Raw genomic sequence first — 57,671 nt, 5'->3', positions numbered from 1 at the left:
TCGGTACAATATTATAGGTAAGAATCGGATCCACTCCTCCAAAAATCTTAGATTGATTCTCTGTTGGTGTTACTTTTATTTGTTTCGTTGAAATAATAAAATCAATATTAGAAGTAAAAACCAAATTATAATTAGCAGTCGTGTTTAAACTTCCTTGATTTATTTCATAAACTCCTACATTTTCTCCAACTCCTCTCGAAAGTTCTCCTGTCAATACATCTCCTAATTCTAAAGCAGGTGCAATATCATATTTCAAGATTGGATCGCCTTCACCGTATACTTTCGACTGTCCGATCAATGGAGTTACGAAAACATCTTTTGCTGTTATGTTAAAATTAACCCCTGGAGTAAATAATAACGAATAATTAGCACTAGCTGCAATATTACCTTTGGTAATCGAGTACGTACCTATATTTTCTCCTGAAACTCTATTTAGTTTTCCGGTTAACACGTCTCCCATAACTAATGCTGGAGTTATATCATAAAACAACTCTGGATCAATTTCTCCATAAAATTTTGTTTGGCTTGCAACTGGCGTTATCGTAATTGTTTTTGGGGTAATGCTAAAATCTACCCCTAAATTATACACCAATATATAATTAGAACCAGCAGTTAATGAACCTTTGGTAATGGCATAGTCTCCAATATTTTCACCTACAACCCTAGATAAATTACCATAAAACAAATCGCCACTTTCCAATCCTGATGAGACATTGTATGCTAGTATTGGATCTGCATCTCCATAAACTTTAGATTGCCCTGCTGTAGGAGTAATGGTAATTGTTTTTGCGGTTATTGAAAAATCAATACCAGAATCAAACAATAAAGTGTAGTTAGGTCCCGCACTTAATGTTCCTTGACTTATTTCGAAATTCCCAATATTTTCACCTAATACTCTCACAGCATTCCCGGTAAAACTATCTCCCAATTCTAAATCTGGTGCGTATGTATAGGTCAAAACAGGATCTACCTGTCCGTAAACTTTACTTTGACCCATTGTTGGTGTTATTCTAATTTCTTTAGGGGTAATACTAAAATCAACACCTGAATTAAATACTATAGTATAGTTTGACCCTGCGTTTATAGTACCCCTTGAAATCGCATAATCTCCAATGTTCTCTCCTGGAATCCTTTGTAAGGCTCCGGTAAAGGCATCTCCACTTTCTAATTGGGGAGCAATCGTATACTTAAATATAGGATCAACCGAACCAAACACTTTAGATTGTCCGGCTGTTGGTGTAACTGAAATAATTTTAGGTGTAATAAGGAATTCTATTCCAGAAGTAAAAATCAAAGCATAATTAACCCCAGCAGTCAAAGTTCCTTCTACTATCTCATAAGCACCAATATTTTCTCCTGGAACTCTATTCAAACTTCCAGAAAAAGCATCCCCAATTTCTAAATTTGGAGTTACTGAATAGGTTAAAATAGCATCCGATGCTCCGTAAACTTTTGTCTGACTAACTGTAGGAGTTATCGTTATCGTTTTTGCACTGATACTAAAATCTATTCCTGAATTAAATAGTAAGTTATAATTTGAACCTGCATCCAAGCTACCTTTAGTTATTGAATAAACACCTACATTTTCACCAGGAGTTCTTGACAGTTCTCCAGAAAACACATCACCAACTTCAAGAGCCGGAGAAACACCATAGGTATAAACTGGATTAGTTTCTCCATAAACTTTAAATTGTCCAGCATTTGGCGTTACTGTTATCGATTTTGGTGAAATAGAAAAATCGATACTTGAATTAAATTTCAAAGTATAATTAGGTCCCGCATCCAAGCTTCCTTGATTAATAGCGTAAGACCCAACATTTTCACCCGTCACTCTCACAAGACTACCTGTAAATACATCTCCACTTTCCAACAGTGGTACATTATCAAAGGTGAGTATAGGATTCAATGCTCCATATATTTTACTTTGAGACAGTCTAGGTGTTATATTAATTTCTTTTGAAGTAATGCTAAAATCTACGCCTGCATTAAATACAATAGTATAATTAGTTCCTGCAGTTAAAGTACCTAAACCAATTGCATAATTTCCGGTATTCTCACCTGAAGTACGATCTAATTGGCCTATAAAATTATCTCCTGACTCCAATAAAGGTGCTGTGGTATATGTAAAAACCGGATCTACAGATCCAAACACTTTTGATTGGCCCGGATTCGGTGTGATGCTAATTTCTTTAGGCGAAATAGTATAGTTGACACCTGAACTAAATAGGATTGAATAATTAAGACCTGCATCCAATGACCCCTGTACAATGGAATAATCACCGATATTCTCACCAGGATTTCTTGCAAGACTTCCTGTAAAAGAATCTCCTGTTTCTAGGTTTGGAGAAACATCATAGTTAAGTACTGAACCAATCGATCCATACACCTTAGATTGCGCCGTTAGAGGTGTTACTGTAATTTGCTTTGAGGTGATGCTGAAATCTATTCCCGCAATAAATTTCACGGTATAATTAGCCCCTGCATCTAAACTACCTTCTATGATATCATAATCACCAACATTCTCACCAGGATTCCTTAATAACTGACCAGAAAAAACATCTCCTAGTTCCAAAGATGGTGAAACAGTGTATGTAAAAATAGGATCCGTTTCTCCATAAACTTTGGACTGACCAACTTGAGGTGTTACAGTAACCTCCTGCGGAACAATCATAAAATCAATCCCTGAAATAAATTTAATTGTATAATTTGCTCCAGCACTTACATCTCCTTGGGTAATTGTGTAAAACCCAACTGACTCTCCAGGTACCCTTGTAAGGCTTCCCATAAAGAAATCTCCAGATTCTAATACTGGTGCATTATTAAAACTTAACAATGGATCCGTTTCTCCATATATTTTAGATTGCCCCGCAACTGGCGTAATACTAATTTCTTTAGGGGTTATACTAAAATCTATACCCGTATTGAAACTTATTAAATAATTAGATCCTGCAGATAAACTTCCAATATTGATAGGATAGCTACCTACATCTTGTCCGAATGTCCTGGATAAGTTTCCTGTAAATGTATCACCCGCTATCATACTAGGAGAAACATCATAGGTTAATACCGAATCTGTAGTTCCATAAATCTTTGTTTGACCTGCTATTGGAGTTATTTGAATTTCCTTTTCTGTAATTGATAAAACCCCACCTGTACTATAAGATAATGTATAGTTAACATTAGCCCCCAAGGTTCCTTGATTGATGGCATACGAACCTACATTCTCACCAGCAGTTCTTTGTAAGACGCCTGTCAAAACATCACCTGCTTTTAACGAAGGGACAATCGAATAGCTCAACACTGGATCCGCTTCTCCATAAACTTTGGTCGCATTATCAGCAGACACAACTATTGCTTTCTTTCCAATTGAAAGTGTCATATCTATATAACCACCATCAATGGTGCCATGTTGTGCAACTGTAGCTCGAACTGTCACTGTACCAACACTTCCTAAAGAAACGGTCTCATTATTTAAACCACCCAAAGTAGTACCCACAGAGGTAGCACTTACAATGCTATACGTAATAACACCACCAGAATTTGATGTAGCCAACAAATCAAAATTAGGATCCCCATAGGTTTTATTGACATCTGTAAATGTCGTCACCAATTCCATCACATTAGTCACCGAAATATCCACATCCTGATTTTCAGAATCTCCGAAAATATTGGTTACAGTGATATTCACTTTATAAACATTATCGCCATTTGCATCTGTAGGATTTTCAAAATCGGGGGAGTTTTTAAAAGTTACCTCACCTGTTATAGGATCAATGTTAAAAAGAGCCTCATCATTTCCTGAACCAAAACTATAAACCAAGGCAGATATTTTAACCGCGGACGCTGTGTAGGCCGTTGTAACAATATTCTCCATCACTGCTACTGCGGTTGCAGAAGTAAAAACCGGTTTAAGGGCAGTAATAGGATTACTCATATTTCTAGTCAGTAAATCTTGTGCAGCAACATCCGACGCAACCTGGTTTTCAATATTATTCGCATTATCATTGACACCGTCACCCATCAACCAAACTTTGGTACCAAATGCTCCCAAACTGGCGTCATTCGGATTTATTTGAAAGTTTGAAGTGGTTCCGTTTACATCAGGCTGTCTCCAATCCCTACCTACTTTGTAATCATTCAACCATTTTAACGGGTCCAAGGTAATTTCCCTTATCTCAGTATCCGAAGGTAAGTCCTCACCCTGTTTTAACGTTGTAGCCACTACCGAGGCAATCATACCATGACTTAAACCAGCATTGACAAAACGAGCACCTACATAAAAATCTCCTGTAATTGTACCTGTATAACCTTGATCATCTATATACCAATCTCCTGAAGGAGTAGAAACGGCTCCCGTACTTATATCAACCAACCTAATTCTAAAAGGTGTTGTAGCTAAATCGTCTGTTCGAATCCCATTATAATCAACATAAACCGCATACCATTTTCCAGAAACCAAATTCGTATCAGCTCTCCATGAAATATGATTTTTATCGTTCCACCACCACCAGCTACTTCCTGGTTTATGACGTCCTAAATAAAAAGTCAATTTATTATTTACAACAGCAAGCAGCAGTCTTCCATTATGATCATGTTCACTAGTACCAGCTGTCTGGGACCATAAGCCACTTTGTCCTCCATCATCAGTATGTCTAAAAACAACACTTGTAGCCCAAGGCTGACCCCCATTTGCTGTTTTTCCAGAACCAGCCGCAACGCCACTCATAAAGCTACGTCTTAGCGGGTTATTCCAATCCGCATTTGTATTTGCAACCAAATAATCGTTATTCCCATCGAAGTCAACCGCATATTCGAACGGAGTTGTAGATGTAAAGGCAGCAGCTCCGAATGCCATCCATTTAGGTAATTTAGTGTCAGAACTAGTTTTGGAACTTGTATTGAAGTAAGTATTCTTTTTATCAGTCCTATTTAAAGAAACAATGTCAAATCCTGAGTCGATATTCAACGCATCAAAAAAAGAATAAACATAATTAGAGCTATCCTTAGCGTCAAAAGGAATAGTCTTGTATTCGGTAGAAAACACCAATAAGGGTACTAAAAAGCACATGACAAAAAACTGCCATTTACTTCTAAGGCAGGGGTAGGCCATAGTAGAAAAGTTAGGGGTAGATAACTATTTAATAAAAAACCGAAGACACTTAAGTAGTAGTAGCATCATTGGTTTACAACAAATTATGAAAATAAATTTTCAATGAAATCAAGGAGATTTATAATTTGAAATATTTAAACAAATAAGTACTAGTATTTTTTCTAAAATCAAATTTTGGGGTAGGTTGATCATAATTATTAGTTTTATTCGACCAATATACAAAAAAATCCATTTATAGCTATTTTTGAACTGATTATTAGCTAAATACACCCATTTATAGACAAAAACAATGATTTATAGCGATAATTGAATATCCCTATTTTCCACAGCACACCATTCAATCTGTTGCTACTCCAAAATATAGCCAAGAAACGTTTTCATCATAACAGTTAATTTGTTCATGCCATTCACCCTGTTCTATAGTCATGCAATCACCTGATTCAAGCGTATGTTTAACTCCATCCACTACAAAATCTACCTTACCGAATTGTATGAAAAACACTTCATACATAGAATCATGCTTGTGTCGTTCCACAAACTGACCCGGTTTAAAAATAGCAGAACCAAACATCATCAATTGAGGTACTATATTATTGCCTAAGAAAACTTTTTTTTTAATATCTTCATTATGGCTAACTCCTAACTCTGGTAATAATTTTGTTTTTACTAGTTTCATAATTGCTTCGATTAAAATATGTACAAATACTAAAATAAAAAAGCCTTTCTAAATTAGAAAGGCTTATAATATAAATTTTCAAATCAATTAAGATTCTTCTTCTCCATCTTTTAATGGCACATCTTGCATAACGAAATCTTCATCGTGTCCTGGCTTACTATAATCATAAGCCCAACGCTCAACTGAAGGGATTTTACCTGGCCAGTTACCATGAATCCCCTCCACAGGAGTAGTCCATTCTAATGTTGTAGATCTCCAAGGGTTCTGCACTGCAGTTTTTCCTTTGTAGATACTCATAAAGAAGTTTACCAAGAAAATAATTTGTCCAATACCACCGATCAATGCGAAAATAGTTATCACAACATTTACATCTGATAAATCATCAAATAATGGAAATGCAGTATTCGTATAATATCTACGAGGTAGCCCCGCTAATCCAATAAAATGCATTGGGAAAAACACTCCATATGCCGCTATTGCAGTAATCCAGAAATGCCAATATCCTAATGTTTTGTCCATCATCTTACCGTACATCTTTGGGAACCAGTGATACACACCAGCATACATTCCATAAATAGCGGATACACCCATTACTAAGTGGAAATGCGCCACAACAAAATATGTATCGTGTACATTAATATCCAACGCACTATCTCCTAAAACAATACCTGTTAAACCTCCTGTAATAAATGTAGAAACTAGTCCAATTGAAAACAACATAGCTGGATTCATTTGAAGGTTACCCTTCCATAGCGTTGTTATATAATTAAACGCTTTTACAGCAGATGGGATTGCAATCAACAACGTTGTAAATGTAAATACAGAACCTAGGAATGGATTCATTCCAGAGATAAACATATGGTGACCCCATACGATTGTCGACAAGAATGCGATTGCCATAATAGAACCAATCATTGCACGATAACCAAAAATAGGCTTACGTGAGTTGGTTGCTATAACTTCAGAGGTTATTCCTAATGCAGGCAATAATACAATATACACCTCAGGGTGTCCTAAGAACCAGAACAAATGCTCAAACAATACTGGAGATCCACCTTGATAGTGTAATACTTCACCACTGATAAAAATATCAGATAAGTAAAACGAAGTACCAAAACTTCTATCAAAAATCAACAATAGAGCTGCCGATAATAATACAGGGAAAGAAACCACACCAATAATTGCCGTGATAAAGAAAGCCCACATTGTAAGTGGCAATCTTGTCATTTTCATTCCTTTTGTTCTTAAATTTAAAATCGTAACGATATAATTCAAAGAACCAATTAATGATGATGCTACGAATATCGCCATAGAAACTAACCATAAAGTCATCCCCATTCCTGAACCAGGAATTGCTTGTGGCAAGGCAGATAACGGAGGATAAATAGTCCAACCAGCAGATGCAGGTCCAGCCTCAACAAACAACGAAATCACCATGATTACACTAGAAATAAAGAACATCCAGTATGAGATCATGTTCATGAATCCAGAAGCCATATCACGTGCTCCAATTTGCAAAGGAATCAAAAGATTACTAAAAGTTCCACTCAATCCAGCCGTTAACACAAAGAAAACCATGATTGTACCATGAATTGTTACCAATGCTAAATACATATCAGGATCCATTACTCCATCCGTTTGATGGTGTCCTAAAAAAGCTTCTACAATTGAAAACGAATGCTCCGGCCATGCAATTTGCAAACGGAATAACATAGACATAAGAACTCCGATTACACCCATAATAATACCGGTAATCAAGAACTGCTTAGAAATCATTTTGTGATCTTGACTAAAGATGTATTTAGTTACAAAAGTTTCTTTATGATGATGTTCTGACATAATATAATTTATTTTTTTTATCCCCTAAGGGAAAGAAAATGTTTATTCTTTAATTATCCTTATTTAACTACTTCTGCGATTGTTTTTTGTTGTTTCAACCAGCTGTAAAAATCAGCCTCTTCTTCAACAACAATTTTCATTTGCATGTTATAGTGAGATGCTCCACAAATTTTATTACATAACAATAAGTAATCAAACTCATAAGGATCTTCACCTTTCTCTTTTCTTACTTTATTTACTCTCGCTACTTTACGAACTGTCTCTTCTTGAACTCTCATTTCCTCAGTAGTAAATTTAGGAGTAAATCCAAATTCAGTTACCATCCCAGGAACACAGTTCATTTGAGCTCTAAAGTGAGGCATGTAAGCAGAGTGCAATACATCTTGAGAACGGAATTTAAACACAACCTTTCTTCCTTTAGGTAAGTGTAATTCTCTTACAGGAATATCATCAGCAGAATTTGCATCCGTCATGTCAACACCCATAGTGTTAATTCCCTTAATGTTTCTTACGTTACCACGACCTAATGTATTATCAGCTCCTGCATATCTAGCTTGCCAGTTAAACTGCTGTGCATACACTTCAATCACAATCGGATCTTCAGCATCAGATAAATCCATTACATCGTTCCAAGTATACAATCCGTATCCAATTAACAATGTCAATGCGATTGCTGGAACTGTTGTCCAAATCAATTCTAATTTATGGCTATCAGCATAGAACAACGCTTTTCTATTATTGATACCTCTGTATTTATACGCGAAGTAAAACAACAATCCCTGAGTCGCAAATTGAACTATTCCAATCATTACGAAAGAAATCAAGAATAAGTTATCATCATTCTCACCTTCAATAGAAGCTGATTCAGGCAACATCAAATCATTCAAAAAGAATAAGCAGTATGCCATTAAAATGTAGAAACCTATAAGGAAAACTAAAAATAGCTTCCCGTGTAAATCATTATCCTTTTCAGTCGCTAACGGGTTTTCTTCTAATTTTGAAATCGCCGTAACTTCCTCGTTTTTATCATTTCTTAAAATTACCTTCCCGTAACTTGTCAATCTATTCACTTGCCAAATCCCTAGGGCTACTGCAACAGCTAAAAAGATGTAAAATAAAGCTAGCATATGTTCTATTTATTTATAATTATTATTTAATATATATTAGTAATGGAAAGTTTCACTTTCATGTAAGAAAGGATTTCCTTTAGCTAATAAAGGTGCTTTAGCAATTGTTGAGAATACTGCGTATATAAACAATCCTAAAAAGAATAATATTGCACTGATTTCAGGAATTCCGAAGAACCACTCTCCTCCAACAGTCGCTGGCATTACCATGATAAAAACATCTGTATAATGACCTAATAATACTACAACCCCAGCTCCAATCACAAAGTTTGGAATTCTTTTGTAATCACTGTTGATTAACAATAAGATTGGGAAAATGAAGTTCATAGGAATCATCATTAAGAAAGGCAACTTGTATTCTTCAAATCTTTGAACAAAATAAGTTGTTTCCTCAGGCATATCAGCATACCAAATTAACATAAATTGAGAGAACCATAAGTATGTCCAGAAAATACTGAAACCAAACATAAATTTAGCTAAATCATGAATATGACTATTGTTAACATATTCTAAATGTCCTTTTGATTTTAAGTACACAGTAACCATAGCAATTACAGTTATTGCAGATACTAAGAAAGTAGCCAACACGTACCATCCAAATAATGTACTAAACCAGTGAGGGTCTAAAGACATAATCCAATCCCAAGACATCATAGATTCAGTGAATAAGAAGAATCCTAAAAATGCCACAGACATTTTAAAATTTTTCTTATAACTAACTAAATTCGTTTCATTGTCTTCAGCTAAAGAAGCTTTTCTAGACAAATGACGGTATAAGTTCCATCCTACGATATATACAATAGATCTGATTGTCCAACCTGGTACGTTCAACCACCAGCTTTTTCCATCAATAATGGCATCATAATTCGCTGCCGTTGGATCTACCGTTCCTGGAGCCATCCAAACAAACAAGTGATGTACATGAGCAGATCCTAATAATAAGATTACTAATAAAATCATTGTTACAGGTAACAAATTTCCTGTGATTCCTTCCATAACTCTAAAAAGAACAATTGACCAACCTGCTTGAGCTACTCTTTGAATTGCATTGAAAGCCAATACTAAAAGTGTTACTCCAAAGAAAAACAAACAAGCTACGTAAAATGCCGCCCAAGGTCTGTTCTTTAATTGATGATATACATGTTCTGCATGGCTATCTCCATGATCTTCCTCACCATGTGCTGTCACTTCTTCATGAGCTTCACCGTGAGTATCATGATGCGCTTCTGCATGACCATGAGCGTCATGAGCTGCTTCTGCATGATGTTCTACATGAGCATCTGCTTCAGCATGATGCGCTTTACCGTGAGAACCATGAGCATTTTCTGCATGATGCAAGTGCTCTTTTACTTCTTCAATTGAACTAGGCGTTGACAAGAAACCTGAGATCACTCCCACAGCTCCTATAACCATTAATGCCAATGCAATTGTTTTTAATTTTCCTGAAAACTGATACATATAATTCGAATTCAATCTTTATTAAAGATTATTTTAATAAATCGTTTCTTAATTTTTGAACATGGTTCACAACTTGCCAACGCTCTTCTCCCGTCAATTGAGAAGCATGTGATCCCATTAAGTTTCTTCCGTACATAATTACGTGATAAATACTACCTTCTGTAATATCTCTGTCTTTGTAATTAGGTATTCCTAAAAACTTTTCTCTCTTTACTAAATCCCCTTGACCGTCACCTTTTTTACCATGACATACTGCACAATAGATTCCGTATAACGCTTTCCCTTTTTCACTGTTCTTAGTGTACTCAGTTAATGGAGATTTTAATTCGTTCTTTGCTGCATCATATCCTTCATTAGAATTAGGATAATCATAAGGTACTTGACCTCTCGCAATAGTTCCTTCAACCGGTGATTGAGAATCCATTCCATTTGCAAACGCAGTATTCACACCATAAGGTTCATAAGCTACAGAAGTATACATATCTGGCATGAACTGAACTTGTGGCTTCGTTTTATCATTACATGAAGTAAACGCGATTGCGACAAATAAAATTGCTGCTATTTTAGTGATCGTATTTCTCATCTCCTTATTGCTTTTCAATTACGTTAATTTCAACTGCACCTGTTTCATTCAACAAAGACTTTAATTCATCTTCGTTATCATGAATAGCGATTTCCATTAAAAAATGGTCATCTGTCGTTCTTACATCAGGATTCTCTGCTGCTTTAAATGGCCAAATTCTACTTCTCATGTAAAATGTAATCACCATTAAATGGGCTGCGAAAAACACTGTCAATTCAAACATGATTGGCACGAAAGCAGGCATGTTTAAAAACCAACTAAAGTTAGGTTTACCACCAATATCTTGTGGCCAATCCTGAATCATCATATAGTTCGTCATCCAAATTGCAAAACCCAAACCAGTCAATCCATATAAGAAAGCCGTTATAGCTAGTTTTGTATGAGGCAATCCCATAGCCTTATCCAATCCGTGAACTGGGAAAGGTGTAAAGACATCCTCAATATGAATGTGTTTTTCTTTTACTGTCTTAACGGCATCCATCAGGATGTCATCATCATTATATAAGGCGTGTATTACTTTATTACTCATGATTTCCGTCTCTTAATTTTTTATAATTTTCTCCTGATACCTTCAAAATAGATTTTACCTCTGCTTGAGCAATTACTGGGAATGTTCTAGCATATAATAAAAATAATACTCCAAAGAATCCTATTGTTCCAATGAAAATACCTATATCTACAAATGTAGGCTCAAAACGAGTCCATGCAGATGGTAAATGTCCTTTACTTAATACAATCGCAATAATGTCAAAACGCTCAAACCACATTCCAATATTAATAGCAATAGAGATTAAGAATGAAGCGATAAAACTTCTTCTAAACTTTCTTACCCACAATAACTGAGGGATCAAAATGTTGAATAAAATCAATGACCAGAATGCCCAACCGTATGCACCAGTTGCTGCACCGACAGACATGTATGTAAAGTTTTCATAAGGAGAACCTGTATACCAAGCAATAAAAAACTCAGAAGCATACGCCACAGCAACAATACCACCCGTTAACATAATAACGAAGTTCATGTATTCAACGTGTAAACGTGTAATGTAGTTTTCTAAGTTTGTAACTTTTCTCATAATTCCTAACAACGTTTGTACCATTGCGAATCCAGAGAAGATTGCCCCAGCAACGAAGTATGGAGGAAAAATTGTTGAGTGCCAACCCGGGTTGATAGAAGTGGCGAAATCCATAGATACAATTGTATGTACTGAAAGTACTAAAGGAGTTGCTAAACCAGCTAACACCAAAGAAACTTCTTCAAAACGTTGCCAATCTTTTGCTCTACCAGACCATCCGAAACTTAACAAAGCATAAATTTTCTTTTGGAAAGGCTTTACTGCTCTATCTCTTAACATTGCAAAATCTGGAAGTAAACCTGTCCACCAGAACACTAATGAAACCGATAAATACGTAGAAATTGCAAATACATCCCAAAGCAACGGTGAGTTAAAGTTTACCCATAAAGATCCAAATTGATTTGGAATTGGTAATACCCAGTATCCATTCCATGGACGACCCATGTGAATTAATGGAAACAAACCTGCTTGGAATACCGCAAAGATTGTCATAGCCTCCGCAGAACGGTTAATAGCCATTCTCCATCTTTGACGGAATAATAATAATACTGCTGAGATCAATGTACCGGCGTGACCAATACCTACCCACCAAACGAAGTTAGTAATATCCCAAGCCCATCCAATGTTCTTGTTCAATCCCCATACTCCAATACCTGTTCCGATAGTATAGGTAATACACCCTATACCCCACAAAAAGGCAATTAATGAAATTGTAAATGCTATGTACCAATTTTTATTTGCTTTCCCTTCAATAGGCTTAGCAATATCAACCGTAATATCGTGGTAACTTTTATCCCCTAATACTAATGGTTCTCTAATAGGTGCTTCGTAATGAGACGACATAATTTATATATTGTTTCTTAATTAATTTAGTTTATGCTTCTTCCGTGTTTCTTACCTTCACTTGGTAAAGTACATTATTATCAGTTCCAATAGCCTCTAACAAACGGTAAGCTCTTTTATCTTCTTTCTTAGCAAGGATTGCGTCTTCCGACTCATTTACATCACCAAATACTAAAGAACCAGTTGTACAAGCTGAAGAACATGCTACTGCATCGTTAAATTCACCCGGAGCAACTTTTCTACCTTCTTTCTTAGCATTTAAAATAACCGCTTGCGTAGACTGGATACAGAAAGAACATTTTTCCATAACCCCTCTAGAACGAACAACAACATCAGGATTCAATACCATTTTTCCATATTCGTCATTCATATTGAAATCGAACTCAGAATTCTCATTGTATTTGAACCAGTTAAAACGACGCACTCTATAAGGACAGTTGTTTGCACAATATCTTGTACCAACACATCTGTTGTATGCCATTTGATTTTGACCTTGACGACCATGAGATGTCGCAGCTACTGGACAAACCGTCTCACATGGAGCATGGTTACAGTGCTGACACATTACTGGTTGGAAAGATACTTGTGGATTTTCAGCAGGAGCTTCTAAAGCATAATAAGTATCAACTTCATCAGAAGTAGAATTTATGTTTTCTTCTCTCTCTGCAGAATCAGCATCCAATTCAGAAGAATAATATCTATCGATACGCAACCAGTGCATATCTCTACCTACACGTACTTCATGCTTACCAACTACTGGTACATTATTTTCAGCGTGACATGCAACAACACAGGCTCCACATCCAGTACATGAACCTAAATCAATAGAAAGGTTAAAGTGATGTCCTATACTACGATCTTGATCGTCCCATAAATCTACACTATTTACTTCTACCTCTTCGTGCTTTAAAGATACTTTCGTAACCTGATTCCAAGATTCCTTTGGATCTAAATCTGTATTGCTATAATCTTTAAATGATACTTCTTTTAATATTTCATATCTACCAGCAATTGTATGTTGTAACTGCTCACAAGCAAATTTGTGAGTACCACCAACATTTTCAATTGTTGCTATCTGAACATTTTTATTATCAGCAGAAAAAGCATAAGCATTTACACCTACCTGCATTTCAGATTTCATTGCTTTTGTTTTACCATATCCAACAGACAAACCTAAAGAACCTTTAGCTTGACCAGGTTGAATTAATACTGGTACATTTTCAACAACAACACCATTTACAGTAACATTTGCATATTGACCGTCAATAGCACCATTATCTCTAATTGGGTTTGTGAACCCTTGAGCATCAGCATCTGCTTGAGAAATCAATAAGTAGTTATCCCAAGATGCTCTTGTTAATGGATCTGGTAACTCTTGCAACCAAGGGTTGTTTGCTAGTTGACCATCACCTATTGCAGTAGAAGCAAATAAAGTCAATTCAAATGCTCCTGTTTGAACAGAAGATTTTAATGCTTTTGCAGCTTTCGCCACATCAATACTATTTCCTTTTAATGCACTTACTTCCTTAGAATAAATTCCATCATGCAATGCTTGATTCCATGAAGTACCTCCTAAGATATCTGCATTCCAAACATTTGTTAAATAATCATAGTAAGATTGCTCACTACCAGACCATGCTAACAAACAGTCTTGAAATTGTTTTGTATCAAATAATGGATTTACAGTAGGTTGTGTCAAACTGTAAGATCCTTCTTGAATTTGAACATCACCCCAAGCCTCTAAATAATGAGGAGTTGGCAATGCATATTGTGCAACACTTGCAGTTTCGTCTTCGCTAGAAGCAAAAGCAACTGAGAGTTTTACTTTTTTCAATCCTTTTACAAAAGCAGCACTATTTGCTAATGTGTAAACTGGATTTGTATTATAAGTTATAACTGCACCAATTTTACCAGCATTCATTTCTGCGATTAATAAGTCTACAGCAACGTCAGAACCTTGTCTTGTATACTTTACCGCAGCAGTATCAATAACCTCACTTTGTAAGTATTGATTTAATGCCAATGCAATTAATTGAGCATTTTTATTTTGAATTCCTGTAACTACAACTCCATGCTTTCCAGCAGCTTTTAATTGCTTCGCAGCTTTCAAAACAGCACCATCTTTAGAGGTTGTTTTAGAAGTTAAGCTTTCACCAGTTACAGCATTATATAAATTGATCAAAGCATAAATCTGCTCTGATGGTTTTACTACAATTCTTTTATCAGCATTAGAACCTGTCAAAGACATATTTGATTCTACCTGAATATGACGAGACATTTTTCCTGCCTCAACATTTCTACCCTCTGTATAGCTTTTCTCAAAACCACCACCTTGCCAATCTCCTAAGAAATCTGCACCGATAGCAACAATAGTTTTTGCTTCAGAAAAATCATAATTAGGTAATGCTCTTTTTCCGTATACTTCTTCAAACGCATCCAAAGCAGTAGACTCAGACATTGCATCATACTGAACATGCTCCACGTTTCCGTTTACAGCAGTAAAATCAGCTATCAATTTCTCTGTAGATGGACTTGCTAAAGTACCCGTCAATAAAACAACTTTTTCTCCAGAGGCTTTTAATTCAGCCAATGTAGATTTAACTTGTGCATTAACATCAGACCATGAAGAATCGTTTCCATTTACTTTAGGTCCTTTTAAACGTAAACTATCATACAAAGAAAGTACAGAAGCCTGTACTCTTGCATTCGTAGTTCCATTTGCCAATTTGTTTGGCTTGATAAGAATTGGTCTTCCTTCTCTAGTTTTCACTAAAACATTTGCAAAATCGTAACCATCAGCAATAGTACTCGCATAATAATTTGCGATTCCAGGTGTGATCTCTTCCGGTTTTACAACATAAGGAATTGATTTTCTAACGGGACCTTCACAAGCAGCAAGCGAAGCAGCAGCAGTTGAAAATCCAACATATTTTAAAAAGTCACGACGAGAAGTAGAAGATTCTTCTAAACTCTCTTTATCTCCTAAAAATTCATCTGCACTCATTTCTGAAACAAACTCCTTTTCTTCAAGCTTAGCAACAATCGAACTATTTTCGTTTAGTTCTTCAACACTTTTCCAGTATTTTTTGTTAGATGCCATGTTATATATAGGTATTTTATAAACTTAATAATTGATTAGTAGTGACATTTTCCACATTCTTTCCCTCCCATTTGAGCGACAGTCACTTTTTCTACACCATACTTTTTAGATAAATCTTCATGTATGTTTTTGTAGTATCCATTTCCTTCCATTTTAACTTTGGTCTCTTTATGACAGTCGATACACCATCCCATAGTTAAAGGAGAATATTGATATACTTCTTCCATTTCTTCAACAGGACCATGACATTTCTGACATTTGATTCCTCCAACAGTTACGTGTTGTGAATGGTTATAGTATGCAAAGTCTGGTAAGTTATGGATTCTTGTCCATACGATAGGCTCAGTTTCACCTGTATACTCTAAGTTCTCTGAATCCCATCCAGCAGCTTTGTAAAGCTTCTGAATCTCACCATCGTAAAATGCTTTTGAATGCTCTGCTGTAGCAGTTTCCTCAGCAACTTCTCCGATGTTCTTATGACAGTTCATACAAACATTTACAGAAGGAATTCCCGAAGTCTTACTGTTCTTCGCTGCAGAGTGACAATACTGACAGTCAATTTTATTATCTCCAGCATGTATTCTGTGAGAGAAGGCAATAGGCTGTACTGGCTGATATCCTTGATCCACACCTATACTCATAAGTGCTGTAAACCCGAAATAAGCAATATTAAACAACAAGATGATCGTAGCCACAATTTTCAAGAAACCATTATCACTCTTAAAGTAAACATACACTACTAACCCAGCTAAAACCAAGAAAACAACATATGATATCAAGTTCGAAGAACCTGATTCTTTTACTTCAACGGGAGCCGCAGCCACTGCAGCAGCACCAGCTTTCTTAACAGGATCAGCATCCAAATAAGCAACTATATTTTCAATATCTGCATCTGCAAACTGAGGAAAAGCAGTCATTGGAGACCCTTTATACTCTTCATAAATTGCAATTGCATCTGCATCACCAGAAGCTCTTAAGGCATTGTTATCCTTAATCCATGCTTTTAACCAATCCATTTCTCTCCTTTCAGAGATTTTCCCTAACGCCGGTCCTACTAGTTTTTTATCTAATTTATGACAAGCGGCACAATTAGCATTAAACAAACTTTTACCAACTTTTGCATCTCCTTGCGCAGACAAACTGAAGGTAAAAAGAAATAAGAAAGTAAGACTAGCAACTACTAATCTTCCGATTTGACTGTGTTTTTTCACACTTTTCATACTTAAAAATATAAATTTTCTATCTTAATTTGAGATGAAACCATCCGATATAGACACGCATTAATTTCCCCAAAATTTTGAGCAAAAGTACTACTTATTACCAAAATTGTAAATTAAAAAAGGAAGCTAAGAACTAATTTATAGTTGTTCTAAATAACATTCTTCTCTAAACTGATAGCTTCCAATATTTTAAATATTTCGAAATCGATTAAGAAGCTTCATTTTCAATACTTTCCGTTCTTTTATTATCAACCATTTAAACTCTAATTACACTACTGTTTAACCCACTCTAAAACAAGCATTTTATACACCTCTTTAATTGGATATCGCAACACATGACAATAATCAATTTTTATCTAAAATATTACAAAATCATCTATGCTCAAATATTTTATCGTTTAGTCTACAAAGAAAATTTTAGTAAATTAACAATTCTATAGAGCTACATAAAAATCAAACCTTTATTTTTGCCTTTTTACTTAACACATTATGAAAAACAGAATTTTATTTATTATTGGTTTAATATGCATTCCAACTCTAGGCTTTTCCCAAATAACTACAGAGAAAAGCTTACAAACTCTGTTAGTAAAAAAAAGAGCCTACAACCAGCAGTCTAAACAAGGTTTCTGCATACAATTGTATAATGGGAATGAAAAAACAGCTTTGAAAAGAATGCAGGATTTTAAGGAATTATTTCCTGAAATAGAAATCAAAAGAATTTATAAGGTACCTGAGTGGAAAGTTCAGACTATTTCCTACAAAACACGAATTGAAGCCGACAGAGCGCTAAATAAAATAAAAGAAGAATATCCTGGAGCGAGGGTATTATAAAAAAAAGACCATTCAAATGAATGGTCTTTTTTTATTTGGCATTATCTAAATAATAGATAACATTTAAAATTTCTTCATCGCTTAAATAAGAATAAGAGATCATTGGGATCTTATTAAACTTATTGTATACTTCAATAGCCTCTTTATCACCTTTAGCAATCATAGCTTTACTGTCTTTTATAAACTGAACAGTCCACTCTAATTTTCTACGGTCTGATATATTTCCCAAAGCAGGGCCGATTAATTTTTTATCAAGTTTGTGACAAGCTGCACAATTACCATTGAATATTTTCTTTCCTTTAGCAGCATCCGTTTGAGCTGATAAAGAAGTTGTTGACAATACAACTCCAAAAATCAAAAGAATTATTGTTCTCATAAGTATCTCATTTTTTTCTTCTCAAATGTAATTTTTTTTAACTAGACATAAAGTAAAATTATTAATAAAATATATTACAAAATCACCTTTGCAGCACAAATCTAGGGTTGTATCAGATAAATCATACGTTGTTCAATAAAAACCATCCCTAAATACTAAGTGGGGATTATTAAATTATTTTAGAGCCATAAAATCTTATACAATGAAAAATTCTATCAAAACTATTTTAGTGATATGTGTTTTTGCAATCAGCGCAATTTCATCAGCACAAAAAGCTCCAACCTTTGAAAAAGGAAATGACCCAAGACCAAAAGACAAAAAATGGAAACTTGTTAAAAACCAATCAGACGAATTTAAAGGCTCTTCTTTAAATAAAAGCAAATGGGTTACCGGTGGTGGATGGATCGGTAGACCTCCTGGATTATTTATGCAAGACAACATCAAAGTGGAGGATGGATCTTTAAAAATAACAGCTTATAAGCTCCCTCAACCTATTGTTAAAAACAAAAAGACATTTACTCATGGTGGTGGGTATGTAGGTTCGGTAGCACCTTCTAAATACGGATATTACGAAGCTAGAATGAAAGCCAACAAAACTTTTATGTCGTCTACATTTTGGTTGATCAATGAAGGAAAAAACGAATCTGGTTGCAACAAAAGAACTGTCGAATTAGATATTCAAGAATGTGTTGGAGAAATCAACACCAAAGGAAAATGGGCACAACATTTTGATCGTTCTATGCATTCTAACACCCACAGTAGAAACATCCCAGAAGGTTGTGATTATGTGAAGGGTATAAAAGGCACTAATACGGATCTAAAAGAAGGAATGGTTTATGACGATTACCATGTATATGGTGCTTGGTGGAAAAGTGAAACAGAAGTTTGGTTTTATTTGGATGGAGTGTTGACAGAAAAAGTTACTCCAGCTGCTGATTTTGATATCAATATGCATATTAGAATGGTTGTTGAAACGTATGACTGGAATCCTGTTCCCGCCGATGGAGGAATGACAGGTACGGAAGAAGAAAGAACAACTTCTTATGACTGGGTGCGTGTTTGGAGATTAAAGTAATCTAAAAAATTCACAATAAAAAAGCCTGATTCAAATGAATCAGGCTTTTTACATATGATTAGAAATTTTATTTCAATTTCTTCTTAACTTCTACTTCTTGGTAAGCTTCAATAATATCATTTACTTTGATATCATTAAACCCTTTGATTTGCATACCACAATCGTATCCTTTTGCCACTTCCTTAGCATCGTCTTTGAAACGTTTTAATGTTGCAAACTCTCCAGTAAACACCACTATACTATCTCTAATAACTCTCACTTTAGAAGCTCTAAAGATTTTCCCTGTCAATACCATAGAACCGGCAACGTTACCAACTTTAGAAATTTTATAAACCTCTCTAATTTCAGCAGTACCTGTAATCTCCTCTTTCATATCTGGAGATAACATTCCTTCCATTGCATCTTTCAAGTCATTGATTGCATCATAGATGATTGAGTACATTCTTACATCAACCTCTTCCGTATCAGCAACAATTCTCGCATTTCCAGAAGGACGCACATTAAATCCAATTACAATAGCGTCTGAAGCAGATGCTAATAAGATATCAGACTCAGTAATCGCACCAACTCCTTTATGAATGATATTTACTTGAATCTCTTCCGTAGACAATTTCTGGAATGAATCTGTTAAGGCCTCTACAGAACCATCCACATCCCCTTTCAAGATAATGTTCAATTCTTTAAAGTCTCCTAAGGCAATTCTACGACCAATCTCGTCTAATGTAATATGTTTCTGAGTTCTTACAGACTGCTCTCTTTGTAATTGAGAACGTTTAGTTGCAATTTGTTTTGCTTCTCTTTCATCTTCAAATACGTTGAACTTATCACCTGCTTGTGGCGCTCCATCCAATCCTAACATAGATACAGGTGTAGAAGGTCCAGCTACCTGAATGTTATGACCTCTTTCGTCAAACATCGCTTTTACTTTACCACTATGTCTACCTGCCAATACGTAATCGCCAATTTTTAAAGTACCTGCTTGTACCATAATTGTAGAAACATATCCTCTACCTTTATCTAGTAAAGCTTCCACAACAGTACCTGTTGCTCTTTTATCCGAATTTGCTTTTAAGTCTAATATCTCAGCCTCAAGCAATACTTTTTCTAATAATTCGTCAACACCTTGACCTGTTTTCGCAGAGATGTCATGAGATTGAATTTTACCACCCCAGTCTTCAACTAATAAATCCATAGAAGCTAATTGCTGCTTCACATTATCTGGATTTGCCGCTGGACGGTCAATTTTATTAATTGCAAAAACAATTGGTACACCTGCCGCTTGTGCATGGCTAATTGCCTCTTTTGTTTGTGGCATCACATCATCATCGGCAGCAATTACAATAATTACTAAATCGGTAACCTGTGCTCCACGTGCTCTCATGGCAGTAAAGGCCTCGTGACCTGGTGTATCTAAGAATGCTATTCTTTGTCCACCTGTCAACTCCACTGAGTAAGCACCAATATGCTGTGTGATTCCTCCGGATTCCCCAGCAATTACATTTGCCTTACGGATATAATCCAATAAAGATGTTTTACCGTGATCTACGTGACCCATTACCGTAATAATTGGCGCTCTTGTAGTCAAGTCATCTTCAGAATCTACTTCTTCTTGAATTCCTTCTTCAACCTCCGCTCCAATAAATTCAACTGTATAGTTGAACTCATCTGCTACAATAGAAATAGTTTCAGCATCCAATCTTTGATTCATGGTTACCATCATTCCTAAAGTCATACATGCAGAAATAATTTGTGTTGGAGAAACGTCCATCATTGTTGCAACCTCACCTACCGTTACAAACTCAGTAACTTTAAGGATTTTGCTGTCTTGAGCCGCTAACTCCTGATCAATATCAGATTGTTGACGGTGTTGATCTCTTTTATCTCTTCTGTACTTCGCTCCTTTGTTCTTACTAGATTTACCTTGTAATCTCTCAAGAGTTTCACGTACTTGTTTTTGTACTTCTGCTTCAGTTGGTTCTTCTTTTTTAACAGCAGGAGAAGGTCTTTGATTCCTTCCTCTACCTTTATTGAAACCACCTCTATTATTACCACCACCTCCAGCTCTTGGAGTATGATTTGCAGGTTTTACAATTCTTTTTCTTTTCGCTTTCGCAGGTCCACCAGCAGCTGGTTTCGTATCCTCCTTCTTTTTCTTAGGACGCTCAAATTGCTTTAAGTCGATAACAGTACCTGTTAATTTAGGACCATCTAACTTTTTATACTGAGTTCTTAACTTCTCAGCGTCTTCAGGGTTTACTTCTTGCTTAACTTCTTGCTTTTTTGGAGTCGGTTTCACTTCTACGAATTCCTGTGCTTGATCAATTGCTTTTGGCGCAATGTTTTCCTTTTTAACAGGAGCAGCAGTTTCATCTTGCTTTTCAACCTTTACCACTTCTACAGGCTTTTCTTCTGCCACAACCTCTACAGGCTTTTCAACAGTTTCTTTAACTTCTTCCTTCTTCTCCTCTACAACAGGTTTCTCTTCAGCTTTAGTAGCACCAGGAACATCAATTTTCCCAACTGTTTTCAACTCAAGCTTTTCAGCTTTTGCTTTTACCACAGCTCTACGAGATTCTTCTAACTGACGTTTTTTATCCAATTCAGCCTCTTGTGCCAAACGAAGTTCTTCCTTTTCTTTTTTCTTTTCTTCACCTACCTCCTTAGAAGCGGCTTTTTTATTCTTGTCAGTCTGAAAACCATCCAATAAGACTTCATAAACCTCACTAGAGATCTTAGCAGTAGGTCTTGCCTCTACTTCCACTCCTTTGCTCGCCAAGTGCTCAACAGCTCTATCCAATGATATGTTAAGTTCCCTAAGAACTTTGTTGAGTCGTATTGTTTTATTTTCAGCCATATCTTTTTAATTGTTGAATAGTTACTTTGTTTATTTTGGCTCATAAACCAGCCAACTATTCTATATTCTATAATCTATTTAAATTGGGTTTCTCACGAAACTCGTTTCTGGGTACTTATGATTCGAATTCTTCTCTTAGAACTCTTTGTACATCTAAAATTGTTTCCTCTTCTAGATCTGTTCTCTTCACCAACTCATCCACGTCTTTATCCAATACGCTTCTTGCTGTATCCAATCCAATTTTCTTGAATTCTTCAATTACCCATGATTCTATTTCATCAGAGAATTCTGTCAATTCAACATCCTCGTCTTCTACACCTTCTCTTTGCACATCAATTTCAAATCCTGTAAGTTCACTTGCCAAGCGGATGTTTACACCACCTCTACCAATAGCTCTTGAAACTTCTTCTGGACGTAAAAACACATCTACTCTACCTTTTTTACCTTCTTCTGGTTGTTGTTTGATAGTCATAGAAACTATTTTCGCTGGGCTCAATGCTCTCGCTATAAATAATTCCGTGTTTTTAGTATAATTGATTACATCAATATTTTCGTTTCCTAATTCACGTACAATTCCGTGAATTCTAGATCCTTTCATACCAACACATGCTCCTACTGGATCAATTCTATCATCATAAGAATCTACAGCTACTTTTGCTTTATCACCAGGGATTCTCGCAACACCTTCAATCGTAATCAATCCATCAAAAACCTCAGGAATTTCTTGTTCAAATAATTTAGACAAGAAACCTGGTGCAGTCCTAGATAAGATAATCACTGGTTTATTACCTCTTAGCTCTACACTTTTGATAATACCTCTTACTGACTCTCCTTTTCTAAAGAAATCAGAACGAATTTGCTCACTTTTCGGTAAAACCAATTCATTCCCTTCATCATCTAACAAAATGATAGCATTGTGTTTTATATGGTGAACTTCTGCAGAGTACAAATCTCCTTCAAGCTCTTTAAACTGCTTGAAAATATTTGTGCTATCATGCTCATATATCTTAGAAATCAAATTTTGGCGTAAAGCTAAAATTGCTCTTCTTCCTAATTGAAATAATTTCACTTCCTCAGAAACATCCTCACCAATTTCAAAATCAGGCTCAATTTTTCTAGCTTCACTTAATTCAATCTCTTCATTATCGTCCTCTGAAAAACCATCAGCAACAACAACTCTATTTCTCCAAATCTCTAAATCTCCTTTATCTGGATTGATAATAATATCAAAGTTGTCATCAGAACCAAACTTACGTTTTAACGCGGCTCTAAAAACTTCTTCTAGAATAGACATCAAGGTTACCCTATCAATACTCTTATCATCTTTAAACTCTGAAAATGAATTTATTAAATCTATATTTTCCATTTCACCTTACTACTTAAAAAATTAGCTTCACTTTTGCTTCTACTATACTATTATATGGTAATGTTGCAGATTTCTCTACAGTTACTTTACCTTTTCCAATTGGTTTTGGCTCTCTAGCAGACCAGTTTAAAACTAGGTCTTCTCCTATCACCTCTACCAACTTTCCTTCATATTTACCTTCTGCAGTTTTTACAGAAAGTGTTCTACCAATGTTTTTCTTAAACTGTCTAAACACTAGTAATGGCTTTGTGATATCTGGTGTACTAACCTCTAAACTAAAGTCCTCTTCCTCTCTATCCAACTCACCTTCAACGGCTCTACTAATACGAATACATTCATTTAGTGGAACACCTTGATCACCATCTATGATTATTGATATTTTACTATCCGGCAAAAGCTCTAAACTTATTAAAAACAATGGGCTATTTTCTCCCAATGCATCATTTACTAATTGTTCAACAAGCTCTTTATTCATCTTCATAGTATAAAAAAAGGAGACTTGTAAGTCCCCCTTCATTTGCAGTAATCTCGATTTTACGGTGCAAATATAACAACAATTATCGGATATACAAAACCGATATGACTTAACTGATAAAAACAATTCCCTAATTATGAGGGATAAAAAAATCCAAATTACGCAGCGCGCAATTTGGACTTCCTGAGACGATCAAAAAAGTACTTTTTTGAATCTCTATTTCTTAAAATTTAAACCCTTTCGTCAAAACCAAATATACTGCTGAAAATAAAAAGAACATTGTCATCATACTATACAAGGTTAACATAACTTTTTCGAATAGATTTAAACCTTCTCCTTTTTCATGAAGGTACTCCTGAATAGAATTAACAATTCCACTTCCTAAAGATTTACCGGAGTTTAACGAGTGATTTTCAGCTTTCATAATACTACAATTGATTTTTATATATGGAGACAATTTATCTCTTAACTAAAACAAGGGGTAGTATTCAATCCTTAAATCAGTGCTCTAATCCACTGAAATTTGATAGCTTTTCGTAAAGTATTCTTTCATACAAATTTACACTCGCAATTTACAAAATATTTTTCTTTTTGCTGCAATATTTGTTACAAAAATTTTAACATAAAATAACACTGCTACAAAAGGCAAAAAAAAGGTACTTTTGAAACAAATACATTTGACTAAATTTTATGAGTCAAACTTTAGAAATCCTCTATTAAAACTGAACATTTTTTATGTTTTCAACTGAAGAAAAAAAGCAATACAATCGTCATTTTATTTTGGACTCCATTGGAATCGAAGGCCAAAGTAAATTAAAAAACAGCAAGGTTTTAGTAGTGGGTGCCGGCGGATTAGGTTGTCCCATCCTTCAATATCTTGCTGCTGCAGGGGTTGGAACGATCGGAATTATAGACAACGACACGGTGGATCAAAGCAATCTACAAAGACAAATTCTTTTCACAATTGACGATATCGGCAAGACAAAAGCAACCGCTGCAGCCGATAGATTAAAAAGATTAAACCCTTATATAAAATTCAATACTTATATAAGTTTTTTATCTTCTGAAAATGCTTTAGAAATTTTCCCCGAATACGATATTATCGTAGACGGTTCCGATAACTTTCAAACACGATATTTGACGAACGATGCTGCCGTTTTAACCAATCGACCTTTAGTCTTTGGAGCTATTTTTAAATTTGAAGGTCAGGTTAGTGTCTTTAATTACAAAAACGGACCTACCTATCGATGTTTATTTCCCGAGCCACCTAGTGCAAACAGCATCCCAAATTGCTCGGATGTTGGTGTTCTTGGTGTTTTGCCAGGAATCATAGGTTGCTTGCAAGCTAATGAAACCATCAAAATAATCTGTGAGTTAGGAGATGTTCTTAGCGGGAAACTACTTTCCATGAATGCTTTAAACCTTCAACAAAACATTTTAAAATTCCCTAAAAATCCAACTATAGAAATCAAAGAATTGATTGATTATGATATATTCTGTGGTATAGAAAAGAATCCATCACTTGAAATCTCTGCGGATGAACTAACGGAAAAACTAAAAAAAGAGTCTATTACATTAGTGGACGTAAGAAAACTTATGGAACGAGAAAATTTCAATATTGGAGGAGAACACATCCCTCTACATCAAATACAGCAACAATTCGAATTTTTTAGCGACAAGCAAGATATTATATTGTATTGTCAAGTCGGTCAAAGAAGTTTACTTGCAGCAAAAATGCTCCTAGAAAAATATCCCAATAAAAACATCCAAAGTCTTCAAGGCGGAATAGAAGCCTGGAGAAGGTCACAATAAAAACATACAAAGAAATATGAATCCATTATTACAAGAGTTCAGTACACCTTATGAAACTGCTCCTTTTTCAAAAATAAAAAACGAGCATTTCAAACCTGCCTTCGAGAAAGCTATTGAATTGGCCAAAGCAGAAATAGCAGCAATTACAAACAATTCAGAAGCACCAAATTTCAAGAACACAACGGAAGCACTTGAAAATTCAGGAAAAACTTTAGACAGAATTTCAAGTATTTTTTTCAACTTAAACTCTGCCGAAACAAACGATGCTATTCAAAAAATAGCCCAAGAAGTTTCCCCCCTTTTATCACAGTTCTCAAATGATATTAGACTGAATGAAACACTTTTTGAAAGAGTAAAATCGGTGTATGACAGCAAAAGCAATCTGAATCTCAATGATGAGGAAACGATGCTTTTAGAAAAGCAATACAAGGGTTTTTCTAGAAATGGAGCAAACCTGAAAGGCAAGGACAGAGAAGTATTAAGAGAAATTGACATGAAACTCTCTAAGCTTTCTTTACAATTTGGAGAAAACTCTCTGGCTGAAACCAATGCTTTTGAACTTCATATCACAGACAGAAATCAATTGAAAGGTCTGCCAGAAGGTGCACTAGAAGCTGCAAAGCAAACAGCACAACAAAAAGAAAAAGAGGGCTGGTTATTCACTTTAGACTACCCTAGTTATATTCCTTTTATGACTTATTTGGACAACCGAGGCTTAAGAAAAGATATGGCCATTGCTTTTGGTAAAAAAGCTTTTCAAGGGAATGAGTTCGATAACCAAGAAATTGTAAAAGAAATCGTTGCTTTAAGACAACAACGCGCTCAACTTTTAGGATATGACACCCATGCCCATTATGTATTAGAAGAAAGGATGGCAGAAACTCCAGAAACAGTTTTGAATTTTTCTCATGAGCTTCTAAACAAAGCAAAACCAGCAGCTGAGAAAGAATTTAAAGAACTTAGTGAATTTGCAAAAAAAGATGGCATCAACGATTTGCAAAAATGGGACGGAGCTTACTATTCTGAAAAATTAAAGAAAGAATTATTTGATTTCGATGAAGAAGCGATCAAACCTTATTTCAAATTAGAAAATGTTTTAAAAGGTGCCTTTACAGTAGCTAACAAATTATTTGGTTTACAGTTTGAGGAAGTATTTGATATTGACAAATACCACGAAGATGTTACAACTTATAAAGTAACCGATGAGAATAACGAATATGTTGCTATTTTTTATGCCGACTTTTTCCCAAGAGAAGGTAAAAGAAATGGTGCTTGGATGACTTCTTACAAAGGACAATCAATTAAAAATGGAATCAACAGCAGACCTCATATTTCAAACGTATGCAATTTTACAAAACCTACAGAAACTAAGCCATCATTATTAACTTTTAATGAGGTAACCACGCTTTTCCATGAATTCGGACATGGATTACACGGAATGCTCGCAAATACTACTTATTCTAGCTTATCTGGAACGAGCGTGTCTTGGGATTTTGTTGAACTACCAAGTCAAATATTTGAGAATTGGTGCTACGAGGAAGATGTGCTAAAGATATTTGCTAAGCATTACGAAACTGGAGAAATTATCCCAATGCAATTAATCAACAAAATTAAGGATGCGGCAACCTTTTTAGAAGGAATGCAAACCTTACGTCAGCTAAGCTTTGGTTTACTTGATATGTCATGGCATTCACAAACGAACATTGACGTAAACAGTATCACGGTTAAAGAATTTGAACAAGCTTCTTTTTCAGAAACGCAGCTATATCCTGATGTACAAGAGAATTGCATGAGTACTTCTTTTTCTCATATCTTTCAGGGAGGATACTCGGCCGGATACTACTCTTATAAATGGGCTGAAGTTTTAGATGCTGATGCTTTTGAATATTTCAAACAAGAAGGAATTTTCAATAAAGAAATAGGATCTAAGTTTAAAAACACGGTTCTTTCGCAAGGAGGAACACAAAAGCCTATGAATTTGTACGTTGCCTTTAGAGGTAAAAAACCAAACTCTGATGCTTTGTTAAAAAGAGCAGGTTTGCTTTAACAAACGAAACTTCATAAAAAAAGCCCTATCAACAATGATAGGGCTTTTTATTTTACAGAAACTATTTCGTCTGTTTCTTTTTATATCTATACAGAGCATAACCTAAAGCGGCCACTAAGATATACGGAAATATCATTAAATACATTATTCCGTCATTCACTCCTTCTGCCATTCCTTGGTCTCCGCTTTCTACCACCGCTTTACACATAGCACACTGCGCTTTAGTATAACAAGTAGTCATCACAAATAAAAAAACAAGGGCTTTCTTCATTTCAGCTTTTTAAATATAATAAGGTGAAATCATCAAATACACAACAACCCCTGTTACCGCAACATACAACCACAAAGAAAACGTATATTTTGCAATCTTTTTATGCAATTCAATTTGGTTAGTTATACCACGCACATAAGTAATCAACACAAAAGGAATCACAGCAATAGATAATACTATGTGACTTATTAATATAATGTAATACACATATTTAACAATCCCTTCTCCCAAAAACTTTGTAGAATCAGAGGTCATGTGATACAAAACATACAACACTAAAAACACCAATGAACACCCAATGGCAATTTTCATTAACAACTCATGTCTTTTGATATTTCCTTTTTTTACAGCCAATACTGCCAACACCAATAAAAGAGCCGTTAAAGCATTGATACTTGCATAAATTGGAGGCAAAAACACAGGTAATTCTAGATCTATCTTTACACCAAACAAAATAGCTACTGCCAACGGGATCACTACAGAAAGTGCAACAATCAACTTATTATACTTTTTTTCTTCGCTCATATCTATTCCTCTTCTAATAATAATTTAATATCCTCTTTTAACATCTCTATGGCATCTGTATCCAAACCATCATAAAATTTAATTGGGTTTTCATTATCACCCATTTTTACAGTTCTAGAACGTATATACCCATCTTTATCAACCAAAGCAAACAAACCAGAATGCTCAAAACCACCTTCGACTTCCTCATTCACACCAGCATAAAGCTTGAAGCCTTCATTTGAAAAAGCAAAAATAGACGTTTCATCTCCTGTTAAAAAATTCCAATTCTCCATGGTCGCACCTTTGTCCTTTGCATACGCTTTCATCACCTCAGGTGTATCATGTTTTGGATTAATACTAATAGAAGCTATACCAAAATTCGGATTCCCATAAAATTTATTCTGCAACAAAACTGTATTTTTCGTCATGACAGGACAAATGGTTGGACAAGTGGTAAAAAAGAATTCCACCACATACACCTTGTCTTTGTAAAATGAATTGGAAACCGCTTCATTATTTTGATTGACAAAATTAAAATCAGGAACCTTTTCAAATTTCACCAATTCTCTTTTTTCGATCCTAGTCCCTAATTCATTTGCTCCCCAAATCCCAAAAATCAAGATGATAAAAGCAACCCCTGCATAAGAATAATTATTCTTCATTTAATTCAATTTTGGTTCTTTAACAGCAAATTTAGACTCGTAAAAAACGACTTTCAAATCCTCTCTTAATTTATTCTTTAATACTGACACAGACCTTGTATCATAACTATATAACAAGCCTGAACTGGTATCCTCATCATCCGTTCTACCTCTTAGGCTCATATCTTCATCTATGATAAATACTTTCTCTAGCCCTTTCTTTTTATCATAGATAATAGCAGGAATTCCAAAACTTGAAACCAAATTTTTAATTTGATTTTCTGAAAGCACTAAATACTCCCATTTAGGTAAATCTACACCACCAACTTTTGCCAATTCTTTTTTAAGCTCTTCTGCAGTATCTTCTCCAGATTTAGGAATCACGGTAATCACCTGAAAGTTCTTATACTTCTCTGTACTCTTATAAATCACCTGATACAAATTCAAGATATTCTGGTAAGTACCAACACTTGGCTCTTCTCCTAAAACAGACAGTACAGATACTTTATTCCTAAAAGGTATTTCACCATTTAAATTAGACACCTTTTCTGTAATTGTAGGCAATTTATTAAAATTCACCTTTCCCGATGCTAAAAATAAAAAGAACAACAACGGAACAATAAACGTACTGAACAGTATTATTATTTTTTTAGTTTGATTGGATTTTTCACTCATGGTAAAATGTTATTATTGATCGTTTCAATACTTATTGAATCCAAAAAAAGGCGGATAAACCACCTTTTTATATTTTTCAATTACTGTAAATTAGTATTTCCAGTTTATGTATGGTGCTAAAACATCATGTACATAACTTCCTTCAATAATTAGCAACGTTGCTAAGTAAGGAATTAAGATTACTAACGGTAATACAATAGAATATTTGAAATTCTTCTTCTCGTCTCCTAAATGCATAAAGTACCAAACGATATAGTATGCTTTAACAATTGTCAAGATTAAGAATAGAGAGTTTAATAAAGAGGTTCCTAAAAACTGAGTTGTAAATAAAAACTCTGGTTTTACAATACCTAATGCTACTTCCACAATTGTAATTGCAGAAAGTATCCCAAATACTTTCCAAATTAATGCTTTATGATCTGCTGCGTTTCCCATTTTATATTTATTTATCAGATTCGAAAAATCGAACTGCTATATTTTTTATTAATTATTAAACTAGGTAGAAGAATGTAAATACAAATACCCATACTAAATCGACAAAGTGCCAGTATAAACCAACTTTCTCAACCATCTCATAATGACCTCTTTTCTCGTAAGTACCAATGATAACATTAAAGAAAATAATAATGTTTAGTACGATTCCAGAAAATACGTGGAAACCGTGAAAACCTGTAATAAAGAAAAAGAAATCTGCGAATTGACTACTTCCGTACTCATTCACCTCTAAATTAGCTCCTTCTACAACTCTTGCAGCTTGAGATAAAAACTTCAATCCTTCGCTTCTAGAAACGATAATTTTCTTTTTAGTTTCAGGATCAATCTTTTCGATTCTTAAGTTTACTTGAGGATTTGCCTTGAAAGAAGCTACAACCTCTTCTACAGTATACGTAGGGTTTGCATCTCCAGACTCAAACCACAATCCATTATGTCTTGTATGATCTACTCTTTCTTTTGGGTGAGATGTTACAAAATCAGCCAATGCAATTTGATGACCATTTTCTGCAAACTGAACAATTTTACCATCCTTTAACTGAACAGCTCCATAAGAACCTTGGATAAAGTTTTTCCATTCCCAAGCTTGAGAACCTACGAAAATGATACCTCCAATAATAGTCAAAAACATATAAAAAGTTACCTTTTTCTTATTCATATTATGACCTGCATCTACTGCCAATACCATTGTAACAGAAGAGAAGATCAAAATAAATGTCATCAATGCAACGTAATACATTGGTGCATGCGTCCCATGCATAAACGGAAAGTGAGTAAACACCTCATCTGCGATAGGCCAAACGTCAATAAATTTAAATCTTGTCAAACCGTAAGCGGCAAGGAATCCTGAAAATGTTAATGCATCAGAAACGATGAAAAACCACATCATCATTTTTCCATAACTAGCTCCCATAGGTCTTGTAGAACCTCCGTCCCACGTTTTACCTTCATTTTGATCAGCAATATTTGCTCCCATAAATTTCGTTTAATTAATGTATAATTCTAATTAGTTGGCAAAAATAACAATTTTAATTAAGTATTAAAATAGAAAAAGCAAAATAACCCAATCCATAATAAATCTAAGAAATGCCAAAATATTTCTCCTAACTCTAAGCCCAAGGTATCCTCTGTTGTATACAGCCCTCGTAATTGCTTATAAAACACTACTAACAAAGAAATTAACCCAACCGCTACATGCAAAATATGCGCAAAAACAATCACCATTAACATGCTTGAAGACACCGCACTTTTTGGACCTGTAAAATACAACCCCATGTCTTGTAATTCATGAAATCCTTGAAATTGACCATAAACAAATCCCAATCCAAGCACCAAAGTAGTCAACAACATGATTGTTGTCATTGTTTTATTACCACTTTTTGCAGTCTTCTTAGCAACAAAATAACTAATACTGCTCAACAAAATACAAAGCGTACTCCATTGGAATGCCATTGGCAAGTCAAAACTCACCCAATCCTCTCTATTACTACTAATCACATATGCACTTGTCAACCCCGCAAACATCATGGTCATACTTACCATTGAAATCCACATCATTGGTTTTGCCCCTTTTCTTCTACCTTCTCTTAATTCTAAATCTACAGTATTGTCCATAGTCTCTATTTATCTTTAATGTAAAAACTTATCTATAACATATATTACCTGTACTACAGTAATATACAACACACTCGAAAGCATTAATTTCCTAGCCATTTCTCTACTATGATCCTTCAACATTTTTACCGCATAGAACAACATGCTTGCTCCTAAGAAAAATATAATTACTGCAGTAAAAGGATATATATAAAAGCTCCCTGTCAATTTTAAAACGGGAGCGATAGATACTAAAATCATAATAATGGTGTACAATATAATTTGTCGTACTGCACCATTATCTTTTTTACCCATCGGTAACATATTGAAACCTGCCTTTTTATATTCTTCATCTTGCAACCAACCGATTGCCCAAAAATGAGGAAACTGCCAAAAGAATTGAATTAAAAATAAAAACCCTGCTTCCACTCCAAAATTATTAGTAGCGGCAACCCAACCCAACATAAAAGGGATGGCTCCAGGAAAGGCTCCGACAAATACACAAAGCGGTGTAACTGGTTTTAATGGAGTATACACACTGGTGTATAAAAAAATTGAAATTGCACCAAACAGCGCACTTTTTGGATTGATAGAATATAAAATAGCAATCCCAAAAACAGTAAAACTCACTGCAATGACCAACGCCGTTCTAACCGACATTCTTCCTGCTGGAATCGGACGGTTCTTTGTACGCTTCATCAATGCATCTGTATTCTTTTCTATGATTTGGTTAAAAGCATTAGAAGCTCCAACCATAAAATACCCACCAATAGCAAGCAAAAAAATCACATAATAAGAAATCGCATCATTATCAACTGCCAACAGATACCCTGCAACAGACGAAAACACAACGCTCATTGACAAGCCCATCTTTGTAAGCTGCTTAAAATCACTTATCAATGTAGATGATTTTTCAGTTTGCTCTACTTCCTCAACAACGGATCCCATTTCCTTCAATTAAAATTTTTGCAAAGATATTTCTTTCTTACGTATTGACAATCAAATTTTCTGAAATAGATGTATTCTTATCTAACATATGACCAAACCTTATCGAAAACCTTCAATTCAAGATACACACAACACACTAAACAACTACCTATCAATCTTTTAAAAAATATATTTATTTTTTGTTTTCTAATGACAAATATCCTGTATATTTGCACCCGAATTAAATCACTCGCTCGAGTGGTGGAATTGGTAGACACGCTGGACTTAAAATCCAGTGGACTGTAAGGTCCGTATGGGTTCAAGTCCCATCTCGAGTACTGAGCCTCTTAACATTTTTGTTAAGAGGCTTTTTTATTTACTCCACTCGGACAACCTAACTTTAAAGTGCGAAATAAAACAGCTTCCTTAGAGAACCTACAATCCCTTAAACTTACACAAAGCTTTAAATTGTACATCTAGCATAAATATTTTACTTTTATGCCAACCTATTTTCTGGATTTCCCATACGTTTATGTTGCTCAAACTAATTTCTTTTTTACCGTCTTTTATTTTCCTCTTGCTGATGGACTTTAATGGTTACTCACAATATTTTGAAAATGACATAACATTTAAAAAAAATCTTTTCGAGGTTGGAAAAAACAACAATTACAATTTGCTTCCCATCACAAACGACGAAACTAGAGGTAAGGTGGTTAAATTTCAAAAAAGCACAAATCCCTTTTTTATTCAACCTAACCGTGACAAAACTATTTCCGTTGCCTTTTGGGTCAAACCACAAAACATAGAACTACACCCAGGAACTATCTATGGAGAAGAAAACAATTTCTACTTGAGACTCCTATCTAATCATGAAATTCAATTCAATCACTTTTTACGTAAGGATACAGAAACAAAAGCAATACTCACAGAAAACCGTTGGCAACATATAGGCTTTACTATAAACTCTAAAGGTCGCTTAAAAATTTTCTTTAACGGGCAATGCATCTTAAGGGATACCATTGATGAAAACTGGTGGAAGAAAAAAGGTAAAACCTATATAGGAACAGATAAATACAATGTCAATGCGGAAGGATTTCTAGACCATTTACAAACCTGGAATCGAGCCATTTCCGAAAAAGAGATGCTGCAAGCATATACTAGCTCATTAAAAACACCTCCTTTGAATTATGGCTTGAAATTATACCTACCTCTAAAAAACAACCTCAACAACGAAGCAAACACAAAAATAAAACTTACTAGTAAAAAAAATATTTCTTTCACAAAGGACAAAGAAGGAATGAAGTCTGCTAAATTCATTCGTAAAAAATCCTATTTGAAATATGAAGGACTTCTATTTGGAAACCAACAAACAATTTCTCTATGGATAAAGCCGAGCAACAAGGAAAGAGAATTGGCCCTGATTGGCAATAGTGATTTTTCACTTAGATACCTTCCAAAAACAGGACGCATGTGGTATAGTGTTCCTTTAAACTATGGGATCCTCGCAGAGCCAGCTAAAAACATCATAGCGGACAATTGGAATCATTTAGCCATCTCACTTAACTACAATCATCTTATAGATTTTTATGTTAATGGAAAAAAAATTGACAGCAAACCGATATTTCAAAACACAGGAAAAGCAACATATCTAGAAATTGGTAAAAGTTTTTGGAATAATTATTATGACGGAAATATAAAAAAAATTGCCGTTTGGGATAGAAAATTATCTGACAGCGAAATAGAAAACGTTTTTAAAAACGACATCAATACGCCTTCAAAACAAAACACCCTCACAACTGAAATTTTATACCTAGCTCTTTTTCTGATGGTTCTTGTTTTTGTCTATTTTAAATTCCTTCGAAAAAAAGAAAAAAATCAAAACAAAGCAGTTCTTACATCCGCCAAAAACTTTGCGATACCTCTCCCAAAACTTCCTCAAAAAAATGCAATTTATTTTCTAGATAAATTTGAAGCATACAATAACAATTCAGAAAATCTATCTCATGAATTTGCTCCAACTCTAATCAGGTTGTTTTTAATTATCTTAGTTTACCCCAAAATTTTCAACAGAAATATTAGTTCTAATAAAATGTCGGAAGTTTTATGGCCGAACGAAACAAGTTCTCAACAAAAAAACAACCGTAGCACGAATATCCATCGACTTAGAAGTATCTTTAAAAATATTGAGGGACTCTCTATTGTTTATAAAAACAAAACCTGGCAAATAGAGATTTCCAACGCTATTTTTATCGACATCCTTTCTATTGAAAACCTATTTTCTGATTGGGATTCAGAAAATCAATTGTATAATTTAAAGTTTGACAAGGCAATTTATTCAAATAATTTCAACCTTTTACTGAGGCCTATTCAAGATGATATCATCTCAAACCTCAAGAAAACCATTGAAATCTCTAGATCTAATAAAAATTGGAAGAAGGTTGTTTATTTAGCTAAATTATGGCTTAGCATAGATTCACTTTCTACACCTGCAATTCAATACATCATAAAAACACAACTATCCTTAAAACAAAAACAAAAAGCGTTAACTGCATACAATAGCTTCTGTGAGAACCATCTAGAATTACTGAACAAAAAATTTGACATAAAATTTGACGATTTTACCCCGTACCACTAGGGAAACAGAATTATTCTTGCAGAAAAAAATCAAAAAAAAAGAGGTGACTTTTGAAATAAATTTTATATTTGCACTCGCACAAAAAACGCGAAAGTAGCTCAGGGGTAGAGCATCACCTTGCCAAGGTGGGGGTCGCGGGTTCAAATCCCGTCTTTCGCTCCATATCATTCCAATGCTCGAGTGGTGGAATTGGTAGACACGCTGGACTTAAAATCCAGTGGACTGTAAGGTCCGTATGGGTTCAAGTCCCATCTCGAGTACAAAAAAGCCTTTTAATCATTGATTGAAAGGCTTTTTATTTTTTAAGGAACTCTCAAAACCCTACTAGGCAATAACTTCTATCCAATTTGTAAAAAAACAAATCTCCCAAGTGTTAAAAAAACCCGGTACTTATCTTAGTTCACTTTGATAGAATCTACTTGACTTTGATGAAAAAAAAAGTAACTTTATAGCCTATTACAGAATCCACATAAACTACGCATTTCATGAAATTAAATCTTGAAAAAATTCCTGTTCTTAAACAAATAACCAAAGAAGAATTTGTAGAAAATTATTTAAAAAAACAACGTCCAGTTGTGGTCAAAAACTTTTCACAAGATTGGCCTGCGTACCAAAAATGGAACTTAGACTATATGAAAGAAATTGCAGGGGATAAACAAGTTCCCTTGCATGATAGTAGACCTATTGAGGCTAAAAAATTCAACCAGCCTCATGCTTACATGAAAATGAATGAATATGTAGATTTATTAAAAGAAAAACCTACAGACTTTCGTATTTTCTTGTGGAATATTCTAAAAGAAATCCCTGCACTTCAAAAAGATTTTGAATACCCTGATTTAGGAATCACTTTTCTAAAAAGCCTCCCTACGCTTTTCTTCGGAGGTTTCAAATCCTATACCTATATGCACTATGACATTGATTTAGCAAACATATTTCATTTCCATTTTGAAGGAAAAAAACAATGCATTTTGTTTGATCAAGAACAATCTAAGTACCTATATAAACTACCGAACACCTTAAGAACACATGGTGATATTGATTTTTCTGATCCCGATGTTAAAAAATGGCCAGAACTAAAAAATGCCAAAGGTCATATTGCCAATTTAGAACACGGAGACATGCTATACATCCCAGAAGGATACTGGCACTATATGAAATATATAACTCCGGGTTTTTCTATGAGTTTAAGAAGCATCCCGAAAACACCTAAATACTTAGCCAAGGCAGTTTATAATATTGCAGTAATGATGCCCGTAGAAAATATTATGAGGCGTACTATGGGGGAGAAATGGATTGCTTGGAAAAACAACCATGCTGAGAAAAAATCCTATGCTTAAGAATAAGCAAAACTACTCAAAGGGTAATTTATCTATTTCAGTAATTTTATTTTTTTCTCCTTTTTCGACTTGAAAAAATTGAACATTTTTAGCCTCCACTATTTTCACATAAAAAACTCCATCAGAAAAATCTGACAGATTGTAATTTTTCCTGTATGAATAGCCTTTTGCTAACGTTTCAGTAAACAGAAGTCCTCCTTCTCCATTTTGAAAAACAACTTGAATAGCATTATTTACAGCAGATGCCTTTAACAAAATAATATGAGAGGAACCCTCTTTAAATTTCAACGTAGGTTTTGATCTTGCATGTAGGGATTGTGATATTCCTCCAAAAAAAAGCATCGTAAGAAATAAATATTTTTTCATAAGAGTTTACAGTAACTAGGTTTCCTACACAAAACTAACACATTCCTTTTAAGTTTCAACAAAACATTGAAAAAAGATAATTTCAAGAATCTAATTCGTTTTAAAAGAGCTATTTCTCAGGAAATAAAAAAATGTTATTTTTTTACAAAGAAAGCGTTTTTATATTCAACAAAAGTTATATATTTGCACCCGAATTAAATCACTCGCTCGAGTGGTGGAATTGGTAGACACGCTGGACTTAAAATCCAGTGGACTGTAAGGTCCGTATGGGTTCAAGTCCCATCTCGAGTACTAAGCCTCTTAACATTTTTGTTAAGAGGCTTTTTTATTTCCCATTTACTTCTGAAAGTTATTTTAAAAGAGAAGCTTTATTAATCACGTTTTACAAACTTTCCTTTGTAATAACCTGAATAAGTTTGCCCATCTTTTCTAACAAAAGAAAAATTCAATTCTATTTGGTCACCAGATATTTTTTCAATGCTCACCGTTGTACTAGATGCATGTAACTTAAGATCCTCGTCAAACAATAAAACAGTTCCATTAGTATATTTAAGATTCTCTAATTTACCATTCACCTCAAGTTTATAATCTAATACCTCAGAATACATTTTTTGCTTCAAACTTGTATCTAAAATATCAAAATACAATTGAGTAACACCTGTTTTTTCAAGTCCTGATTGAATTTCAGAGTCAGATATATTAAAAAACCTAAAACCAATATCACTTGCTACATTGTTATCCATATTTTCATCATGAATCCATAATGTTTCAAATGGATGAAATGCGCCATTAATAGTCATACCATTCTTAGGCTCCGTAATTGATTCTTTTTTTGCACATGAGGATAAAACAATAACCATAAGTGTTAATAGACAAAATTTAATTTTTAAACGTTTCATATTTTCGATATATTTTTAAGTTGTTATTAGTAACAGTGTAAGAACACCCTAAAAACCCTAATAAAAAATCATTTATTTTTCAAAGACCCATAAAACCCCATATTCCATGGAGGATTCTTCAATAAAATATTATACTATCCCTAGTAATTGAACATTTGTTCTAACATCATTGAGTTATGTAATAGTATTTGCTAGGAGATTCTTAACTCTTTTCAAACAAGGAGATGTATCTTGCGTTACAAAATATTTAAACAAAACTATTGTGAAAAAACAATTCATTCAATTTGTAGCATTCTTTCTATTATCTATTCAATTATCGGCTCAAAAAGCACCAAACATTATAGTTGTTTTGGCAGATGACGTCGGAACCGGTGATATTTCAAAATATAGAAGTTTGCATACAGATGCAATAAAAATTGAAACTCCAAATATTGACAAACTTGCCACTGAAGGAATGTTTTTTACAAATGCCCACGCCCCAGCGGCATTATGTGCAACTTCTCGGTATGCTATTATGACAGGGAATCATAATTACCGAAGTCCATTACCTTGGGGAGTATGGAGCGGTTATGCGGAATCCGTTTTTACTCCTGAGACCATGACTTTGGGAAGATTGATGAAAAAAGCTGATTATCAAACTGCTTTTATTGGCAAATGGCATCTAGGGACAGACTTTGGAAGACATTCCAACCCAACCAAACCCTATAGAACCAGAAATAAAAACAAAATCGATTTAGATTTAAATATCGAGAAAATTATTGGAGGTGGACCAATGCAAAACGGTTTTGACTATAGCTTCACATTACCTTCGGGGATTCAAAATGTTCCCTATGCTGTTTATGAAAATGACCAATGGTTTCCGTTGAGAAAAGATTCTCAGATTGGAATTATAAACAAACTATATATGGAAAGCTTAGGCATTGAATTAGATAAAAATCAAGGTTTAGGAGATTCAAAATGGAACCCTAAACAAATCGGTCCACTTTTGGTAAACAAAGCGGTAGATTATATTTCAAAAAAGGCGAAGGAAGACAAACCTTTCTTTATATATTATTGCTCCCAAGCTGTACACACTCCGCATACCCCAGCGGATGAGTTGAATGGAATTAAAATTGCCGGCACCACACCTTCTAAACACATGGACATGATCAAAGAATTGGATGTTCAAATGGGAATGTTGGTTCAAGAATTAAAAAAACAAGGAGTTTATGAAAACACTGTTTTTATTTTCACATCAGACAACGGAGGATTGCATATTGATGGTGACACCTGGAATGCAAGACACGAGCCTAGTGATATCTACAGAGGCTGTAAAAACGATCCCTATGAGGGAGGAAGTCGCGTTCCATTTATCGTTTCTTGGCCAAGTAAAATCAAAGGAAATGCAAAAACAAACAAGCCGGTTTTAGGATTAGATATTTCTGCTACCATTGCCGCAATTGCTGGAGTTAAACTGGAAGAAAACGAAGCGACAGATTCTTACAACTTACTTCCTATTTTAGAACAAAAGAAAAAGGCAAAAACTCATCCTTTTGTAATGTTACAAGGAGGATCCGCAAAACAAACCATGATTATTGAAAACGGTTGGAAACTAATCATTCAATTTGACAAAAAAGACAAATCGGATGCTACCAGAACACCCGTAGCATTATTCAATTTAAATGAAAATGTTTGGGAACATGAAGAATTCAATCTAATCAACAACAAAAGATATCAGAGAAAAGTAAACTACTTATTAAAAAAATACAACGATACTCGAGATGGTAAAAAACCAACGGGTTATCACTTTTAAATCCTTATTAATAGATTAGTCTTTTGTAGAGATACTCAGCATTGCCACCTATAAATTTCATAAAAAAGGTGTTACAGTTTGCTATGCTTGAGTCGGAATTAATTTGATTCATTACCAAACCAAAAAGAGGAACCCAATTGGGTTCCTCTTTTACATTATAAATTTCTAACTAATCTTTTAGAATATTCAGCATTTCTTGATCGATAGTCGGTGATTCAAATTTTTTATCAACTTCTAAAGATTCATAACTTTTTTCCAAGGTATAGACTGTTGCTTTTTTTCCGTCAACCACCTTTAAATAATATACTCCAGAAGGCAAATCCGTCATATCTAACTTTTTCCTATAGGTATTTCCAACTTCAAATTCTTCTGTATACAAAACTACACCTTCCATATCTTTTATTTGAATTTTTGTTTTTTCTTCAATAGAAACAGAAGCTAAGGATACGTATTCCTCATCAACAGCTCTTACTCTAACAGTTTCAGTCGGTTCAATACTGTTTGCACCTGCTGTTACTCCCAACAGAAGGATACAAATTCAATTGTTTTTTTAATTAAATTTTTCATGATATAAATGTTTTAAAATTACTTTCATATATAGTAGCGTAAAACTCCAACAAAAACCCTAAAACATAAAAAAGGGGCAACCCAACACAGTTGCCCCTTTTTACCAAATTAAACTAAACTAAACTAAACGTATTTTTAATCCATTAATATTGCCAGTACCTTTTTGTCGATTTTTGGTGAATCAAAATCTACTTTGACTACCAGACGATCGTTCTTTTTAACAATTGAGTAAATTCTACTATTAGCATCATCTACTATTTTCAGATAATAAGTACCGTTCGGTATTGTTGAAAGATCATACATCTTTTTATAGGCAGTACCACTTTTTACCTTTTCTCTATACATGGATACTCCCATATCGTCTTTTATCTGAATAAACGTTGTACCTTCTAATTCTTCAACAAATACCACAAATCTGTCTGCATTCACAGATGTTACTTCCATTACTGGTTTCGGATCCACATTCTCAGCATTTGCTACTAGTCCCACTAGTAAAATGCTCATTGCCATTAATTTTTTAATTGTGTTTTTCATAATTATTTGTTTTTAATTATACTTCAAAGATAGAGGCATTCTTAGAAAAACAAATTGCCGAATTTGCCTACAATATGTTCTATTTTACCCCGAACGATAAAAACATATAATTTATATGTTAAAATCAAATATTTAGTTGCTGTATGACAAACTCCAAACTATTAAAAATCAGTTTCGCTTGAAACTACAATAAAAAATCAAAAAAACGGAACAAAATTCTTATTTTTAAAGGAATAAAAACAAATAATTTCTATGAATAAAACACTATTAGCTGCTGAATATGTCCTTTTATTCATCATACTCCCCATTTCTTTTTGTTTTGATTACCCTATTTATCTAAAAATTGGTCTCGGAGCTTTCTTTTTTATTATCCAAATCACCTATTTGATCAAAAACAAATATCCATTCCCAAAAAAACCATTTCAGTCCTATCATAAAAGAATAGGAATTCAAATAGGACTAAATTTACTTGGCCTTATATTGATTACAATTGTTTATTTAAAAATATCAGACCCAGATTCTCTATTTAATGTAGTCAGGATAAATCCTAAAATGTGGATTACATTTATTGCTATCTATACCTTTCTATCTGTAATACCTCAAGAAATTATTTATAGAAGCTTTTATTTTAGTCGATACAAAAAACTGTTCCCCAATTCCAATGCACTCATTCTATCAAATGCATTAGTATTTTCATTGGGGCATATTTTTTTCAACAATATATTAGTAAGCGGAATTACATTTATTGGCGGAGTTGTTTTTGCATATACTTACACAAAGACCAAATCTTTATGGATCGTATCTATAGAACATGCCATTTATGGGTGTTGGTTATATACCGTTGGTTTTGGAGCGGCACTTGGTTTTCCTATTCCCTAAATTAGTTGCTGATCAAACCCAAACAGACAATAGCAAGACCTAATGATTCTAGTTTGTTTTTATTTTTGAGATAATATATAATACACAACTATGCGTTATCTACTCCTCTTCTTTTTATTTTTCTATTTTCCCTTTCAATTTGTTGGAGCTCAAACCAACACAAAAACAAATATTTTGTTATTATATATGGACGATCTTCGCCCGGAACTGAACTGTTACGGAAAGACATATATCAAATCTCCAAATATTGACGCGCTTGCCAACGAAGGGATACTTTTTAAAAATGCTTATTGCAATGTACCCGTCTGTGGAGCATCAAGAGCCAGCATGTTAACGGGAATGTACCCCAATTACGAACGCTTTTTAAACTACAACACTTTTGCATCCAAAGAAGTACCTAAAGCAATAAGTCTGCCGAGACTATTTAAAAATGCCGGGTATACCACAATTTCTAATGGGAAAGTATACCACCATTTGGATGACAATACAGAGGACTGGGACGAAATTTACAGACCTTATGCTTTTGACTCAAATCCACAAAACTTAAGTCCCACTGATTATTGGCAATCACTTTGGAAAGATTATCAAACTACAGAGAATAAAAACACTTATTTAGAAACAGGTAATGGTCCTGCTTATGAAAAAGCTGCTGTACCTGATTCAACTTATATAGATGGTTTGATGACACAAAAGGTATTGAGAGATTTACATCATTTAAAAGATTCTGGAAAACCATTTTTCCTAACAGCTGGTTTTATTTCAAATCATCTACCATTCAATGCGCCAGAAAAGTATTGGGATCTTTATGACACCTCATCAATTCAGCACCCAAAGAACAACTACGCTCAAAAAAACATCCCCGAAATTGCCAAAGGAAATTATTACGAATTGAGAGCCTACAATAATATCCCCAAAGAAGGTACTGTGGATTCGCAAACAGCATTGAGCCTTATACACGGATATTATGCAACTGTTAGCTACGTAGATGCGTTGATAGGGAAAATAACGGCTACCCTAAAAGAATTAGATCTTGACAAAAATACAGTGGTTATTTTAGTATCAGATCATGGGTGTTTATTGGAAGAGCATGGAGAGTGGGCAAAATTCACAAACCATAAATTAACCTCACATGTCCCTATGATCATCAAAACTCCCAAACATAAAAAGGGAACAGTATCAGGTTTGGTAGAATTGGTAGACCTATATCCTACTCTAGCTGAAATGTGTGAGTTAGAAACTCCTGAAAATCAACTTGATGGTAAAAGTTTCTATTCTTTGTTAAAATCTAAATCAAAACCGTCTAAAGAATTTGTTTTTACGAAAAAAGGAAATGGATTTACCCTGAAAACAAAAAACTTCAGTTACACAGAATATATCAACCTGAAAACACATAAAACAATCGGCAAAACATTATTCGATCATCAATTAGACCCTGATGAAAATCAAAACATTGCAGAAAGTCCTAAGTTTCAAAAAAAGGTCATAGAATTAAGTACTATGCTTCATGAAAATTTTAGTACATGCATCTCTAAATAAAAAAACGCCTAGGCTCACCATGGAACCTAGGCGTTTTTTTAAATCATTGATCCCTATTTCAAAACTACTAGTTTCTTAGAGAGTTTCACTCCACTCTTGGTGGTAACAATTACTAGATACACTCCCTCTTGCAACCCATCTATAGCAATCTGACCGGTAGAAACTCTATATTGTTTTACCATTTGGCCTGTGGTGTTCACTATGGCTAAGGAATCTATATTTGAATAATTTTTAAGATATAAGACCTCCTTTACAGGGTTTGGATAAAGAACAAACTTCTGAGCATCATTTTCATCGTTAGGAACAGACAAACTGCCTTCAATAAGACAAGATACATTGTCAAAATAATAAGTCCCAGGATCTTTCCCTAAGTTTATTTTAAGTTGCACTTCTTGCGTATCTTCTTCAATATCTATTTCATATTCAAACAAACTATAATTTGTTCCTACATTCATTATTGGTGAGGTTTTATTTGTTGTTACTCCTTCAGTGCTTTTAATTGATATTTGATATCTAAATGTTGCCCCCGCATTGGTTGACTTTGCATAACTCTTTAATTTTAGCGTTTTAGTATTCAAGTTATTTTTATAGATTGTATTCTTTAAGGCCGCCTTGTTATGACCATCACCGGCACTGACAGTTATACCATGACTATGTTCTCCTTCATAAGACTCTTCCGCGCCATCAAAATTAGTTGCCGCAGCCGTACCAGATAAGGTAAACTCCCAATTTGAATCAAAACCACATTCAAAATCGCCATTAACCACGGTACCTCCATCTTCAATAAAATCGCAATATCTTTTTCCATCTTCTCTACCCAATACACTTACCTCGGCCAAACTCAATGTAGTAGTTCCTTCCGCTTGAACTCTCACATATCTCCCTTTGGTGGTAATACCTGTTTGTGAAAATAGTCGAGAGCCAGTAGCTCCTCGGTAATAATAAACCAACGCATTGGTTTTTGCTGTTTCCAAATCTACATCACCAAAAGGCTCATCACTAATAAGCACGTAAAAATTCTTAAAATTCTCTGAGGTAGTAGCAATGGCAGATCCATTTAAGTTTTGTGTTCCCCATACTTCAATGGATTCAATATTATAGGCATTACCTAAATCCAAATCCCACCAAGGTTCAGTTTCTTCAGTGGTATATGATGAAGATCCTACATCAACCAAACCTTTTTGAAAATACTGGGCATGCAATCTTCCGTTTGTATTCCCATCAATCGCTCTAGAAGCTGGTGTTTCAATGATCAAACCCTCAAAAGACTCAGTAGTAGATGTAGAACTCTGAGTAGCTGTCCCTTTTAAACTTACCAATTGAGCCAAAGGAGCGAGTTCCATTTCCGTTTCATAAATAGCTCCTGAATAGGGTGGCAAAGATGTATTAGCGTTTAGAATATTAATTCGAATAGGAAAACTTTTATATTCAAAAGAAAGTCGATCTGGTACTACTTCATTGATAATAAAATACAACTGATCTCCGTTAGAAGCGTCCTTATAAACATTGTTAGCAGTAAGGTACTCCTCAAATTTTTCTTTGGAAACAAACTCATAAATACGTTGTGGATAATCAAAGCGCAAACTTCCTTGTGCCCAAGCCGATTTAATCCCATAATTATAAGATCCTATTCCATCAGAAATATAACCATCCACCTCAAATCTAAAATCCTCAGTTGCTACATCCACCTCTAAATCTGCTTCGTCTGTTATTGTAAAAGCCAATTCTCTATTTGCCATTACATCAGCAGTTTCTAAATAAACAACATTATCACAATGCTCCGTATAATTATAAGTCCCTCCGTCAGTATCCAATTCAATTTGATAATGATTCGTTACATTATTTTCTGTATAATTTATAAAACTCCATTGCGTAAACCCATTATTTCTTGTTTTTAATTGAAGGTAATCCGTACCCAGCCCAACTACTTTAGAAACTCGAATTGCAGCCAGACAGTCTTCAATTTTAATATTTTCAAAAGTATGATTAGAGGAATGTTTCCACATATCTATCCCTCTAGAATTATTCCCCTTTCCAGAAATATAAACATCCTTAAAAGAATAATCTGCCTGATAGGTTAGTTGCAATCCAATATTGCATCCCCAAGACTTAAATCCATCGAAAACAGATCTTGACTCATGATTAACCGCCATATCTCTCTCAATGGAATTCATTGAATTATAGCTATTAATGACCACCGTATTTTCAACAATAAGAGCGACTTCTACCGGCATGATACTATCCCCCTCTATACTATAACCATTCACATCCAACGGAAAATGATCCACTTGATGAGTAGGTCTTAATACTTTTAACGCATCTGGATCTACTCGAAACAAATTTGTTTTTACAGGATTTATATTGGTTACTCCCACACCAAAATTTGAATCTGTGATGATATTATTTCTGCAAACGACCGCGCGGCCTCTCATACCCAATCCTTCTCCCCTAAATAAATAATCATCATAGAACAATGCCGAATGGTAAAAATCTGGATCAAAATAATTTTCTCCTTCCACAGGAGTATATGCATCCTCCGTCCCTGGTCTTGCCTTTGTTATTTTTACCAACAAATTATCATCCCAAAAACCAGTTTCATTTCCTGCTTCAGAAACAATTCCTGCTCCAGTTACATCATACACAATGTTGTTTTCAATCTCAGCATGAGAATCGTGATGGGTAATTCCCCAACCTGGATTTCCCCAAACCACATTTCCTTCAACATAGGCCGCTTTGGTTCCATTTTTGGCACCTGTTCTATGCAAATGAATAGAATACCTACCTCTGCTATTGGTTACTTTATTAGCATCTGCTTTTTTCAGCTGCATGCATTCCTGTCCTAGTGCTGACAACTTGGAAGTAAAAACTTTTGGCTCCAACCATTGATCATAAATAAAATCATCTGCAACCCTGGATTTATCGGTTCTTCCTAAATTTTTAAATTGTGCATAACGAAATTGAACATCTTCAGGGTTGTGCATTGCCATCACATGTCCTCTTCTTGAAACTTCAGAAATATCTGCTGATGAAAACGTTATATTTCTGGTCAAATTCCCTACAAAACAATGCAAATCCTCTGCAGGTCTGCCCTCATGATTAAAGTTCACATTTGTAGAAGTATTCAATACAGTTCCACTTATAGAGCCAATCCTCTTTTGATCTACTCCTCGAGAAACCGTATTCATGTTTCCTCCACTAGTAATGACCAATTCATCTCCGGCAGACCAACCTAAAGGAGCGACTTCTAAATTTACCGTTTTTTGAGCTTTTGCTGCATCAGAAGCTAATTTCACTTTGGTTGTTTTTTCTTTTCCTAACACCTGTATTTGTCCCATAGTAGCAAGGCCCAAAGAAAGCTGTTCAGCATCCCAACTTGAACGTCCATATACTCCAGGTCCATCATCTATTGCCACAGAAGAATATTCTGACAAGGCAGTATTTGCATTCCCTTCAGCTGCAGTATCAAATCGATCAACATCCCCCGTTGTAGTCATTTTATAAATAACCTTGTAATGAAGTTCTTGGTCTTTAAAATACGTTTTCGCATTCTCATTCCAGTCCAAAGAATATATTTTCTCTAAAGGATCTTTATGCTGTTCTATATCAAAAGGTTTAAAAACAACATCAATATTTCCATCGGTTGCTCCATTGGCATGAATGTATATTTTAGACATCATGGTTCCCGTAAAAGTATCAACGATTAATTTGGTTATCGAAGCACTATTCGTTTGAGACAACGTTAACGTTCCTTTTACTTTAATCGCAAAAATATGTTCCTCAGAACTTTGATCATAGGTTACAGAATAGTCGGATGGAATCACAACAATAGCACCAGAGGTTGGTACTGTATTTGAATCCCATGTGGATGCTGAAAACCAAGATCCTGAATTTATTGCAGTATGTGTTGCAGTATTGTCTGGAATTAAATCAGCGATTGAACTTGCTTTTGTTTGACTCAAAGAGAGTAGTAAAAACAAAAGTATGTATTTGATTCTTTTCATTTTAAGTTAAGTTGGTTGGTGTAGTTATAGTTAGTTTTGGTTTTTATTTTTTTTCTAAATAATCTAAAGAGACTAAAAAATCATCCATGGCTAAAACTGTTTTTTCAAAATATGGACTCTTGTTAAAAAAAGAATGTGGCTGATCTTCGTATAAAATCAAATCACATCTGCTTCCCACTTCTTTCATTCTTTTCTCATATTCTAATGAAGAACTTACCGGTGTCGTTTTATCTTTTGTTCCAAAAAACACAATGGTAGGTGGAGCACCTTTAGAAATATTATGCAGCGGAGAAATTTCTTTATACCTGTCTTTCACTTTCCCATAACCATATCCATTTTTACTATTGTCATAAACGGGGTTAAATAACACCAAAGCATTGGGCATTGAACTTATCGACAAGTCTTCGCCTAGTTCTTCCAACCCTTCAACATTTCCACAGGCAGCAGCCAAATGCCCCCCAGCAGAACCTCCTCCCGAAGCAATCATGTTAGAATCTATATGTAATTTTTTCGCATTTTGACGCACATATCTTATGGCAGACTTTGCATCATTTACAGCCTCAAAAGGGCTTGTTTTATGTTCATTAAATATTCTGTATTCTACAGATATGGCGATCATGCCTCTACTCGTTAAATACGAGGATTGACGTTGAAAAGCTTTATAATTACCACCATTCCATCCTCCACCATGGAAAAACACCATACAATTATATGTTTTTTTTGAATCAAAATTTTCTGGTTTGTAGATATACAAATGCAAGCTTGTCGTATCAATTGTTTTATACACCAGTACCTCTGGTTTTATTTTAGGAATATTTATCTGTGCAAATCCCGAAAGACAAAGGCAAAAAATAAATAATTTGAAGATCGTTTTCATTCTAATATTTTTAAGGGGTTTAAGTATTCTCAAAGTTAAGATGCAACTTTTCAGATAAGGTCTAACCATCGTCAACAAGGGTTTGAAATATGTCAAAAACAGAAAAAGCACCGCATATGCAGTGCTTCCTTATAAGTTACAAAAAGTATAACTATTGCTTAAATATCCTTTTTGAAGCAGAAAGTCCATCTTCTGAAATCAGTTTCACTATATAAGATCCACTTCTTAGATTTGAAGTATCTATAGAATTTGCATTAGAATAACTTTTAATTTTTTGTCCTAAAACATTGTACAATTCTACCAACGCGATATCTTTTGATATATATAATACATCATTTACTGGATTTGGGTAAACCTCTACTTTTAAATCCTGTCTTTGGCCATCACTCAGGCTTAATGTTTCATATGAAAAATTTGAAGTAACATTATCAATTGCCACAACATCATTAGTCACCGCACCAGATTTAATCTTAATTCTTACTTGTATTTTTGAAAAAGGAATAATGGTATTAGGTTTGTTAAAAGACACAGAGTGCCAACCTCCGTCAGCCGCAACTGTTGTTGTCCCAGAAGACAAAGAACCTAAATTATTATCTTCATCATCTAACAACTTAAATACCGCTTGATACTCAACAGCAGCATTTGTTGATTTTGCATCAAAAGTAATTTCTATATTATCTGTCGAAATATCTTTTCCAAAATCATACACAGCATTATCAAAATAGGTTACAGCTGTTTGATCTTGAGAAAAAGTTAAAGCAGCTCCTGTTCCTCCTCCATTCCCTGTAACGGTACCAATACTAGAATCTGTAGTAGTATTTTGTGACCAATCTGTCAAACCATTTTCAAAATCCCCGTTACTTACATAGGCATCTTCAGTGGTTGCTTCTTCAAAAGTTACATTATCAATATAAAAATCTGCATCTACAGTTTTAGAAATAATCCTTAAACTTACATTTGTAGAATTTAACACACCTTTCATTGTTGTTGAAACCTGTTGCCATTCTGTACCGGAAAGAGTATAGGTCAATCCAGTAGTTGTTCCTGGCCCTGATTGCCATATTTGGGCTTGAACTTTATTTCCATCAACTCCTTTTACATCAAACTTTATAATATAATCACCTGCATTGGTAACCGAAAAGCTATTTGCTTTTGCTCCTGAAGTTGTTGAAGAAGCAGCTTCTACAAATAATGAACCTGCAGGTTGCCCTTCTGATCCTGCAAAAGAAATAGTTGATGCATTTTGTACAGACCATCCACTAGCGTCGCTCGTAAAATCGCCATTAGACAGTTGTGCGTTACTTATAAAAGCAACCATCGAAAATAAGAATAGTGTAATTTTTTTCATAATCTATTGGTTTTGAATTTTAGTTAACATCTACAGCAAAGCTAGAGTATGTAGGTCTTTATAGGGTTTGAAATACGTCAGAATGGGTTTCTTTTCTATCAAAACAAAAAAAGCACCACCTTTCGGTGATGCTTTTATATTTCTTAAAGTCGATTTTACTTTTTAAAGAATCTTTTCGTAACAATCTCCCCCTCTTGTGTTGTAATTCGTGCAATGTATGATCCACTCTTCAAATTTGAAGTATTTAAAGAATTTACATTCGATACTGAAACAATAGGTTGTCCCAAAATATCATACACAACTATGTTCGCGGTTTCTACTGAAACATTTAAAATATCATTTACAGGGTTAGGATATATAGCAATTTTTCCTTTTTCAATGGTTTCTAAACCTGCTGTAGGTGTTTGATAAAACTCAATTCTGTTAATCTCAAAAAGACCTCCACCAGCAGATTTACCATCACCTCTAGCTGAATCTAAGAACAAAATAGACAATTGACTCAAATTCCCTGTCCATCCTGAAACACCAACCAAAGGAATTTCAACAGTTTCTTCTCCTACAGATTCCGATGAATTATTTATATCAACAACAGTGCTTCCTCCGTTAGCAATACTTATTTTAATTTGATCATCACTTGTTGAATAATTAGTCAATTGAATTCTAATAGCATCCACTGAATTTGTATTTACATAATGACCTCCCAGTATAATTTTAGCAAACTTATCTGCCTGAGGATTGTAAGTCAAAGAACCACCTGTTACATCAGATACATATCCATTGGACGCAATCATTTGCCATCCTTCAGTTGTAACATCATTAAACTCATATACATGCATTTCTGTTGGTTCCTCAATAAATTTAATACTATGAATAACTACATCGCCACTACTAGCATTTGAGTTCCCCTCTCCTCTAACTAAAACCTGAACATTAGAGACATTACCAGTCCACCCATCATTATCTTTTAAATTAAATCTATATGTTTGAGGGCTTGCATTGTTTGGAGCAATATATGTTCCTGTATAGAGCGTCTTTGTATTATCAGAAGCTTTTGGGTGAGCTATTCGTAACCATTCATTTGATGAGCTATTTGTTAATGTTACCTCAACAACATTGTACGTATCAGCAGGAATTGTATAATACAATGGATCTAATGCTATTTTGGGGTTAGATGATGTCGTTATGTTCATATTTAGAGAACCAGATGCCACAGTTCCTGTTGCATTAGTAACATTCCAACCTTCAAAATCCCCATCGGTTTCAAAATCAAAACTGTAATCAAAACTCTCAGGTGCATTATATGTTAAGTACACATCGTCAAAATGAAATATTTTTTCTCCTTCTTCTCCCCAAAGTCTTGCACTTGCATTACCCGCTCCAGCAGTTAAAGTTACCGTATGAGAATACTCTTGCCAAACGTCTGTAGAACTAATTGTTTGATATGCACTTGTTGTCCCTGAAGCTCCTGATTGCCATATCTGAGCTCTAAATTGATCCCCAGCCACACCTTTTACATAAAAAGTTACGGTATAATCACCTGTGGTATTAATAGCAATTCCATTGAAATGAGCTTTTGATGCGTCTAAATCATCTGTGGTTAACTGAAGTGAACCAACTGCGTCATTTCCAACAGTGTTGTCATGCGCTATTATTGCCCCTGTTGTACCTGAAACCCAGTCAGTAATTCCTGTAGCTCCACCATCACCATTTAAGGTAAAAGTACTATTTGATATAAACTGTGCCATCGCTGTAAAAGGAAGCACAAATAAAATAAGTAGAGTAATTTTTTTCATGATAATAATATTTAATAGTTAGTTGATTTGTTATTTCAAAATTAGACTTCAAATACTATTATCAGGTTTCATTAATGTCAGATATGGTTTATAAATTGTCACAACAACAAAAAGCCGCTATCTTACTGGGATAGCGGCTCTTAACATATGATAATATCGTTACTTTTTCATGAAAACTTTAGATACAACTGCTCCGTTTTCGTCCTGACTTTTAAGAATATAGGCGCCACTTTTTAGAAATCCGACCTCAATACGATCTGTATTATCTTCTCTTGTGATCAAATTCCCCACCACATCATAAACTTCTAAAATTTTTGATGTTTTACTTACATACAACATATCTCTCACCGGATTTGGATAGACCAAAAATGGCTCTTTTATGATTTCATTCAATGGGACCGATAAAACATCATCTCCGTTTTCATCTTTAATATTTGTTACAATATCATCTAAATACACTTTTGAAGTAGCATCACCATTCTTTGCTCTAAAAAATACCGTGATGCTTTTATAAGTATTATCGTCTCCAACCCCATCATCTAGTGATCTGTCGTTAGATGAAACTGCATAATCAGTACCAGGATTCACCCAACCTTGATAAAAAGTTTTAGAACCTCCTATGGCATCACTATAACTCAACTTAATACAAACCTGTATGTCTGCAACAGTTCCTATTCCTTTATGTTGGAAATCTAAAGTTACTGAATACGTCTCAGGAATATCAGTTTCAAAATCATACACATAAGGATTCTCAAACTTTATATCACCCGCAGCTAGCGTACCATTATAACTGATCTCTGCAGCTTTACTACCCCCAACTCCTTCCGTTTCCGAAATTTGAAAAGCGGCACTTGTTCCAGTGTCCATGCTCCAGCCCACCAACTCATTTTCAAAGGATGGATTTTGAACATAGCCACTATAACTCACCTCATGAAAAACTATTTCACTTACATTAACTTCAATTCCTTCTGCCGGCACTACATAGTCTGCGTTATCAGTTGCTTTAAAGTGAAATCTCATATCATCCACCGTATTTTCCCAATCTGGTTCACTACTTACATCAAAATAATAAGTTCTATAGTCATTATGATTGTTATCAATATTATAACTTATGTACTTTCTTCCACTCGGGCTCTTAGGAAAAGAGAATCGTATATAAGTAGGTCCTTGAGCTGAAGGGTTTTTTAAAGTGATCGCAACATATCGATACACTTCAGCGTTTATTCCTCCTGATAATGTTCCAACCATAGGATTACTTGCGCCATTTGTCAAGGCTAAATTGAGATCTCCCGAACCAATTGAAGTGGTTAAAGATGACTTTACAGTCCACACATCATTCGGAGGATCACTATTCTCAAAGTCAAATGTATAAGTGCCTTGCGAAAACAACATGAAGGGCAACATTAAAAAAAGGGAAAGAGTAATTTTTTTCATATCATATAGTTTTAAGTAATAGTTTAATGTACAAAGTTTTAAGTTATAAAAAACTTAGATGAAAACAAAAAAAGTGCTTTACAAATACATGTAAAACACTTTTTCAGGAATCTATCGGGGTAGTTATGAATTTTTACTTTTCTTTTTGGCTGTTTTTAACGCTGATTGTTGTTCTTTACTTAAGATTCCAACAATCATTTCTTTGTAAGCTTTTTTATACAAAGCCTTTAATTTCACTTTGGTTTCTTCTTCAGGTAATCCTTCTGATTTCACTGCTTTTACTTCTTTCAACATCGTTACTTGATAGGCTAGCATTTTTTCTTTCTGCTCCTCTGCCAATCCTAAACTCTCATTTTCAGACATTATAAATTCATCGATCTGAACAATTTTCTCATTTGCCTTGTCTTCTAAAGTTTTCTTCTGCGCTGCAACATTAGAAATAGACATTAATACTACTGCGATACATAAAATTCTTTTAATTGATTTCATAATGGTTTTGGTTTAAATTAATATTGGTTGTTTTTTGTCGCTCTTTTCTCAAAAAGCAATCCTTCTTCTGTTATTTCTGATGCTTCGTTAATTTTGCTAAAACGCCCAGAACGGGAAATCAACACATGACTTAAAGCAATGTCTGCAATCGATTCTATATAATCTGCTAGTTCAGCGGTCTGTTCTAGGGATTGACTATGAGCACCATATTCTGTAACCCATAGTTCTTTTGTTTCGTCTTCAATAAAATGGGGTAAAAATCTATGTATTCTATCTTGAACACTTTCATCATCTCTTACATACAAATGATAAACTAGTGCGTCTACATTTGTTGTTATATTTGCATATACATCCGAATTCCAATTTGTTTTTCGCTCATTTCCAGCTTCTCTTCCAATCATTGAAACACCAAATTTTGCCGTTGGAAATTCTTTTTCAATCCTAGGAATCCAATTATTTATAGTATCTGCATATGCCTTTCCTGTTGGAAATATCTCCTCATAATGATCTGAATACAATTCATTGCCAATCTCTACATATAACACAGGAACATTAGAAGCTTTTAGCATCTCTAATTGGTTTTCAATGGTACTATGAACAATATCCAATACAAAAACAATATCGGTATCCGTGGCATCAGCCATACGTTTCACATCTTCTATTTTATGTACAACATCTTTATCAGAATGTGAACTAGGCAAACCTGTTTCCCAATTGAAATTATGAGCCATGGTACCCCCAGGATAACGCAACATTGTAGGTTGCATTCTTGAAATAGTAGTCGTTAATTTTTCAGTAATTATAGGTGTATCTCCCCAGCGCATATTAAAACCAATATGCTTTGTAAGGGTAGGATTCAAAACTTCTTGAATAGCATCTTTTTCAGAACAGCTGAATATTAGAAACATACATAAAGCATGAGGTAGGATAAAAGCTTTGGTATGTCTGAATTTTTCAAAAAGCATATTGGTTGGTTTGGTTGATACAAAATTGTGAAATTATCATCTTAAAAAGGTTTTCTATCTATCCAATTCAGTTCACTAATTATCAAATTACCAGCTTTACACCTGATAAACAGTAGTTTTACAAAAAAGTCAAATTCTTTTTAGGTTTTTTTAGATGTTCTTTCGCTTTTAATTATGAAGACAATAATTAACTCAAAATATAGTATTATGAAAACTTACAAAAACATCGCAATCGCAACATTAATTGGAGTAGGAACATTAACTGCATTTACAATACCTTTGAATGTATATATATATTAGGTAACCGTATAACTTTATTCAAGAGATCCTTTCAATACTTTTGAAAATAAGTTTATTATCACTAACATGTACACAAAAGAAAGTAAGAATCTCCAACGACAGAAGGACTAACTTAGACGTTGTAAAAAAACATCAAGGCAAGCAATTAGCATTACTACAAATAAGGTCTACTTCCAACCGATTATATGAGAATATTTTAGACACTGGCAATCATAAGTCGGTGTTAAAAAACACGGACTTATGATTAGAGGCAACCAAGCAGTTGTCGCTTTATTTTATAAATTCTAATTTTTAAATAATTGTTGGAGTCCTTGATAATTTTCTTCCAAAATTATTTCTGGATCACCACTTTTCACATGCCCTAAAATACCCCAAGGTCCTGTGTAACCCAAATGGGTCAATTCTTGAATCATTTTCTTTTCTAAACTCCCTTTTCCAATAGTCATAATTTTAGGCCCATCGGCTTTCATCCCATTTAAATTGACACACCATAGATAAGGCAATAACTTTTTGATATTTTGACTATACACTTCCAAAGCATCATGTGCATGATGAAAATTAAAGACCACTCCTATCTCTTGGTCAGGAATTGAATGTATTATTTTGAGTTGATTTTCGGGATCCCCATACCAACCACCATGATTGTACAAGGCAATTTTGCACCCCAAATCTTGAGCTCGTTTGGACAAATAGCGGATCATTTCAGTTGCAGACTCCAAAGATTCGTTCTCAGAGATATTTGTAAAATACTTTGGATCCATGCCCACCCAAATCTCTGTATGTAATTTTGTTTCTTTTAAATTTTTAAAAACTGCTTCGTTTTGATTCCTTAAAAAGGCTGGTTTGTCTTTATCAAGGTTGATATATAACCAAACATTATGGATTTCAATTCCTTTTTCTTGAGCAAGCTTCCATTCTTTCGCCATTGAAGGAATATGTCTAACTCTATGTCCATAGCCATATTGTTTATATCCTAAATTCTGAATCATTTCAATTCGTTCTTCAGGAGTCCGTTCTTTCACATCAAAACCTACAATGGACCAAGGAATTAAATTTTCTTTAGAAAATGTATTTTCAGGGATGCTGTTATGGCATGCAATCAAAAGAAATAACAAACCGTACACCAGTTTAAAAAAACAAACTCTTAGATTTTCCATTTAATAAATATTTTAAAAACTTCAACTAAAATCTACATGCTTCTCGATACATTTTCTCCATTTCATTTCGAAAACACTCGAAGAGACAACTTTAATTAGAATCAGCATCTAAATAATCTGGCACTCCATTCATATTAGCATCTCCATTACCTTCTTTATCATCTGGAATGCCATCATTATCGGCATCTCTCACTAAAATATTTTTTTTGTTTTCTTCTGATATTGTATAAGCTTCCTTTCGCAACAAAGCCATGCAACCTGCTCCTTCCCCTTGCGCTCTAATATCTCTAGAGAACTTATGCAACAAAGGTTCGTATTTACTTTTTGCAACCACAGCTAAATTCATAGTCTCGTTGGGATCGGCTTCATAATCATACAATTCATAAAAATTATCTTTGCCTTTTTTCACCCATTCCACATAACGGTATTTCCCTTTAACACGGTATCCATAACCAATTCCTCGTTGTCCTCTATAGACCGTAATTGCTCCTATTTTTACCTGAGCATTTGTATCATTTAAAATAGGCACTAAGCTTCTTCCTTTTAAGGGCCTTCCCGTTGCTTTTGAATTGCTCTTAGGTTGTTCTGGAATTTTTAGTCCAGCTAACTCACACAAAGTAGGATATATATCTACTGTTGAAACCGCAGAAAAAGTTTCTCCTTTTGCCTTGGCGTTCCTCGGATCTGAAATCATCAGAGGAGAAGATGATGCTACTTCTAAATTAGAATGTTTATTCCATCTTCCATGTTCTCCTAAAAACAACCCATGATCCCCCCAAAGAACAATGATGGTATTATCCGCCAATTCCAAATTATCCAATTCCGCCAGCAGCATTCCTATTTGAGCATCTACAAAAGAAGTACAGGCATAATAGCCCTTTTTCAACTCCAATTGAAAATCTTCATCTAGTAAACCTGTTTCTTTATTCAATTTTGGTTGCACATCTTTGCCGTGGGGTACATATTTTTTCAAATCATCTCTCCCTATTGGGGCATTTTGATTTTCAGCTATTTTAAATTTTGTATTGTCGTATAAATCCCAATACTTTTTAGGAGCGATAAAAGGCTCGTGCGGTTTTTTAAAACCAACCGCTAAAAAAAATGGCTTTTTATTTTGAGCAACTTTTTTCAACAAAGCAATTCCTTCCTGACGAATTTTTCCGTCTGTATAGGCTTCATCAGGCAAATCAGAAGCATCCATAGAAATATTTTTAGGATGATGTCCATTCTTCGGAGCAAAATAGGGAATGCTCCACGACTTGATATCATCTCCATCTTTAGTGGTTTTTCCTTTTTCTCCCACCGTTCTAGGATCGTGAATTTTTCCCGCTGCAGCAGTCACGTAACCATTCTCCTTAAAATATTGTGGTAAAAACCTAACATCTTTCAACTTTCCTCGAATAGGCTTGAAACCAATCACCCCAGTTTCTTCAGGCATCAAACTCGTGGTCAATGCTGAGCGAGAAGGCCCACAAACTGCATATTGAACTTGATGATTCCTAAAAACAACGGCTCTTGTTGCAAAAGCATCAATATTGGGAGTTATGGCTTGTTCATCACCATAGGCTCCTAAATTATTCCTTAAATCATCTACACAAATCAACAATACATTCGGTTTTACCTTTTCTAAATTTTGTGCATAGTTCGCTTTCAAAGAAAGCATATAAACGAATACTAAAAATATATACCTGATGATTTTCATAATTATTGAATTTTTGTTGATTCTATGACACTTGCTTTGAATCCTATTCTTTCTGCCATCGTATAAAGAAACTGTCCACTTTCTAA

Annotated in this window: 44 protein-coding genes and 4 tRNA genes (1 of these 48 running past the window's edge); 13 read left to right on the top strand and 35 right to left on the bottom strand. The window is 34.5% G+C overall.

All coding sequences use genetic code 11. From position 1 onward, the window contains the following. From P8H68_RS11455 to P8H68_RS11410, 10 genes are all read right to left on the bottom strand, one after another. Positions 1 to 5,110, bottom strand: the 5' portion of a protein-coding gene (locus P8H68_RS11455; protein WP_300325156.1) for an MBG domain-containing protein. The gene continues 3,743 nt to the left of window position 1, outside the view; only the first 5,110 of its 8,853 coding nucleotides appear in the window; its start codon is at positions 5,108 to 5,110; its stop codon lies off the left edge, out of view. A 337-nt stretch (positions 5,111 to 5,447) separates the two neighbouring features. After that, on the bottom strand, positions 5,448 to 5,786 hold the full coding sequence (locus P8H68_RS11450; RefSeq protein ID WP_300325153.1) for a cupin domain-containing protein: 339 nt from the start codon (positions 5,784 to 5,786) through the stop codon (positions 5,448 to 5,450). An 87-nt stretch (positions 5,787 to 5,873) separates the two neighbouring features. Beyond that, entirely contained in the window at positions 5,874 to 7,625 is a 1,752-nt protein-coding gene (locus P8H68_RS11445) for a cbb3-type cytochrome c oxidase subunit I (RefSeq protein WP_300325150.1), read from the bottom strand. A 59-nt stretch (positions 7,626 to 7,684) separates the two neighbouring features. Then, positions 7,685 to 8,752, bottom strand: coding sequence for a cytochrome c oxidase subunit II (locus tag P8H68_RS11440; RefSeq protein ID WP_300325147.1), 1,068 nt, complete (start codon positions 8,750 to 8,752; stop codon positions 7,685 to 7,687). A gap of 36 nt (positions 8,753 to 8,788) precedes the next feature. After that, on the bottom strand, positions 8,789 to 10,210 hold the full coding sequence (locus P8H68_RS11435; protein WP_300325142.1) for a quinol:cytochrome C oxidoreductase: 1,422 nt from the start codon (positions 10,208 to 10,210) through the stop codon (positions 8,789 to 8,791). Between the two features lie 28 nt (positions 10,211 to 10,238). Then, complete coding sequence (locus P8H68_RS11430) at positions 10,239 to 10,793, bottom strand: cytochrome c (protein ID WP_300325139.1); 555 nt, start codon at positions 10,791 to 10,793, stop codon at positions 10,239 to 10,241. A gap of 4 nt (positions 10,794 to 10,797) precedes the next feature. Beyond that, positions 10,798 to 11,322, bottom strand: a complete 525-nt coding sequence (locus P8H68_RS11425) for a DUF3341 domain-containing protein (protein ID WP_300325136.1) — start codon at positions 11,320 to 11,322, stop codon at positions 10,798 to 10,800. Beyond that, on the bottom strand, positions 11,315 to 12,712 hold the full coding sequence (gene nrfD / locus P8H68_RS11420; RefSeq protein WP_300325133.1) for an NrfD/PsrC family molybdoenzyme membrane anchor subunit: 1,398 nt from the start codon (positions 12,710 to 12,712) through the stop codon (positions 11,315 to 11,317). Before nrfD ends, P8H68_RS11425 begins: the two co-directional genes overlap by 8 nt. 31 nt (positions 12,713 to 12,743) lie before the next feature. Further along, positions 12,744 to 15,812 carry a TAT-variant-translocated molybdopterin oxidoreductase gene (locus P8H68_RS11415; protein WP_300325130.1) on the bottom strand — a complete coding sequence of 1,023 codons (3,069 nt, stop codon included), beginning with the start codon at positions 15,810 to 15,812 and terminating at the stop codon, positions 12,744 to 12,746. Between the two features lie 35 nt (positions 15,813 to 15,847). Then, positions 15,848 to 17,032, bottom strand: coding sequence for a c-type cytochrome (locus P8H68_RS11410; protein WP_300325127.1), 1,185 nt, complete (start codon positions 17,030 to 17,032; stop codon positions 15,848 to 15,850). A 489-nt stretch (positions 17,033 to 17,521) separates the two neighbouring features. Between P8H68_RS11410 and P8H68_RS11405 the strand changes: the two genes are divergently transcribed. Next, positions 17,522 to 17,863, top strand: a complete 342-nt coding sequence (locus tag P8H68_RS11405) for an SPOR domain-containing protein (protein WP_300325124.1) — start codon at positions 17,522 to 17,524, stop codon at positions 17,861 to 17,863. 31 nt (positions 17,864 to 17,894) lie between these two features. On the opposite strand, the gene P8H68_RS11400 is transcribed toward P8H68_RS11405, so the two are convergent. Further along, positions 17,895 to 18,239 carry a c-type cytochrome gene (locus P8H68_RS11400; protein ID WP_300325121.1) on the bottom strand — a complete coding sequence of 115 codons (345 nt, stop codon included), beginning with the start codon at positions 18,237 to 18,239 and terminating at the stop codon, positions 17,895 to 17,897. A 202-nt stretch (positions 18,240 to 18,441) separates the two neighbouring features. Between P8H68_RS11400 and P8H68_RS11395 the strand changes: the two genes are divergently transcribed. Continuing rightward, positions 18,442 to 19,314 carry a family 16 glycosylhydrolase gene (locus P8H68_RS11395; RefSeq protein ID WP_300325118.1) on the top strand — a complete coding sequence of 291 codons (873 nt, stop codon included), beginning with the start codon at positions 18,442 to 18,444 and terminating at the stop codon, positions 19,312 to 19,314. A gap of 67 nt (positions 19,315 to 19,381) precedes the next feature. Here the strand turns inward: P8H68_RS11395 and infB are convergent, their stop codons facing one another. The 3 genes from infB to rimP form a co-directional block, all read right to left on the bottom strand. Continuing rightward, positions 19,382 to 22,168: a translation initiation factor IF-2 gene (gene infB / locus P8H68_RS11390; protein ID WP_300325115.1), complete on the bottom strand. Its 2,787-nt coding sequence runs from the start codon at positions 22,166 to 22,168 to the stop codon at positions 19,382 to 19,384. Positions 22,169 to 22,283: 115 nt separating this feature from the next. Then, positions 22,284 to 23,534, bottom strand: coding sequence for a transcription termination factor NusA (gene nusA, locus P8H68_RS11385; protein ID WP_300325113.1), 1,251 nt, complete (start codon positions 23,532 to 23,534; stop codon positions 22,284 to 22,286). 13 nt (positions 23,535 to 23,547) lie between these two features. Next, positions 23,548 to 24,009 (bottom strand): ribosome assembly cofactor RimP, encoded by a 462-nt coding sequence (gene rimP / locus P8H68_RS11380; RefSeq protein ID WP_300325110.1) that lies wholly within the window; start codon positions 24,007 to 24,009, stop codon positions 23,548 to 23,550. A gap of 735 nt (positions 24,010 to 24,744) precedes the next feature. On the opposite strand from rimP, the gene moeB reads away from it, so the two are divergent. Then, entirely contained in the window at positions 24,745 to 25,821 is a 1,077-nt protein-coding gene (gene moeB, locus P8H68_RS11375; RefSeq protein WP_300325107.1) for a molybdopterin-synthase adenylyltransferase MoeB, read from the top strand. Between the two features lie 16 nt (positions 25,822 to 25,837). Further along, positions 25,838 to 27,868 (top strand): M3 family metallopeptidase, encoded by a 2,031-nt coding sequence (locus tag P8H68_RS11370; protein ID WP_300325104.1) that lies wholly within the window; start codon positions 25,838 to 25,840, stop codon positions 27,866 to 27,868. A gap of 61 nt (positions 27,869 to 27,929) precedes the next feature. On the opposite strand, the gene P8H68_RS11365 is transcribed toward P8H68_RS11370, so the two are convergent. The 8 genes from P8H68_RS11365 to cyoE form a co-directional block, all read right to left on the bottom strand. Beyond that, complete coding sequence (locus P8H68_RS11365; RefSeq protein WP_300325101.1) at positions 27,930 to 28,139, bottom strand: hypothetical protein; 210 nt, start codon at positions 28,137 to 28,139, stop codon at positions 27,930 to 27,932. Between the two features lie 9 nt (positions 28,140 to 28,148). Continuing rightward, a complete protein-coding gene (locus tag P8H68_RS11360) occupies positions 28,149 to 28,664 on the bottom strand; it encodes a DUF420 domain-containing protein (protein ID WP_300325098.1) in 516 nt (171 codons plus the stop codon). Positions 28,665 to 28,666: 2 nt separating this feature from the next. After that, positions 28,667 to 29,308 (bottom strand): SCO family protein, encoded by a 642-nt coding sequence (locus P8H68_RS11355; RefSeq protein WP_300325095.1) that lies wholly within the window; start codon positions 29,306 to 29,308, stop codon positions 28,667 to 28,669. Continuing rightward, positions 29,309 to 29,962 (bottom strand): hypothetical protein, encoded by a 654-nt coding sequence (locus tag P8H68_RS11350; RefSeq protein WP_300325093.1) that lies wholly within the window; start codon positions 29,960 to 29,962, stop codon positions 29,309 to 29,311. It lies immediately after the preceding gene. A 90-nt stretch (positions 29,963 to 30,052) separates the two neighbouring features. Next, positions 30,053 to 30,397, bottom strand: coding sequence for a cytochrome C oxidase subunit IV family protein (locus P8H68_RS11345; RefSeq protein ID WP_300325091.1), 345 nt, complete (start codon positions 30,395 to 30,397; stop codon positions 30,053 to 30,055). A gap of 55 nt (positions 30,398 to 30,452) precedes the next feature. After that, positions 30,453 to 31,430: a cytochrome c oxidase subunit 3 gene (locus P8H68_RS11340; protein ID WP_300325088.1), complete on the bottom strand. Its 978-nt coding sequence runs from the start codon at positions 31,428 to 31,430 to the stop codon at positions 30,453 to 30,455. A gap of 56 nt (positions 31,431 to 31,486) precedes the next feature. Next, positions 31,487 to 32,068 carry a cytochrome c oxidase subunit 3 gene (locus P8H68_RS11335; RefSeq protein WP_300325085.1) on the bottom strand — a complete coding sequence of 194 codons (582 nt, stop codon included), beginning with the start codon at positions 32,066 to 32,068 and terminating at the stop codon, positions 31,487 to 31,489. 15 nt (positions 32,069 to 32,083) lie between these two features. Further along, the gene (gene cyoE, locus P8H68_RS11330; protein WP_300325082.1) at positions 32,084 to 32,995 is read right to left on the bottom strand and encodes a heme o synthase; all 912 of its coding nucleotides are present in this window, start codon (positions 32,993 to 32,995) and stop codon (positions 32,084 to 32,086) included. A 231-nt stretch (positions 32,996 to 33,226) separates the two neighbouring features. On the opposite strand from cyoE, the gene P8H68_RS11325 reads away from it, so the two are divergent. From P8H68_RS11325 to P8H68_RS11305, 5 genes are all read left to right on the top strand, one after another. Next, positions 33,227 to 33,312: transfer RNA gene (locus tag P8H68_RS11325), tRNA-Leu, on the top strand. Positions 33,313 to 33,647: 335 nt separating this feature from the next. After that, positions 33,648 to 35,609, top strand: coding sequence for a LamG domain-containing protein (locus P8H68_RS11320; protein WP_300325079.1), 1,962 nt, complete (start codon positions 33,648 to 33,650; stop codon positions 35,607 to 35,609). Between the two features lie 87 nt (positions 35,610 to 35,696). After that, positions 35,697 to 35,771: transfer RNA gene (locus tag P8H68_RS11315), tRNA-Gly, on the top strand. Between the two features lie 12 nt (positions 35,772 to 35,783). Beyond that, positions 35,784 to 35,869, top strand: a tRNA-Leu gene (locus P8H68_RS11310). A 225-nt stretch (positions 35,870 to 36,094) separates the two neighbouring features. Beyond that, positions 36,095 to 36,946 (top strand): cupin-like domain-containing protein, encoded by an 852-nt coding sequence (locus P8H68_RS11305; protein ID WP_300325076.1) that lies wholly within the window; start codon positions 36,095 to 36,097, stop codon positions 36,944 to 36,946. Positions 36,947 to 36,958: 12 nt separating this feature from the next. Here the strand turns inward: P8H68_RS11305 and P8H68_RS11300 are convergent, their stop codons facing one another. Next, positions 36,959 to 37,312, bottom strand: a complete 354-nt coding sequence (locus tag P8H68_RS11300) for a hypothetical protein (RefSeq protein ID WP_300325073.1) — start codon at positions 37,310 to 37,312, stop codon at positions 36,959 to 36,961. A gap of 205 nt (positions 37,313 to 37,517) precedes the next feature. Here P8H68_RS11300 and P8H68_RS11295 point away from each other — a divergent pair. Continuing rightward, positions 37,518 to 37,603 (top strand) — tRNA-Leu (locus P8H68_RS11295). A gap of 80 nt (positions 37,604 to 37,683) precedes the next feature. Here P8H68_RS11295 and P8H68_RS11290 read toward each other — a convergent pair. Beyond that, the gene (locus tag P8H68_RS11290; RefSeq protein ID WP_300325070.1) at positions 37,684 to 38,211 is read right to left on the bottom strand and encodes a hypothetical protein; all 528 of its coding nucleotides are present in this window, start codon (positions 38,209 to 38,211) and stop codon (positions 37,684 to 37,686) included. Positions 38,212 to 38,473: 262 nt separating this feature from the next. Here P8H68_RS11290 and P8H68_RS11285 point away from each other — a divergent pair, with 262 nt between their 5' ends. Beyond that, positions 38,474 to 40,003: an arylsulfatase gene (locus P8H68_RS11285; RefSeq protein ID WP_300325066.1), complete on the top strand. Its 1,530-nt coding sequence runs from the start codon at positions 38,474 to 38,476 to the stop codon at positions 40,001 to 40,003. A gap of 169 nt (positions 40,004 to 40,172) precedes the next feature. Here the strand turns inward: P8H68_RS11285 and P8H68_RS11280 are convergent, their stop codons facing one another. Both P8H68_RS11280 and P8H68_RS11275 read right to left on the bottom strand, forming a co-directional pair. Then, positions 40,173 to 40,526 (bottom strand): T9SS type A sorting domain-containing protein, encoded by a 354-nt coding sequence (locus tag P8H68_RS11280; RefSeq protein WP_300325063.1) that lies wholly within the window; start codon positions 40,524 to 40,526, stop codon positions 40,173 to 40,175. A 179-nt stretch (positions 40,527 to 40,705) separates the two neighbouring features. Further along, positions 40,706 to 41,104 carry a hypothetical protein gene (locus tag P8H68_RS11275; RefSeq protein WP_300325060.1) on the bottom strand — a complete coding sequence of 133 codons (399 nt, stop codon included), beginning with the start codon at positions 41,102 to 41,104 and terminating at the stop codon, positions 40,706 to 40,708. Positions 41,105 to 41,356: 252 nt separating this feature from the next. On the opposite strand from P8H68_RS11275, the gene P8H68_RS11270 reads away from it, so the two are divergent. Both P8H68_RS11270 and P8H68_RS11265 read left to right on the top strand, forming a co-directional pair. Further along, a complete protein-coding gene (locus P8H68_RS11270) occupies positions 41,357 to 41,983 on the top strand; it encodes a CPBP family intramembrane glutamic endopeptidase (RefSeq protein WP_300325057.1) in 627 nt (208 codons plus the stop codon). Between the two features lie 90 nt (positions 41,984 to 42,073). Beyond that, the gene (locus P8H68_RS11265) at positions 42,074 to 43,519 is read left to right on the top strand and encodes a sulfatase (RefSeq protein WP_300325054.1); all 1,446 of its coding nucleotides are present in this window, start codon (positions 42,074 to 42,076) and stop codon (positions 43,517 to 43,519) included. Between the two features lie 53 nt (positions 43,520 to 43,572). Here P8H68_RS11265 and P8H68_RS11260 read toward each other — a convergent pair whose 3' ends face one another. From P8H68_RS11260 to P8H68_RS11220, 9 genes are all read right to left on the bottom strand, one after another. Continuing rightward, positions 43,573 to 47,520, bottom strand: coding sequence for a T9SS type A sorting domain-containing protein (locus P8H68_RS11260; protein ID WP_300325051.1), 3,948 nt, complete (start codon positions 47,518 to 47,520; stop codon positions 43,573 to 43,575). Positions 47,521 to 47,563: 43 nt separating this feature from the next. After that, positions 47,564 to 48,397 (bottom strand): alpha/beta hydrolase fold domain-containing protein, encoded by an 834-nt coding sequence (locus P8H68_RS11255; protein WP_300325048.1) that lies wholly within the window; start codon positions 48,395 to 48,397, stop codon positions 47,564 to 47,566. A gap of 151 nt (positions 48,398 to 48,548) precedes the next feature. Beyond that, positions 48,549 to 49,745 (bottom strand): T9SS type A sorting domain-containing protein, encoded by a 1,197-nt coding sequence (locus P8H68_RS11250; protein ID WP_300325045.1) that lies wholly within the window; start codon positions 49,743 to 49,745, stop codon positions 48,549 to 48,551. Positions 49,746 to 49,900: 155 nt separating this feature from the next. Then, entirely contained in the window at positions 49,901 to 51,538 is a 1,638-nt protein-coding gene (locus P8H68_RS11245) for a T9SS type A sorting domain-containing protein (RefSeq protein ID WP_300325042.1), read from the bottom strand. A gap of 159 nt (positions 51,539 to 51,697) precedes the next feature. Beyond that, entirely contained in the window at positions 51,698 to 52,972 is a 1,275-nt protein-coding gene (locus P8H68_RS11240; RefSeq protein ID WP_300325039.1) for a T9SS type A sorting domain-containing protein, read from the bottom strand. Positions 52,973 to 53,095: 123 nt separating this feature from the next. Next, on the bottom strand, positions 53,096 to 53,461 hold the full coding sequence (locus tag P8H68_RS11235; protein ID WP_300325036.1) for a hypothetical protein: 366 nt from the start codon (positions 53,459 to 53,461) through the stop codon (positions 53,096 to 53,098). Between the two features lie 17 nt (positions 53,462 to 53,478). Beyond that, positions 53,479 to 54,426: a glycosyl hydrolase gene (locus tag P8H68_RS11230; RefSeq protein ID WP_300325033.1), complete on the bottom strand. Its 948-nt coding sequence runs from the start codon at positions 54,424 to 54,426 to the stop codon at positions 53,479 to 53,481. Positions 54,427 to 55,010: 584 nt separating this feature from the next. After that, positions 55,011 to 55,883, bottom strand: a complete 873-nt coding sequence (locus P8H68_RS11225; protein WP_300325030.1) for a TIM barrel protein — start codon at positions 55,881 to 55,883, stop codon at positions 55,011 to 55,013. Positions 55,884 to 55,974: 91 nt separating this feature from the next. Next, the coding region (locus tag P8H68_RS11220) for a sulfatase (RefSeq protein ID WP_300325027.1) at positions 55,975 to 57,671 on the bottom strand (1,697 nt) is incomplete at its 5' end.

Origin of the sequence: Flavicella sp. (genome assembly GCF_029238425.1) — a bacterium.
Classification (GTDB): Bacteria; Bacteroidota; Bacteroidia; order Flavobacteriales; family Flavobacteriaceae; genus Flavicella.
This window is presented reverse-complemented; position numbering and strand designations above follow the sequence as displayed.

Coding starts and splice junctions, on each gene's coding strand:
- P8H68_RS11305 (WP_300325076.1), top strand. CDS start 36,095: ATGAAATTAAATCTTGAAAAAATTCCTGTTCTTAAACAAATAACCAAA.
- P8H68_RS11400 (WP_300325121.1), bottom strand. CDS start 18,239: ATGAGAACAATAATTCTTTTGATTTTTGGAGTTGTATTGTCAACAACT.
- P8H68_RS11425 (WP_300325136.1), bottom strand. CDS start 11,322: ATGAGTAATAAAGTAATACACGCCTTATATAATGATGATGACATCCTG.
- P8H68_RS11260 (WP_300325051.1), bottom strand. CDS start 47,520: ATGAAAAGAATCAAATACATACTTTTGTTTTTACTACTCTCTTTGAGT.
- P8H68_RS11225 (WP_300325030.1), bottom strand. CDS start 55,883: ATGGAAAATCTAAGAGTTTGTTTTTTTAAACTGGTGTACGGTTTGTTA.
- P8H68_RS11355 (WP_300325095.1), bottom strand. CDS start 29,308: ATGAAGAATAATTATTCTTATGCAGGGGTTGCTTTTATCATCTTGATT.
- P8H68_RS11240 (WP_300325039.1), bottom strand. CDS start 52,972: ATGAAAAAAATTACTCTTTCCCTTTTTTTAATGTTGCCCTTCATGTTG.
- P8H68_RS11415 (WP_300325130.1), bottom strand. CDS start 15,812: ATGGCATCTAACAAAAAATACTGGAAAAGTGTTGAAGAACTAAACGAA.
- cyoE (WP_300325082.1), bottom strand. CDS start 32,995: ATGGGATCCGTTGTTGAGGAAGTAGAGCAAACTGAAAAATCATCTACA.
- P8H68_RS11430 (WP_300325139.1), bottom strand. CDS start 10,793: ATGAGAAATACGATCACTAAAATAGCAGCAATTTTATTTGTCGCAATC.
- nusA (WP_300325113.1), bottom strand. CDS start 23,534: ATGGAAAATATAGATTTAATAAATTCATTTTCAGAGTTTAAAGATGAT.
- P8H68_RS11270 (WP_300325057.1), top strand. CDS start 41,357: ATGAATAAAACACTATTAGCTGCTGAATATGTCCTTTTATTCATCATA.
- P8H68_RS11290 (WP_300325070.1), bottom strand. CDS start 38,211: ATGAAACGTTTAAAAATTAAATTTTGTCTATTAACACTTATGGTTATT.
- P8H68_RS11440 (WP_300325147.1), bottom strand. CDS start 8,752: ATGCTAGCTTTATTTTACATCTTTTTAGCTGTTGCAGTAGCCCTAGGG.
- rimP (WP_300325110.1), bottom strand. CDS start 24,009: ATGAATAAAGAGCTTGTTGAACAATTAGTAAATGATGCATTGGGAGAA.
- P8H68_RS11300 (WP_300325073.1), bottom strand. CDS start 37,312: ATGAAAAAATATTTATTTCTTACGATGCTTTTTTTTGGAGGAATATCA.
- P8H68_RS11265 (WP_300325054.1), top strand. CDS start 42,074: ATGCGTTATCTACTCCTCTTCTTTTTATTTTTCTATTTTCCCTTTCAA.
- P8H68_RS11395 (WP_300325118.1), top strand. CDS start 18,442: ATGAAAAATTCTATCAAAACTATTTTAGTGATATGTGTTTTTGCAATC.
- P8H68_RS11255 (WP_300325048.1), bottom strand. CDS start 48,397: ATGAAAACGATCTTCAAATTATTTATTTTTTGCCTTTGTCTTTCGGGA.
- P8H68_RS11450 (WP_300325153.1), bottom strand. CDS start 5,786: ATGAAACTAGTAAAAACAAAATTATTACCAGAGTTAGGAGTTAGCCAT.
- P8H68_RS11230 (WP_300325033.1), bottom strand. CDS start 54,426: ATGCTTTTTGAAAAATTCAGACATACCAAAGCTTTTATCCTACCTCAT.
- P8H68_RS11345 (WP_300325091.1), bottom strand. CDS start 30,397: ATGGGAAACGCAGCAGATCATAAAGCATTAATTTGGAAAGTATTTGGG.
- P8H68_RS11445 (WP_300325150.1), bottom strand. CDS start 7,625: ATGTCAGAACATCATCATAAAGAAACTTTTGTAACTAAATACATCTTT.
- P8H68_RS11245 (WP_300325042.1), bottom strand. CDS start 51,538: ATGAAAAAAATTACTCTACTTATTTTATTTGTGCTTCCTTTTACAGCG.
- P8H68_RS11250 (WP_300325045.1), bottom strand. CDS start 49,745: ATGAAAAAAATTACACTATTCTTATTTTCGATGGTTGCTTTTATAAGT.
- P8H68_RS11360 (WP_300325098.1), bottom strand. CDS start 28,664: ATGAGCGAAGAAAAAAAGTATAATAAGTTGATTGTTGCACTTTCTGTA.
- P8H68_RS11365 (WP_300325101.1), bottom strand. CDS start 28,139: ATGAAGAAAGCCCTTGTTTTTTTATTTGTGATGACTACTTGTTATACT.
- P8H68_RS11235 (WP_300325036.1), bottom strand. CDS start 53,461: ATGAAATCAATTAAAAGAATTTTATGTATCGCAGTAGTATTAATGTCT.
- P8H68_RS11435 (WP_300325142.1), bottom strand. CDS start 10,210: ATGTATCAGTTTTCAGGAAAATTAAAAACAATTGCATTGGCATTAATG.
- infB (WP_300325115.1), bottom strand. CDS start 22,168: ATGGCTGAAAATAAAACAATACGACTCAACAAAGTTCTTAGGGAACTT.
- P8H68_RS11410 (WP_300325127.1), bottom strand. CDS start 17,032: ATGAAAAGTGTGAAAAAACACAGTCAAATCGGAAGATTAGTAGTTGCT.
- moeB (WP_300325107.1), top strand. CDS start 24,745: ATGTTTTCAACTGAAGAAAAAAAGCAATACAATCGTCATTTTATTTTG.
- P8H68_RS11335 (WP_300325085.1), bottom strand. CDS start 32,068: ATGGACAATACTGTAGATTTAGAATTAAGAGAAGGTAGAAGAAAAGGG.
- P8H68_RS11350 (WP_300325093.1), bottom strand. CDS start 29,962: ATGAGTGAAAAATCCAATCAAACTAAAAAAATAATAATACTGTTCAGT.
- P8H68_RS11275 (WP_300325060.1), bottom strand. CDS start 41,104: ATGAAAAACACAATTAAAAAATTAATGGCAATGAGCATTTTACTAGTG.
- P8H68_RS11405 (WP_300325124.1), top strand. CDS start 17,522: ATGAAAAACAGAATTTTATTTATTATTGGTTTAATATGCATTCCAACT.
- P8H68_RS11340 (WP_300325088.1), bottom strand. CDS start 31,430: ATGGGAGCAAATATTGCTGATCAAAATGAAGGTAAAACGTGGGACGGA.
- P8H68_RS11370 (WP_300325104.1), top strand. CDS start 25,838: ATGAATCCATTATTACAAGAGTTCAGTACACCTTATGAAACTGCTCCT.
- nrfD (WP_300325133.1), bottom strand. CDS start 12,712: ATGTCGTCTCATTACGAAGCACCTATTAGAGAACCATTAGTATTAGGG.